Below are 56,384 nucleotides of genomic sequence, written 5' to 3'. Positions count from 1 at the left end.
GAGGGCATGGCCGTCCCGTCGGCGAACGTTTCAGCGGGCGCAAGACCCCCATCGCGTAGAGGAGATAGGGGAGCAGAGGAGAGGAGACGGGAGAGAGGAGATGGGGGTCCGGCCAGCAGTGGGCACCGGGTCGATACGATCGCCCCGTGCGTAAGGACATCCCACTCGACCTCGTCGTGGTTGCACCCGATCCCGCCTGGGCGCGCCGGGCCGAGGGCCTCGCGGACGAGCTCTATGTGTCGCTTCAGCCCCTCGCGGTCCACGTCGAACACATCGGCAGCACGGCGGTGCCCGGCATGGCGGCCAAACCCGTCCTCGATCTCCAGGTCAGTGTCCACGACCTGGAGGAGGTGGAGGGCACGTTCGACGAAGCGCTTGCCGGCCACGGCTTCGTACGCGCTCCCTACCGGCAGGACCACGTTCCCGCGGGCAGTGACGACGATCCGGCGCGGTGGACGAAGCGGCTGTGGACCCGGCGCGGTTCCCGGGAACCGGACGTCAACCTCCATGTCCGTGTGGTCGGTTCCCCCAACGAGCGGCTGGCCCTCCTCTTCCGTGACTGGTTGCGCGCCCATCCCGAGGCGGTGCCGGCCTACGCCCGTTTCAAGCAGCTGCTGGCCGAGGCCGTTGCGGACCTCGCGACCTACGCCGACGTCAAGGACCCGGTGGTCGATCTCGTGGTCACCGTCGCAGAGCCCTGGGCCCGGGCGACGGGGTGGCAGGCTTTGACCACCATGACGGTCCGGCCCGCCGCACGCCGCTCCTGACCGCATGGCACCGCGCGGTCCTGCGCGCCGACGCGCCGGCGGTGCCGCCTCCTGACGTACTCGTTCGGGTTGACCTACTCGTCCGGGTGGATTTCAGGCGGAGGGTCCGGGGCCGGCCTGCGTGGGGGAGGCGGCCGGCGCGGGCTCGCCGGCCGGGTGGACGGGCTCGGCGCGCCCGGTGGCCGGGCTGCCGGGCGCGGCATGGATGGTGCGCGGCTCCGGTTCCGGCGGGGTCGGGGGGCCGGGCTGCTGGGGGGCGGTCGAGGCGCCGTCCTCCTTCATCGCCTTGGCCTCGCTCTTGAGGATCCGCAGTGACTTGCCCAGTGCGCGGGCGCTGTCCGGCAGTTTCTTGGAGCCGAAGAGGACGATCACCACGATTGCCACGATCAGCAGGTGCCATGGCTCCAGTCCGTTGCGCAGCATCGCCGCCGCCTCTCTCGCTCGTCGGAGTCATCGGCCGGCGGGCCGGACTCCGCATTTCACTTGCTATATTGCGCAACTGTACAACCCTGGTCGAGGGTGAGCCCTCTTCCCTGCAAGAACCGCACGGACAAGGGCGCACACGTGACACGCAGCCTCGAAGAGCGAACCAGGCCCCGCGCTGACGGGCCCGGCCGGAGGCGGCGGCGCAGCGACGAGCCCGGGCGGGGGCGGCGCCGCCGCAAGCGCAGCAAACTGCGGTTAGCCGCCGCGTTCACGCTCTCCGTCCTCGTCCTGCTCGTCGTCGGGGCCGGGTGCGTCTACCTCCAGCTGAACGGGAACATCACCACCTTCGGCGCGGACGGGGTGAGCGACAACCGGCCCGCCGCGGGCGCCGGCGGCAGCAATGTGCTGGTCATCGGCTCCGACTCGCGGGCGGGCGGCAACAGCAGGCTCGGTGGCGGGGAGGGCGACGTGGGGCGCTCCGACACCGCGTTCCTGCTGCATGTCTACGGCGACAGCCAGCACGCGGTCGCCGTGTCCCTCCCCCGCGACACCCTGGTCGACATCCCGCCCTGCAAGCTGCCGGGCGGGACGTGGACCCAGCCGCAGCACAACGTCATGTTCAATGCCGCGTTCACCATCGGGCAGACGGCGAAGGGCAATCCCGCCTGTACGCAGAACACGGTCGAGAGGCTGACCGGGCTGCGCGTGGACCACACCGTGGTCGTCGACTTCGAGGGTTTTTCGAGGATGACCTCCGCCGTCGGCGGTGTGCCCGTGTGCCTGCCCAAGGACATCCGTCAGGGCGATCTCAACCCCAACCGCGCCGCGCCGGGGAAGGTCATCTTCCCCAAGGGACCGCAGACGGTCTCGGGGCAGCGGGCCCTGGACTACGTGCGCATCCGACACGGCATCGGCGACGGCTCGGACATGGGGCGGATCAAGCGCCAGCAGGCGTTCGTCTCCAGCCTCATCAAGAAGATCAAGTCGCAGGGCGTGAACCCCTCGACGCTGCTGCCGCTGGCGAACGCCGCCGCCGAGTCGATGACCGTCGACCCGGGACTGGGCACCGCGAACAAACTGATCTCGTTCGCGATGTCGCTGAAGGACATCGACCTGCACAACACCAAGTTCGTCACCATGCCCTGGCGCTACCAGGGCGCACGGGTCGCCATCGTGCACCCGGACGCGGACGCCCTGTGGGCGGCGCTCAGGGCGGACCGCACCATCGACGGCCAGGACGCCAGCGGCAGGTCCCGCCACGGGAAGAGCTCGGCCCGGTCGGCAAGCACCGGTGCCCCGGTGTCCGGAGCGGGCATCAGCGTCGTGGTCTACAACGGCACCCGGGTCGCGGGGCTGGCCGCGAGCGCCGCCGACGAGCTGAAGACCGCGGGCTTCACCGTCACCGGCACCGCCACCGCCCCGTCCCAGGACCACGCCACCACGGTGATCGCCTACGGGCCCGGGCGGGACAGTCAGGCCCGCACGCTCGCACGTCTCTTCCCGGGCGCCGACGTCCAGCAGGCCACCGCCTCCGGCGCCCCCGGCATCAGCGTCACCCTCGGCCAGTCGTACGCGAACGACCCGCACGCCGGCGCGTCCGACGCCTCCGGCCACGTGCCCTCGGCGGTGTCGGACAAGGTCCGCTCCGCCGACGACAACCCCTGTTCCAACCTCTCGTACGGGTGAGCTGCGAGCGTCGCCGTGCAGAGGTGTCACAGCGAGGAACGCGATCCGAACGACGAGGGTGGGATTTGACACTGAGTCAACTTGACTTTGTATCAGTAGATTTGACGAGGTCGCAGGAGTACGGCGGCCACATCGAGGGAGGGGAAGGTCTTCTGTAGTGCGTGCGAGACTACGGGACCGCTTGCGGTACTGGTTCGACGGCACGATGGACCGGGGGACGCCGGCCCTGATCGGCTGGCTGGGCCTGGCCTCGGTCGCGCTGATCGCCGTGGTGACCGTGTTGGTGGTGGTCTTCACCGACTCGGACACCGAGAAGAACGGCGGCTGGCCGGGCGTGGCCTGGATGAGCCTGCTGCGTACCCTCGATCCCGGCACGATGGGCGGCGACACCGGTGGGCCGGTGTTCCTGGGCCTGATGCTGACGGTGACGATCGGCGGGATCTTCATCGTCAGCGCCCTCATCGGTGTGCTGACCACCGGCCTCGAAACCAGGATCCAGGAGTTACGCAAAGGCAAGTCACGGCTGATCGAGCACGGGCACACCATCGTGCTCGGCTGGTCGGAACAGGTCTTCACGGTCATCGCGGAGCTGGTGGAGGCCAACCAGAGCCAACGGCGCTCCTGTGTGGTGATCCTCGCCGACCGTGACAAGTTCGCGATGGAGGACGAGATCCGCCGACGGATCCCGGAGACCGGTCGCACGCGGGTGATCTGCCGCTCCGGAAGTCCCCTCCAGCGTGCCGACCTGGAACTGGTGAGCCTGGACGCGGCCAAGTCCATCATGGTGCTGCCGCCGGTCGGGGACGACAGCGACACCGACGTCATCAAGGTGCTGCTGCTCCTCAACAGCCGCCGATGGAAGGGGGCCCGCCCGAACATCGTGGCGGCCGTGCAGAACTCCCCGAACCTGGCGGCGGCCCGACTGGCCGCGGGCGACGACGCGCTGGTGATCGACGCCGACGACATCGCCGTCCGCCTCATCGTGCAGTCGCACCGGCAGTCCGGCCTGTCCACCGTCTTCGACGAACTGCTCAGCTTCGTCGGCAACGAGTTCTATCCGTACGCCGCGACCGCGCTGGCCGGCGCCACCTACGGGCAAGCCCTCAACCGCTTCGACCTCGGCATTCCGGTCGGCCTGCGCAGAGCCGACGGCGAGACCCTCATCAACCCCCCGATGGGCACCGTCATCGGCCGCGACGACCAGGTGCTCGTGGTCGCCGAGGACGACATCCTCATCCGGCTGGCGGACACCCGCCCGGACATCGTCGTGCCGGCGATCGCCCCGCCCGCCGACCGGCCGCCGGTCTCCGACCGCACCCTTGTCATCGGTTGGAACTCCCGGGGCGCCAAAATCATCAGGTTGCTCGACCGCCTGGTGGAGCCCGGTTCACTGATCGACATCGCGGCCTCGCGGCGCCCCGCCGACGACTTCCGGGACCAGCTGGAGAACCTCACGGTGGGATACAAGCTCTGCGAGCCGACCCTCCGGCCGTCCCTGGAGTCCCTGGGGCTGGACCACTACCGCCACATCATCGTCCTCACCGACGACGACATCGCCCCCGAACGCTCCGACGACCGCACCCTGGTGACCCTGCTCCACCTGCGCGACATCGCCCTCCGGTCCACCCATCCGTACTCGATCGTCACCGAGATGAACAGCGACGCCAACCGCGAGATCGCCCAGGTCACCAAGGCGGACGACTTCATCGTCAGCACCAAGATCATCAGCCTTCTGCTGACCCAGCTCACCGAGGACCGCGACCTGCACGCCGTGTTCACCGACCTCTTCGACCCGGAAGGTTCGGAGATCTACCTCAAGTCGGCCACCAGCTATCTCACCCCGGGCACCACGGCGAACTTCGCGACCGTCATCGAGGCCGCCCGGCAGCGCGGAGAGACCGCCATCGGCTACCGGCTCGCCCGGCACAGCGACGAACCACCGACCTACGGGGTCGTCCTCAACCCCTCCAAGACCGCACCGCTGTCACTCGGCGAGGGCGACACCATCGTGGTGCTCGCCGAGGACGGCCGGGTGACGGCGAACGTCCCCGGCCCGAGGGGCACGTACAACAAGGCGACACCGAGGCGGCCACGGCCGTAGACCGGGCCTGGAAGCCTTCGGGGCCCGCGCCATGATTTCATTGGTTGCGCAACTGACGAAATATTGGCGCGGGCGGACGTTCGACGGCGGTCGGGCGCCCGGACGGCGACGGATGCGGGGAGTGCTGCATGTTCGGCGATCTGAGCTTCGTGAAACTGGCCGTGATCGCAGTCGTCGCCGTAGCCCTCTTCGGCCCGGACAAACTGCCGGAGTTCATCCAGAAGACAGCGGATCTCCTGCGCAAGGTGCGGGCGGCGTCCGACAGTGCCAAGCAGGAGATCCGCTCCGAACTGGGGCCGCAGTTCAAGGACTTCGAGTTCGAAGACCTCCACCCGAAGACATTCGTGCGCAAGCATCTCCTGGAGGGCGACGCCCTGCCTCTGGAGGAGATCCGCAACGCCCTGGACCCGAGGGCCGAGTTGGCCGCGGTCGTGGAAGCGGTCCGCCGCCCGGCGGATGCCACCGCGGCACCTGAAGCAGCGCCGCCCCGAGTGAACTTGACGAAGGACGCACAAGGCACACCGCCCAGGCACCCACCCATGGACATCGACGCGACGTAGCCTCCCGCTGCGCCGCCCACCGGGTTCAGAGCGCCGGTGCGGTGGGGTCGCACAGGTAGCCGTCCGGCGTCGTGGTGATGATGGCTCCGTAGCGGGTTCCGAGCTTCTGCCGCAGGGCGGTGACGTGCCTGGCGAGGGTCTGCCGGGCATATGGGGCGGACTGTTGCCAGACGAGTTCCATCAGCCGGTCGTGGCTGAAGAACCGCTGCGGGTGGGCGATGAAGTGAGCGAGGAGTTCGAACTCCATACCGGTCAACCGGATCCGCCGTCCGTCGACGGAGACACAGCGGCAGCCCAGGTCGACCACGAGGTCCTGCACGGTGTGGACGGGTGCCTGGGGCGTGTCGGTGCGGTCGCAGTGGGCTGCCTCGTGTTGGTCCAGGTGCCAGTGCAGGCTGCTGACGGCGGGCTCCAGCCACACCAGCGAGAGGAGCTGGGTCAGGGCGGCGGTGACCGGCCCGTGGGTGGCGAAGGCGGCCTCCAGATGAGTCGTGTCGGCCGTGCCGCTCCGGCCGGCCAGGTCGGTCAGCTGGATGTCCGGACCGGTGAACGCCTGGGCGAGCCGGGCCCGGACGCGTGGCGCGGCCGGGGTGTCGCACTGCACGTGCGCGACACCGCGCCGGGTACCGTCTCCGGTGGTGTTCGGGGAGACTGCGGCGAGCCTCTCGACGGAGTTGAGCAGCAGGTTGGTGGGGAAGGACATCTTGGCTTCTCCTTTGTGCCGAGGGCGCTGGGTCGACGGGGTCAGGACGTCCGGCGCCAGACTGCTTCGATGTGGCGCCGGCCGTCGGGGCCGGTCATCGTGTGCCAGTGGGCGCGCAGGTGGTGTCGGCGCCGGGCGCCGGTACCCGTCGAGGGGCCGTCCCCTCGGCGGAGAGGCCCTGCAGGACGGTGTTGTCGAGGGCGCCGTCGGTGATCCGCCGGGAGGCTCGGGCCAGCACGGCGAACGCGGCTGTGAGGGCCGCGCGGTGCTCGGGGCGGCGGATGGCGAGGGTGGTGAGGACGGACATGGGGACACCTCCGTGGGGCCACGCGTGCTGAAGCCGTGGGCACGGCCGGGCAGCGGTGAACGGGTGTGGTCGGGAATGCCGCGGGCCGGTGCGGCGGCGAGCCCGCAGGGTGCCCCGGGCGGCGGCGGTGAGGTGACCGCCGCCCGGGGACGTCAGTGGGCGACGGCGAGCTGCACGATGCGGACGATCACGAGGATCATGGCGGCCAGCAGGTAGGTGCGGCGCCCGCGTCGTTGTCGCCGACCATGACGATCAGGCCGGGGCCGACGATCGCGAGCAGCGTCTTGAGTTTGGCGGACAGTCCCGTTCGTGGGGCGTTGTCGTCCAGCTTGATGGTGCCGAGCGCGCCACGGATGTCGCCGACGTGGGCGTCGTCGAGCACGGCGGTGCGGGGTGCCGGAACGGGTGGGGTGGTGGTGCTGGTGGTGGTCAGGTCGGTCATGACAGCCTCCCGGCCCCCCGTCCGGGGGAGGATTGGGGCACGCAGCAGCGATCCCCCCTGCGAGCGGGCAGCACGAGAACCCGAGGCGGCGTGGTGCCGCACGGGTGACGTACGAGGTCTGTGATGCGCGGACGCGCAGGGGAGGTGGTTACCGCGTACCGGAGGTCAACGAGGACAGGTGGGTACGGGGCCGACTGTGGCCCGGACTACTGCAATGGTCATCCATGTCTCTCGCCTCCTCCCGGCTGGGGCGCCCGAGCGCCGTGACGGACCGGCAAGGAGCGGACCGGACCGCATGCGGCCGGCTCACCCCAACTCGTCAGAGCTTTGGCACTCCACGGCGTAACCCCCTTGGCGGGGTAGCCACTTGGGGTCACCCCTTAGGCCGGGGAGACCTGTCCTGACCCTGGGCGTCTCTCGACGTCGTGGGGTCAGTGGCCTGTGTCCGTGAAGACGCCTCACCGAACGAGGTGCCCTTCGTAAACCTCTACGAGTGTGCACTCTACTTGCATATCGACGCAACTACTTGGCGCAACCTTGCCCGGGTCCCGGAGACCGCAACGGAAACCACGCAACCACCCCTTCCATATTTGCACATTGATGCAATAACGGGCACACTTCTCGCGTTCAGGCCCCTCCCTCACGGACGGGCCCCAGGGCCCCAGGGCCCGAGCAACCGGCGCCGAAGGGAGGCAGCCATGGGCGACGACCCACCCAGTCCGCGCTGCCTCGCCGGCAACCGCTGACGCCCCATCACGCCCAGGACCGCCCCGCCTCCCGACCCTCGCCCGGTGCCGCCCGGCGGCAGCGCCGCGCCGGCCTCGCGCGACGTGGCGCGGGCGTTGCGCGCCCGCCTGGCCCGTCCCCCTACCGGGGCGCATTTCCCTCACTCGCGCCGCCGGCGTGCCCGCCCGGGGCGCCGTGCGAGAGCATCGATGTCCACCGTGCGGTCGGAGGTTGCTGTCATGTCGTCGTTCCGGACCAGTCCGGCCGTCTCGCGGAAGTCGCTGCCGTCGCGGCTGGCAGGCCGGATGTCCCGTATGACCTGGGTCGACATCGCGGTGGCGGCCGCGGTGCTGGTCCTGCTGTACATGACCGTGCGGGTGGGCCAGGGCACCACCGTCCGCTTCTCCACCAGCCAGTCCGCCAAGATCGACACCGACCCCTGGCAACTGCCCTACTACGCTGCGCGCAGTCTGCTGCGGATGTTCGTCGCGCTCGCGCTCTCCACCGTCTTCACCTTCGTCTACGCCCTGGCAGCAGCCCGCAGCAGGCGCCTGGAACGGATCCTGATCCCGGCCCTGGACATCCTCCAGTCCGTGCCGGTGCTCGGCTTCCTCACCGTGGCGGTGGCCGGGTTCGTCGCCCTGTTCCCCGGCTCGATGGTGGGTCTGGAGTGTGCGTCGATCTTCGCGATCTTCACCTCGCAGGCGTGGAACATGACCTTCGGGTTCTACCACTCGCTGACCTCGCTCCCCCGCGAACTGGACGAGCTTTCCCGCTCGTTCCGCTTCACGCGGTGGATGCGCTTCTGGAAGGTCGAGCTGCCGGCCGGGGCCATCGGGCTGGTGTGGAACGGGATGATGAGCTTCGGCGGCGGCTGGTTCTTCCTCGTCGCCTCCGAGGCCATCAGCGTCGGCAACAAGAACTTCGCGCTCCCCGGCATCGGCTCCTACGCGGGCGCGGCCATCATCGACGGCGACCTCGGGAAAATCGGCTGGGCCATCTTGGCCATGACCGTGATGGTCGTCGGGGTCAACTTCTTCTTCTGGCGACCGCTCACCGCCTGGATCGAGAAGTTCAAGTACGAGCAGTCCGAGGCCAGCGAGATCCAGCGCAGCGTCATCCTGGACTTCCTGCGCCGCTCTCACTGGCCCCACCTGCTCGGACGCCTGCTGCGCCCGCTCGGGCGCGGCCTGGCCCGGGCGGGGCGGATCTTCGGCATCGACGACCGGCCCCTGACCGTTTCCCCGCGCCACCGGCGTACCGGCGACATCGCGTTCGCCGTCGTCGCGGGCGGCCTGATCCTGTGGGGGTTGGCCGACCTCCTGGGCTATCTCCGCGATCGGAGCGGGCTGGGGGTCTTCGGGGAACCGTTGCTGCTGGGCCTGGCGACCCTGGCCAGGGTGATCGTGGTCGTGGTGGGGGCCACCCTCGTCTGGGTGCCCATCGGTGTGCACATCGGCTTCTCCCCGAGACTGACCCGCATCGCCCAGCCCCTGGTGCAGGTCCTGGCGAGCTTCCCGGCCAACTTCCTCTTCCCGCTCGCCGTGTGGTTCTTCCTCAGGACCGGGCTCTCGCTCGATGTGGGCGGTGTGCTGCTGATGGCCCTGGGCGCTCAGTGGTACATCCTCTTCAACACCATCGCGGGAGCCATGTCCATCCCCACCGACCTCCGCGAGGCCATGGACGACCTGGGCGTCCGCGGTTGGCAGCGGTGGCGACGGCTGATCCTGCCCGGGATCTTCCCCTCGTACGTCACCGGCGGGATCACGGCCTCCGGCGGTGCCTGGAACGCCTCGATCGTCTCCGAGATCGTTCCCTTCGGGACCACCACCCTGACCGCCACCGGCCTGGGCGCCTACATCTCCCACGCCACCGCCGACGGCAACTATCCGCACCTGCTCGCGGGCGTGGCCGTGATGAGCCTCTACGTCGTGGGGCTCAACCGCCTCTTCTGGCGCCGACTCCACCGGCTCGCCGAAACCCGCTACACCACCTGACCGCCCCGGCGAAGCCACCGCCCGAACCAGCGAGGACGTCCCATGCTGCTGAGCACGCTGCGCAACCTCCGCGCCCGCCGCACCACCGCCGCGTACCGGCCGGCGAGAGCAGCCGACGGCGATGTCCTGCTCACCGCCGAGGCCGTCACCAAGTCCTACGCGGGCGCCGACGGCGAACTGCCCGTCCTCTCCGGTATCGATCTCACCGTCCGCGCCGGCGAGATCGTCGCCCTGCTCGGCAAGTCCGGCTCGGGCAAGTCCACCCTGCTGCGCTGCCTGGCCGGCCTCATCCCGCCCAGCACCGGCACCGTCGCGTACCGGGGCACGCCCCTGACGGGCGCCAACCCGGGCACCGCCATGGTCTTCCAGACCTTCGCGCTGCTGCCCTGGCTCACCGTCCAGCAGAACGTCGAGCTCGGCCTCGAAGCGCGCGGCGTCCCGGCAGACCGGCGCTCCGAGGCCGCCCTCCAGGCCATCGACCTCATCGGTCTCGACGGTTTCGAGACCGCCTACCCCAAGGAGCTCTCCGGCGGCATGCGCCAGCGCGTCGGCTTCGCCCGCGCCCTGGTCGTCGAACCCGACGTCCTGATGATGGACGAGCCCTTCTCCGCGCTCGACGTCCTCACCGCCGAGAACCTCCGCGGCGAGCTGATGGAGCTGTGGGAATCGGGCCAGTTCCCCACCCGCGCCATCGTCGTGGTCACCCACAACATCGAAGAGGCCGTCCTCATGGCCGACCGCATCATCGTCCTCGGCTCCCGGCCCGGCACCATCCGGGAAACCTTCGACGTCGCCCTCGATCGCCCTCGCGACCGCGACTCCACCGGCTTCGAGGGCCTCATCGACCGCGTCTACCGCACCATGACCGGCCGCCCCAAGGAAACCCGTCTCCCGGGCCGCACCGAAACCCCCGAATCCGAAAAGCGGACCGTCGGCAACACCCCGCTGCCGCAAGCCAGCGTCGACGGTCTCTCGGGCCTCGCCGAGATGGTCGCCCACCGCGGCGGCGCCTGCGACCTGGCCGACCTGGCCGAGGAGCTGGGTCTGGAGATCGACGACGTTCTCCCCCTCGTCGACTCGCTCGAACTCCTCGGCCTCGGCAAGATCAGCGAGGACGACCTCGTCCTCACCGAACGGGGCACCGCGTTCGCCGGCGCCGACGTTCAGCACTCCAAGCAGATCTTCGCCGAGGCCGCGGCCGACCTCCCCCTCGTCCGGCTCATCGCCACCAGCCTGCAACAGAATCCCGACGGAACCCTCCGGGCCGGCTTCTTCCGGGACCTGCTCGCCCACCACTACACCAGCGAACAGGTCGACGAGCAGTTGGAGACCGCCACCGACTGGGGCCGCTACGCCGAGCTCTACGCCTACGACGCAGGCCCCCGCGAATACCGCCGGGTCGAACCGGACAAGGCCGGCTAGCGGCCGCTGCTACTGCTCGGTCACGGGCCGCCGGGCCCGCACCGGGCGAACCGCCCGTATCGGCTGCTCCGCGGCGGCGGCCTCCACCGCCTCGTCCGCGTCACCCGTCGCCCCGCCTCCGGACGGCGCCGACGCCACCAGGGCCGCCTCCTCCAGCAGCCCCCGCACATGCGGTCCCGCCGCCCGGTAGTAGATCCGTGTCCCCTCACGGCGGGACACCACCAGCCCCGCCGCCCTCAGCTTGGCAAGGTGCTGGGAGATGGCGGCCACATGGGCGCCCGCCATCTCCGCCAGGCTCCCCACCGGAAACTCCTGTCGGCTCAACGCCCACAACAGCCGGTAGCGCGTCGGATCCGCCACCGCCTTGAGAACCGCGATCGCCCGCTCCGCACCGGCTGAATCCCACGCCCCGACTTGCGCATCCATGCAAACACCCTAACCCGGCCCGCGGCCGCCGGGCAGGCCAACGACACCCTTGATCCCTCGCCCTCGCTTCGGCAGACCACACCACCCCCGTCAACGTGGCGTCACGGCCTCCTCATCGCTCCCCGATACCCGGACCCGGACCAGTCGACAAATCGGCAGACGGCTCGGTGTTCACAAGAAGGACATCCGGCGGAACGCTCCCCACACGTCTTCGTGTCACCCATCAGGGTTGCAGGGTTGCGCAGTTGGGCAAGTGTCTCCCACGTCGGCTCATAGCTCGTATCAAGGAGGTCATACGTGACGGGGGGCGGGATGTCGTCGACAGGCAGCACCAATCTGCACGTCGGAGCGGCCGTGGCAGAGATCGAGGGCTTGTACACCGCGCTGCGCAGCGCGCGCAACGAGCGCCATCGGGAACGCATCCTGGCAGACCTCGCCCAGGCCGGTCGGCGCCTCACCGCTCTCGCGCAACCACCGCAGGGCACCCGGGGAAGCGTCCGGCCGCGTTCGCGCTGGGAGCGCCGGCGCCTTCTGGCGGCGCGCGGCGCCGACCTGGTGGCGGCGTTCGCCACGGGCGACGGCTGGAGGCATCTGGCCCGCTCCAAGGGCAGGGCGTAGCGGCCAGGTTCCGCCCCGACGGGGAGGCGTTGTCGATGCCTGAGCAGCGCGTACGGGCGTGCAGTCAGCGGTGGTTGTCGAGCAGACGCCCCTCCCCTGCCGGGAGCCTGAGGCGGTGTCGACTGTGGCCCGGACAGCCCGGACAGCCCGCGGTGAGCATACGTGGACGTAGGCGAACGGAGCTGGGTGTCCGTCATGCGCGTTCCCGCCGGGGCTCGGTGGTGAGGGGGCGCAGCCGGTGGGCGTCGTCGAACAGGGCGCGTTCGGCCAGGCGGCCGGCGGTGAGCGAGGCGAGGGCGGCTGCGGCGAGCAGCATGTACATCACGACGATCTGGTAGCGGATGGCGGTGAACGGGTCGACGCCGGCCAGGATGAGGCCGGTCATCGCACCGGGCAGGCTGATCAGGCCGACGGTCTTGGTGGAGTCGACGGCCGGGATCAGCGCGGTGCGCAGGGTGGTGCGCAGGTAGGGCGCGAAGGCGTCGGTGGCCGGCAGCCCGAGGGAGAGGCGGGCCTCGATGGCGGGCCGCGCGGTGCGGGCTTCGTCCCGTAGGCGGATCAGGACCAGGGCGGTGGCCTGCATGGCGCCGGAGACCACCATGCCTCCGACGGGGATCACCACCCGGGCCTGGGCGGCGATCACGCCGAGGGCGAGCAGGGCGCCGAGCGTCGCGGCGGCTCCGGCGGCGATCGCGGCGGTGGCGATGGGCAGCGCGCGGGGCAGGCCCCGGGCGCGGCGGGCGGCGACCTGGCCGGCGACGAGCACCATCAGGGCGAGCCAGCCGCTCGCCCCGACCAGGCCGGTGTGCTGGAAGACCAGCAGCAACACCGCTCCCACGGCGGCCAGTTGGACACCGGCGCGGGTCGCGGCGATGGCGATGTCACGGGCCAGGCGCAGCCGACCGTGCCAGGCCACCGCCACGGCCAGCAGGACCAGTGCGGCCGAAGCGGCGACTCCGGCCCAGGTGGGGACGGCGGGGTTCATGACTCCTCCTTGAGGTAGTCGATGTCCGCGGCGGCTCCGTGGGCCACCGGTTTCCCGGCCCGCAGCACCAGGACCTCGTCGGCGATCCGGCGGGCCTGCGCGATGTTGTGGCTGGCCAGGATGACGGTCAGCCCTGCGGCCACCAGGCGGCGCACCGTTTGCTCGACGGCTTTGGCGCTGGCCGCGTCCAGCGCTGAGGTGGGTTCGTCCAGCAGCAGCACCTCGGGGCCGACCGCGAGCGCCCTGGCCAGGCAGAGGCGTTGGGCCTCGCCGCCGGACAGCCCGGCCGTCTGGCGGGTGAGCATGGCGGCGGGCAGGCCGACCTGCTCCAGCAGCGTCCGCGCCTGGCCTTCGGTCAGGTCGGGGCGGCCCACGCGCAGTTCGTCCGGCACGTGGTCGGTGAGCAGGACCGGCTGCTGTCCGACCAGCCCGACCCGGCGCCGCAGGGCGAGGACGTCGCCGTCGGGGAGGGGGCGGCCGTGGAGGCGCACCTGGCCGGCGGTGGGTTCCTCCAGCCGGTTGAGCAGCCGCAGCAGGGTGGACTTGCCCGCCCCGGACGGTCCCATCAGCGCGGTGCACACCCCCGCGGAGAGCCGGCAGGTCACCTCGTCCAGCAGCACCGCACGACCACGCCGCACGGTCACCTGATCCAGCGCGAACAGCTCGTCTGAGGCCATCGTCTGCCTTCCTCCTCCACCTGGTGGATCCGACGGCGGATCGAGGCATCCTTCCTGCCCGGCCTTCGATGAAAACCCAGACCGGTGGTCCGGGTGATGTTGCTGATCCGCCGGCGATGGGGAAGGCCGCGCGGGCGGTTGGCCTGTGGCGGGATGGCACAGGCCCTCGGTCAGCGCGTTTCGATTGCCGCGGCCAGGGCGTCGAGGCCGTCCCGGTAGATGCCGGCGAAGAGGGCTTCGGCCTCCTCGTCGCTGACGCCCTCGGGGACGAAGCGTCCGCTCCACTGGACCTCGGCGGCCTCCGGCCTGCCGGGCAGGGAGTGGAAGCCGCCGATCAGGTTCCAGACCGCCTCGGGGGAGGCATGGACGACGCGGCTCACGGAAGTGGATGCCATGGTGGGGTCCTTCGTGCGCGGGGTTGGGGTGTTGCGGGGGGGGACGGGCCGGTCAGGCGCCGGCCGGGAGCGGGGCGGCCTGGTCGAGCAGACCGGTCTCCCGCAGGTCGTGCCAGAAGCCGGCGGGGATCTCCTCGCGCAGGGCGCCGAGGTCCTCGGCGATGCGGGAGGGGCGGGTGGCGCCGGGGATCGCGGCGGCGGTGGCCGGGTGGGCGAGAACGAACTGCAGCGCGGCCGCCTTGACGGACACGCCGTGCCGCTCGGCCAGTTCCCGGATGCGCCGGACGGTCTCCAGGATGTGGGCCGGGGTCTCCTGGTACTCGAAGTGGGTACCGCCGGCCAGGACGCCGGAGCTGTAGGGGCCGCCGACGACCATGTCGACGCCCTGCTCCTGTGCCGCGGGCAGCAGCCGCTGCAGCGCCTGCCGGTGGTCCAGCAGGGTGTAGCGGCCGGCCAGGAGGAATCCGTCGGGGCGCGGCTCGTCCAGGGCGAGGGTGAGCTCGACGGGCTCCACGCGGTTGACGCCCAGGCCCCATGCCTTGATCACGCCCTGGTCGCGCAGGTCGTCCAGGACCCGGAAGGCACCGGTGCGGGCGGTCTCGAACTGGGCGAGCCAGCGGTCGCCGTGGAAGTCCTGGGCGATGTCGTGCACCCAGACGATGTCCAACCGGTCGGTGTTCAGCCGCTTGAGGCTGTCCTCGATGGAGCGCTTGGTGGCGTCGGCGCTGTAGTCGCCGGTCATCTTGTTGGGTCGGCCGTGCTCGAAGAGGCCGCCCTTCTCGCCCAGGTCGCGGGTGGCGGGGTCCTCGACCTCGTCGTGGATGACCCGGCCGACCTTCGTGGACAGGACGAAGGAGTCCCGCGGCTGCTGGGACAGCATCTGGCCGAGTCGTATCTCGGCCAGGCCCGCGCCGTAGAACGGGGCGGTGTCGTAGTAGCGGATGCCCTGGTCCCAGGCGGCCTGCAGGGTGGCCTGCGCCTCGTCCTCGGGGATGGCGCGGAACATGTTGCCCATGGGGGCGGTGCCGAAGCCCAGCGAACCGGGCAGCAGGTGGGTGAGGCTCATCAGGGGTTCCCTTTGTGCGTGGGTGGTGGCCGCTCGGCGCCTCCCCCATGCGCCCTTTCGCGGCCTTGCCTGCAAACGAAGATACTTGCAGACGCCGATTAATGCAAGCGCGCATTAGCAGCGTTCGGGAGCAATGCGGAGAGCGCCCCCAGGCCGTCGCGAGCTGCGGAAACGCCCTGTGGCCGGGGCCCGACTCAGGGCAGGATGGAGTCGACGTAGCCGCCGTCGACGCGCACGGCGCCGCCGGTGGTGGCGGAGGCGTGGGGCGAGGCGAGGTAGACGACCAGGTTGGCGATCTCCTCGGGCTCGATGAGGCGCTGCAGCAGGGACTGTGGGCGGTACCTGACCATGAACTCGTGCTGCGCCTCGTCCCAGGGCAGCTCGTCGCCGACGAGCTCGCGGACGAACCCTTCGACGCCGCCGGTATGGGTCGGTCCGGCGATGACGGAGTTGACGGTGACGCCGGTGCCGGCGGCGTCCTTGGCGAACCCGCGGCTGACCGCGAGCAGCGAGGTCTTCGTCATGCCGTAATGGATCATTTCGGCGGGGATGACCACGGCCGAGTCGCTGGCGAGGTTGAGGACGCGCCCCCAGCCCCGTTCCTTCATGCCGGGCAGGTAGGCGCGGATGAGTCGGACGGCGGAGAGGACGTTGACCTCGAAGTAGCGGCGCCACTCGGCGTCGTCGATCTCCAGCGGTGGGGCGGAGCCGAAGATCCCGAGGTTGTTGACGAGGATGTCGACCGAGGGCGCGGCCTCCAGTACGGCAGCGGTGCCCCGCTCCGTCGCCAGGTCGCCCACGGCGCCGATGACATCGTCACTGCCGGAGTCGGCACTTACGGTGCGGACGGCGTCCGCGACGCGCTCCTCGCCGCGACCGTTGACGACGACGCGGGCACCCGCGCGGGCCAGGCCGGTGGCGATGGCGTGGCCGATGCCCTGGGTGGAGCCGGTGACCAGAGCGGTACGGCCGGAGAGATCGATCTGCATGAAGCGTTCCCCTCTTGGAGGCTAGGGAGCTGCTGCGAAGGTGTGCGCGTCCCGGAGCGCCCGTCCTGTGTGGACGGGCGCTCCGGGACCGTTCGGTGTCAGTTGAGGGTGTCGGGGTCCGGGCCGGTGCGCAGCCCCCGGTCGAGGCCCGCGAGGGCGGCCAGGTCGGCGTCGGTGAGCGCGAAGCCGAAGACGTCGAGGTTCTGCCGGATGCGCTCGGGGGTGACGGACTTGGGGATCACGATGTTGCCGGTCTGCAGGTGCCAGCGCAGGACGACCTGTGCCGGGGTTACGCCATGCGCTTCGGCGATTCGCACGATCGCCTCGTCCCCGAGGACCGCACCCTGGGCCAGGGGGCTCCACGCCTCGGTGGCGATGCCGTGCTCGGCGTGGAAGGCGCGCAACGCGGTCTGCTGGAGGCCGGGGTGCAGCTCCACCTGGTTGACGGCCGGGGTGATTCCGGTGTGCTCCAGAAGCCGCTGCAGGTGCGGGATCTGGAAGTTCGAGACGCCGATGGCGCGGGCACGTCCGTCGGCCACGATCTTCTCCAGCGCCCGGTAGGTCTCCACGTACAGGTCGCGGGCCGGGGTGGGCCAGTGGATGAGGTACAGGTCGACGTGGTCGAGGCCGAGCTTGTCCAGCGAGGCGTCGAAAGCGGCCAGGGTCTGGTCGTGGCCCTGATCGGCGTTCCACAGCTTGGTCGTGACGAACAGCTCCTCGCGGGGCAGGCCGGAGGCGGCGACGGCCTTGCCGACACCGCGCTCGTTGCCGTAGATCGCGGCCGTGTCGATGCTGCGGTAGCCGGCCTCCAGGGCGCTGGCGACCGCGGCGGTGGTCTCCTCGTCGGGTACCTGGAAGACGCCGAAGCCCAGCTGCGGCATGGTCACGCCGTTGTTGAGCGTCACGTTCGGTACGGAGGTCATCGGGGGCCTTTCTTCGGTGCTGTGGTGCCAGGGGACGGAGTGGGTGGTAGCCGGCCGGTGCCGGCCACCGCCGGTCCGTTGAAGGGATGGGTCAGAGGGCCCGGAGGGCGGTCCGGGCGAAGCCGTGGTCCTGCTCGGGGGCGCCACCGCCGAGGCCGAGGGCGCCGACGAGCTGCCCGTCGCGGTGGATCGGCACGCCACCGGCGATGAACAGCAGCGGCTTGCCCAGCGCAGTGGGCAGGGAGTGGAAGGGCCCGTCCGGCTTGACCAGGTCGACCAGGTCGGCCGTCGGCGCGTTCAACTGCAGGGCGGTGTACGCCTTTGCCGTGCTGGTTTCGCCGGAGATCAGCACGGCGCGCTCGTCGCGACGGAAGGCCAGCAGGTTGCCGCCGGCGTCGAGGACGGTGACGCTGACGGGGACACCCGCCTCCTCGGCGGCGCGGCGGGCGGCCAGGACGAGGGTGTCGGCGTCGGTGGCGGTCAGCGGGGCCACGGTGGTGGTGCTCATGGGAACTTCCTTGTATCGAATGGGGAGGGGATTCGCGGCCGGTGTGGCGCGGGTACGGGGGATCAGGAGCGGACGGCTCCGGCCGCGACGGGAGCGGCGCCGTGATCGGCGGCCACGGTGGTGCGGGGGCGCCGCAGTTCGAGCCGGTGCGAGACGACGGCCAGCACCAGAGCGGCAGCGGCCAGGACGGCCCCGACGGCGTTGGGCGCGGTGTAGCCGAGGCCGGCGGAGATCACCAGGCCGCCGAGCCAGGCGGACAGGGCGTTGCCCAGGTTGAAGGCGCCGATGTTGGCCGCCGAGGCCAGCGTCGGCGCGCCGTGGGCCTGGTCCAGGACGCGCTTCTGCAGCGGCGGGACGGTGGCGAAACCGAGCGCGCCGATGAGGAAGACGGCGACCACGGATGCGGACTTGCCGGAGGCCAGGAAGGTGAACAGCAGCAGGACCAACGCCAGGCCGCCCAGGGCGGTGTAGAGCATGGGCATGAGCTTGCGGTCCGCGAAACGGCCGCCGATGAGGTTGCCGGCCACCATGCCGAGCCCGAAGACCACCATCAGCCAGGTGACGGAGGACTCCGCGAAGCCGCCGACCCCGGTCATCATCGGCGCGATGTAGGTGATCGCGGCGAACACGCCTCCGAAGCCGAGGACCGTCATCGCCATGGCCAGGATGACCTGGGTGTTCTTGAAGGCGGCGGCCTCGTGCCGCAGTTGCACGCCCGCCGGCTTGGGCACGTCGGGTACGAGCTTGGCGACACCGGCCAGGCCGAGTACGCCGAGGGCGGCGACGATCAGGAAGGTCACCCGCCAGCCGGCGCTCTGGCCCACGTACGTACCCAGGGGCACGCCGACGACGTTGGCCACGGTCAGGCCGGTGAACATCATCGAGATGGCGCCGGCCTTCTTCTCCGGCGCCACCAGTTCGGCGGCGACGACGGAGCCGATGCCGAAGAAGGCACCGTGGGCCAGCGAGGCCACCACGCGGCCGATCAGCATGACGGCGAAGACCGGGGCGACGGCGGAGATGAGGTTGCCGAGGATGAACAGGCCCATGAGCAGCATGAGCATGTTCTTGCGGGAGATCCTGGTACCGAGGACGGTCATGATCGGTGCGCCGATCATGACGCCGAGGGCGTAGCCGGTGACCAGGAAGCCGGCCGTCGGTACGGACACTCCGAGGTCCGCTCCGACCTGGGGCAGCAACCCCATGATCACGAATTCCGTGGTGCCGATTCCGAAGGCCCCGATGGCCAGGGCCAGCAGTGCGAGCGGCATGACGAGGGTCCTTTGACGTGCCGAGAAAAAGATGCGCAAGCGCCTTACACGCATCAACAATAATTGCACACGCTGGCTAGTGGCAAACGCGGGTATAGTGGTGTGCGTGATAGGGGGCAGGTCTCCTGCCGGTGCCTCCGCTCGCACCACCCGACCCGGGGAGCCGCTCATGACCGCCACCGACCCGGCGATGACCGCACTGGCGCACAGCTGGTCGGCGCTCTCACTGCTGCACGGACGTATCGAGGGCAGCGTCGAACGCGCGCTGCAGACCGAGCACCGGCTGAGCGCACGCGAGTACTCGCTGCTGGACGTGCTCAGCCGCCAGCACGACGGCGAGGGCGGACACCTGCAGATGCGCCAGGTCGCCGACTCCGTCGTCCTGAGCCAGAGCGCCACCACCCGACTGGTGACCCGGCTGGAGGACCGCGGGCTGCTCTCGCGCTACCTGTGCCCCACCGACCGCCGCGGCATCTACACCGACGTCACCGACGACGGCCTGCGCCTGTTGGAGGAGGCCCGCCCCACCCACAACACCGCCCTGCGCAAGGCCCTGGACCAGGCGGCCACCGAGCCCGTGCTCGCGCCCCTGGTCCGCGCCGTCCACCAACTGCAGGGCGACATCCCACGGCCCGACGACAGGCCCTAGCCGAGCACGTCGGGGAACGCCGGCTCGGTGGAGTCGGTGTCGGGCATGAGGGCCGCGAGAAGGTCCGCGGTGGTGGCGGCCTGGCCGTTGGACCGGGGCAGCATGACGCTCTCGTACGCGGCGACCGCGTCGTCGATGTCGGGGCGGTCGGCGAGGGCCTGGGCGAGTTCGGCGCCGTCGAGCATGGCGAGGTTGGCGCCGACGCCGACGGGAGGCATCAGGTGGGCGGCGTCGCCGAGCAGCGTGACGCCAGGGATGCGGTTCCAGGTGTGCGGCACCGGGAGGACGAACACGGGCCGGTTGATGAACGCGCCGTCGTTGTGCCGCATCAGGTCGCGCAGGCCCTCGTCGAAGCCCTCGAACATGCCCAGCACATGGGCGCGCACGCCCTCGGTATCGGCCAGGTCGATGCCCTGGTGCCAGTCGAGCGGGCCGCGGAAGCCGATGTAGACGCGGAGGTGGTCGCCGGCGTTGCGCTGGGCCATCAGGCTCAGGCACCCTGCCTTGGCCCACATGGCGCCCTGGCCGGCCCGTGCGGCGATGGCGGGGAAGCGGCGGTCGACGTCGTCGAAGTGGGCCTCGACGAACGTCACGCCGGTGTAGGCGGGTTGGGCGTCCGAGAGGGCGGGGCGCACCTGCGACCAGGCGCCGTCCGCACCGACGACCAGGTCGAACTCCTCGGCGGCGCCGTGGGTGAATGCCAGGCGGACGGTGCCGTCGGGCAGCGGGACGGCCCGGTCGACCGAGTGGCCCCAACGCACGGTGCCCGGGGTGAGGGAGTTGAGCAGGAGGGCACGCAGCTGTCCTCGGTCGACCTCCGGGGCACCGGTGTCGCCGGGCTCGGGCCGGTGGTGGCGCAGCAGGGTGGCCGATCGGTCCATGAGGCGCATTTCCTGCCCCTCGGGCCGGGAGAGCGCGAGGAACCGATCGAAGAGTCCGGCGGCACGCAGGCCCACCTGACCGGTGTCGTCACGGATGTCGAGGGTGCCCCCCTGCGAGCGGGAGTCGGGGGTGGCCTCGCGCTCGAAGACGGTGACGGGCATGCCGCGCTGTTGCAGTGTGCGGGCGCAGACGAGGCCGCCGAGGCCCGCCCCGACGATCGCGATGCGGCGGGTGGTGGTGGACATGGTGGTGCTCCGATCAGAGAAGGGGTGGGTGGGGGCAGCGGCGGACGGTAGCGGGTCCGGCCGGCGTCCAACGGGTCGAGCGACGCTTGCGGCGGTGGCTCGCGGCGAGGTCAATCGCGGTGCGTCCGCGGGGCGTTGTCCTCGCTGCCGCGCGGGCAGCGGCCCATTCAGGAGAGCGGCCGACGCTCGTCCGGGCCGACGGTGAGCAGCTCGTGCCGTGATCCTCGCGGAGGTCCGACTTGACCCCGTCGCGCACGGGGAGGCCCCTGTGGCCAGGGGCAGGCCGACGCCCTCGGCTTCGCCGTTGAACGAGTGCCGCCCAAACGGATACCGCTTAAACGGATGCCAAGGAGAGCGGGCCGGCACCCTCGCGGTCGCCTCGTGCCGGGGCGACTTCCGCAGGCAACAGCGCCTTCACCCGGGCGGTGTCACCGACCGGAGTCGTTCCGGGGCGGCCCCGGAAGGGCTTTGTGCGCTGCCGCTGGTTCATAAGTGGCGAGGTTAGCCACGGGGTTGGCGCCGGGGCCACCCATATTCCCTTCGCCGATCGCCGTAACAGACACGGCTCCTGCGATGGGAGCTACCGGTGTGTCCCGTAGCGAAGGCCGTCGAGGAGCAGGTCGAGGAGGCGTCCGGCTCGTTCACGTTGGGCGGGAGCGCCGGTGACCAGTGCGACGCCGGAGAGGCTGAGGCCGACGTCGAGGGGGTCGATGTCGGCGCGCAGGAGACCGGCCTCGGCGCCGGCGTGCAGCAGGTCGCTGAGCGCGGTGGTGAGCTTGTCGAGCGACTCGGCGAACGGGTCCGCGCCGGAGGCGACGGCGGCCCGCAGGGCTTCCGCCATGCCCTGTTTGGCGGCCAGATAGTCGATGAACTTGTCCATCCACAGGCGCATCGCCCGGTCGGGCGGGAATGCGGCCAGTAGCTGCGTGACGCTGTCGCAGACCCGAGCCAGCTCGTTGCGGTAGGCCGCCTCGACCAGCGCCTCTCGCGTGGGGAAGTGCCGGTAGAGGGTGCCCGAGCCGACGCCCGCGGCCTTGGCGATCGCGTCGAGCGGGACGTCCGCGCCCTTCTCGGAGAAGGCGCGGACGGCGGCTTCCAGGATGCGTTCCCGGTTGCGGCGGGCATCGGCGCGCAGCGGGCTCGGGTGGGCGGTCACGACGTCTCCCTTCGTCAGGAGGGCCAGTCTACCTGGACAACCGGAGAGTCCCCCGGTTACCGTCTGGAAGTAACCGGAGAACTCCCCGGTTACTTCCCCGGCACCCGCTTGCCCGAGATGAGGAGAACCCTCGATGACCACCCCCAAGACCGTCCTGATCACCGGCACCTCCTCCGGCATCGGCCTGGCCGCCGCCGTCGCGACCGCCCGGGCCGGCTGGACCACCATCGCCACCATGCGCGACACCACCAAGGCGGAGGCCCTGCTGCGGGCCGCCGCCGAGCACGGGGTCGCCGACCGCATCCAGGTCAAGCGCCTGGACGTGGTCGATCACGCAACCATCGCCGCCTGCCTGGACGAGGTGATCGCCGAGCACGGCCACCTCGACGCACTGGTCAACAACGCCGGCGCCGCCCAGATCGGCACCATCGAACAGGGCGGCGTCGACGACGTGCGCACCGCCATGGAGGTCAACTTCTTCGGCGTGGTGGCCACCACCCGCGCCACACTCCCCCACCTGCGCGCCTCCCGGGGCCGCGTGATCACCGTCACCAGCGTGGGCGGCGTCGTGGGTCAGCCCTTCAACGAGGCGTACTGCGCGGCCAAGTTCGCCGTCGAGGGCTTCATGGAGTCCCTCGCCCCCGTCGCAGCCACCGTCGGCGTCGATGTCGCCGTGGTCGAACCGGGCGCGGTGGCCAGTGAGTTCGTCGCCAACCTCGGCCTGGACGTCGACGCCCTGCTCACCGCGGCCGGGCCCTACGCCCCGGCTCTCCAGGCATACATCGCCCGTACCCAGCAGTCCTTCGGCAACGCCCAGACACCGGCCGAGGCCGCCGCCCCGATCGTCGAGGCCCTGACCGGCGACCGCCCGGCCTTCCGGATCCAGACCTCCGCATGGGCCCGCGAGTTCGTCGGCACCAAGCTCGCCGACTGCGACGGCTCGGCCGTTCAGGCCCTCACCGGCGCCTGGATCCGCTGACCCGCTCCGCACGGTCTCGACCACCCGGCGTCCGGCGCGGTCGAGGCCGTGTGGTTCCCGGGCATGGCGTTCGAGCCTCGGAGGAGGTACGGAGCTGCTGAAGTCCCGTTCAGGTGTCGCTCGCCGACGGGGGTTCGGCGAAGGCACCGGCGCCCGCGGCGAGGGCGGCGGTTCTGGCTGCCTGGCGGGGCAGTTGCGGGTCGAGGGGGGTGCGCAGCAGCACCAGGTGGTGGTACAGCGGCGCGGTGGCGGCGACGAGCAGCCGCCGAGCGTCGGTGTGCGGGGGGAGTTCGCCGCGCCGGACGGCCCTGTCGACGACGATCTCGCAGCGCGCGTACCGGTCCTCCCAGAGCCGCTGTTGGGCGTGGGCGGCCTTCTCGGAGCGGAACGAGGCGGCGATCAGTGCGGTCACGATCGGCGGTTGGGCGGTCAGGGCGCTCTGGATCTCCTCGTTCAGTGCGGTCAGGTCGGCTTCCAACGAGCCGGTGTCCGGTGGTTGCCAGTCATCGTCGCTCGCCGCGTCGAGGACGTCGGCGAGCAGGCCGCCGACGTCGCCCCAGCGCCGGTACACCGTGGTGCGGTGCACACCGGCGCGGGCGGCGACGGTGTCGGTGGTGAGCCCGTCGTAGCCGTGTTCGCCGAGCTCGGTGAGGACCGCGTCGAGCACCTGTCGACGAATGCGGGCGGTGCGGCCGCCCGGGCGGCGCCGGGTCGGCGGGCCGGCGTCTTCTGGTTCTGGGTCGGTGGGGGTCATCGCTGAATAGTCCGTTGCTCGGAGGGACAACGTTATGGCAACATCTTAAAGCAGCAGTTGTCGCACTAGTGGAGTGATCGATGTTCTTCCAAAGCATTCACCCGGCCATGCGGCCCAGGACGGCCGCCTCGTTCTCGAATGCTCTGGAGTCCCCGTATGCCTACACAGATCAGTGCGCTCGCCGTCAGCAAGTCCTTCGACGGCAAGCCCGTCCTTGACTCGGTGACCTGCTCGCTCGCCGCGGGCGAGCGCACCGGGATCATCGGCGAGAACGGATCCGGCAAGACCACCTTGCTGCGCCTGCTCGCCGGTCGTGAACGCCCCGATCAGGGCGAGGTCGTCGTCCAGGCCGCCGGCGGCGTGGGCTATCTCTCCCAGGACGAGCGGATGGCGCCGCAGACGACCGTCCAGCAGGTCATCGACCGGGCCCTGAGCGATCTACGCACCGTCGAGCGGCGCATGCGCCGCCTGGAGGCCGCGATGGCCGACGGCGACGCGTCGGGCCTGGCCGAGTACGGCGAGCTGATGACGGTCTTCGAGTTGCGCGGCGGCTACGACGCCGACGCCCGCGTGGAACGCGCTCTGCACGGTCTCGGTCTGGGCCTGGTGGGCCGCGACCGTGCCGTGGGCAGCCTGTCCGGCGGAGAGCGGGTCAGACTGCGGCTGGCGGCCGTGCTGGCGGCTGCGCCGGAGGTGCTGCTGCTCGACGAGCCGACCAACCATCTCGACGACGGCGCCCTGCAATGGCTGGAGGAACACCTGCGCACCCGACGGGGTACCACGGTGGCGGTCTCCCACGACCGGCTCTTCCTCGAACGGGTCGCCACCAGCCTGCTGGAGGTGGACGCCGATCGGCGCCGCGTCGTGCGGTACGGCAACGGCTACACCGGCTACCTCGCCGAGAAGGCCGCTGCCCGGCAGCGCTGGGCCCAGGCACACGACCGGTGGCGGGCCGACATCGACCGGCTCCGCGAGGCCGCCGCGACCACCGCCCGCCAGGTGGCCCCGGGCCGTCCGATGAAGGACGGCAACAAGTTGGCCTACGACCGGGCGGGCGGCCGGGTGCAGCAGTCGCTGGCCAGCCGGGTCCGCAACGCCGAGGAACGGCTGCGTCGCCTCCTGGCCGACCCGGTCCCGGCCCCGCCGGAGCCGCTGCGCTTCACCCCCGTACTGCGGGCCCGTGGTCTGCAGGGCGTCGTGCTCGACGCCGCCGGCATCGCCGTCACGGACCGGCTCGCCCGCACCAGTCTGACCGTCACGGCGGGCCAGCGCCTACTGATCACGGGGCCGAACGGTGCGGGCAAGAGCACCCTGCTCCGCGTCCTGGCCGGGGACGTCACCCCCGACAGCGGGAGCGTCACCTGCCGCGGCAGGGTCGGCCATCTCCCCCAGGAGCCGCGACCCGGAAGAGCGGACGAGACCGTGCTGGCCGCCTTCGCCCGTGGACGGGCGGGGGAGGCCGACGGACACGCCGAACGGCTGCTGTCCCTCGGCCTGTTCGACCGCGACCAGCTCACGGTGCCGGTCGGCCGGCTGTCCACCGGGCAGCTGCAACGTCTCGCCCTGGCGCGATTGCTCAGCGAGCCGTCCGACGTCCTGTTGCTCGACGAACCCACCAACCATCTCTCGCCCGCCCTCGTCGAGGAGTTGGAAACCGCTCTGGCCGGGTACGACGGCGCCCTCGTCATCGTCAGCCACGATCGCCGACTGCGTCGGCGCTGGCGGGGCGCCCACCTGGCCGTGCAGGCGACCGCCACAGCTGCCACCGCGTGCTGAGGGCCCTCCGGCCCCGCAGACATCCCTTCAGAGAGGAAACACTTCGTGACGCCGCCTGTTCCCGCCGATCCGACCGTGGTGCACCCGATGCCCGAACAGCCCCGGGTGGTGCTGCTCAAGCCGCTGATCACCTCGCCGCTGATCGAGGTGGGAGAGTTCTCCTACTACGACGACCCCGACGACCCGACCGCGTTCGAGACCCGCAACGTGCTGTACCACTACGGCCCGGAAAAGCTGGTCATCGGGAAGTTCTGCGCGCTGGGCGAGGGCGTGCGGTTCATCATGAACGGCGCCAACCACCGCATGGACGGCCCCTCGACGTTCCCCTTCCCCATCATGGGCGGGTCCTGGTCCGAGCACTTCGACCTCATCAGCGGCCTGACCGGACGGGGCGACACCGTGGTCGGCCATGACGTCTGGTTCGGATACCGGTCCATGGTGATGCCCGGCGTCCGCATCGGCCACGGAGCGATCATCGCCGCCGGCTCCGTCGTCGTCGACGACGTCCCCGACTACGGCATCGTCGGCGGCAACCCCGCCCGCCTCATCCGCCGCCGCTACAGCGACGCCGACATCAACCGCCTGCTCGCACTGGCCTGGTGGGACTGGCCGCTCCAGCAGATCACCGAACACCTCCGCACGATCATGTCCGGCAGCATCGACGAACTGGAGAACGCCGCGGCCGGGCACACCCCGCCCCGCACCACGACGGACCGTTGAACGGTCCCCTACCGGCGTTCCCACCCCTTCCCACACCGAAAGTCAAGCCACCAACATGCCTGCCGCCCCCCACCACACCCCCTTCGCCGACTGGCTGCGCACCCATGCCCATCCGCTCACCCACCTCGACCCCGAGGCGCCGCTCGACGAACTGGAGCCGCTGCGCGCCGTCATCGGCGACGCCCGGGTCGTCGCGATCGGCGAAAGCTCCCACTTCATCAACGAGTTCGCCCACATGCGCGAACGCATCCTGCGCTTCCTGGTCGAGCGCTGCGGCTTCACCGTCCTCGCCTTCGAATACGGCTTCAGCGAAGGCATCCCCCTCGATGCCTGGGTCCAGGGCGAAGGAACGGACGATGACCTGTCGGCCCACCTCGCCGCGGCGATCCCCGTGGGAGCCGAGGAGCCGCTGCGCTGGATGCGCCGGCACAACCGCACGGCCTCACGGCCGGTGCGCTTCGCGGGCGTCGACATCCCCGCGGCCGGCGGGTCCTTGCTTCCCGCCCTGGCCCCGGTCGCCGACTACCTGCGCCGGATCGATCCCGAGACCCTGCCGGCAATTCAGGAGGCGATGCGGATCTCCGGATCGTTCGCCGGTGGCTCCGGGGCCGTCGCCGCACCCGCCTGGGCACGCCTGGCCACCGCCGAACAGGACGCGCTCAGCGCGATCCTGACGCGCCTGCTCATCCGTTTCCGCTCCGTCGAACCGCTGTATGTCTCCCGCAGCGACCAGCAGAGCTACGACATCGCCGTGCGACGCCTCGAAGGCGCCTGCCACGGCGACTACACCTTCCGCGCCATGGCCGACCTCTTCGCCGGAAAGGGGCTGACCGCCGACACCTCGGCCCGCGACGCCTACATGGCGGAGTCGGTCCTGTGGCACCTGGAGCGCTTCGCACCCGGGACCCGCGTCGTGCTGGCCGCGCACAACGCCCACATCCAGAAGACACCGGTCTCCTTCGACGGCCACCTGACGGGACTCCCCATGGGCCAGCACCTGCACCGTGCACTCGGCGACGACTACGTCGCCCTCGGCCTGACGAGCACCACCGGACACACCGCGGACATGCCCCGCGACGAGAACACCCGCTTCGGCTTCACCGTCGCCGCCACCCCGCTGGAGCCGGCCGAGCCGGGAAGCATCGAAGCCGCCTTCGCCGACGCCGAACTCGGGCTCAGCATCGCCGATCTCCACCAGGCACGCCCGGAGGCCCGTGGAAACGCCGACGTCTCCCCGGGCCCCGACCGCATCCGGATCCAAAGCGCCTACCTCCACACCCCCGTCCTCGACGCGTTCGACGCCATCCTCCACACCCCGACCTCCACCGTCGCCAACAACCTCGACATCCTCGACTACCTGTGAGACGGGACGCGGACGGAGGCGGTGCGTCCACGCACACCCGGCTCCGGATTCGGCACCCCTGAGTGCGACAGCGATTGTCTATATGGGGAGATAAGTGACATTTAGCCCCATTTTCCCTCCCTCGGGGATCGCCGCGCATCGCCGTCAACGCTCGACCGGCTGCCGTTCCCTCGGCGGCGCGGCGACGGGCGCGGCGGGCTCCGCGCGCGTCCCCGGCGTCTTCATGGTCAGTACGAGGACAGTGCTGATCAGATGCAGGACGGCGTAGATCCACATGACTCCCCCGATACCGATCGAGCCGATGAAGAGCGTGCCGATGAGTGGACCCAAGGCCATGCTGGCGCCGGCGCCCAGCGTGTAGGCCGACATGATCTGGCCCTTGCGCTCCGGATCCTGCGAGGTCATGAGCGGAGGCAGGGGGACGTAGCCGGCCATGCCGACGCCCAGTGCACCCGCGGCGACAGCGACGAGCGGGTAGTCGTGGCCCGCGGCCTGGGGTACGTAGTACAGCGCCAGGCAGGCGAGGGCCGAGACCGCGCCGCCGAGCCAGGCGACGGTCTTGCGCCGACTCCACCGGTCGCCGAGCGCACCGAAGAGCACCACGCAGGCCAGGTTGCTGACCATCATCACGATCAGCAGTGACGCCCACTCCTGTGCGCTGAAGCCGATCCGGTCGACCAGGAAGAGCGGGATGAAGACCCAGACGCCGAACTGCGAGGTGGTGTTGATGAGTCGGACCAGGGCACCCATGCCGACGCTCGGCTTGGTGAACATCACGGTGAAGCAGCCCAGGAAGGTGCGCGACAGTCCGTGTCGCTCCGGCTCCCTGGACAGGCCCTGGAAACCGGTGCGTTCGCGCAGCAGGAGCAGCACGACCAGGGCGCCCGCGACGATCATGGCGAGGGACACCCACAGGGTGTGGTAGAAGCCGATCGTGGGCTTGAGGAGCGAGACCAACGCGGAGCCGAGGACCGGGTAGCCCATGGTGAAGCAGAACCAGAACCAGCCGAGCGCCTTGCCGAGTTGTCGCTCCGGCGCACCCGCCATGATCCAGACCATGAACCCGTAGGCGAACAGCGGATAGCCGAAGCCGCGCAGGCCGTAGGTGAAGAGGATCAGCCAGTAGGAGTGGGCGGGCACGGCGACCGCGAGCATCAGGGTGTGGCAGACGGCCCAGCAGGCGGCGCCGGCCATCATCACCCGGCGGGGCCCCCACAGGTCACAGAGCCCGCCCGCCAGGAACGCGCCCACCGCCGCGGTGACTCCGTACACCGTGAAGATGATGCCGACGCTCGCCTCCGCGAAGCCGAGGTCGGTCTTGAAGAAGGTCGGCAGATAACTGGTCTCCACGCCGTCGCCGACCATGAAGAGCAGCACGCCGACATAGCCCCAGATCAGGGCTCGGGGGATGCCGAGGACGGCGGGGCGGGGCGGCGACGGTTCGCGCTTTTGGGGTGGGTGGAGCACGGGAGACCTCCTGATGGGCCGGGCATGCGCCCGTGGATGGCCATCAGACTGAACAACCTCTCAGAAAATTTCAAGAGCTTCACATAAAGTGTGTGATGTCTTAGAGTGCGAGCGCGGCGGACACGACCGCCGAGGAAGGAACGGGATGCCCACCATGCGACCGAGTCGCGGCTCCGAGGCCGAGGTAGAGGAGCGCCGGCAGACGGTGCTGCGCCATGTCGCCGAGGAAGGCGAGATCCGCATCGCCGATCTCGCCGAGCGGATGCGCGTCAGCGTGATGACCATGCACCGCGATCTCGACAACCTCCACGAGCGGCAGTTGCTGCGCAAGGGCCGCGGCGTGGCGACGGCCTTCTCCAACGTCGCCATGGAAAGCGCCCTGCGCTTTCGCGAGCACGCCAACGTCGAGATCAAGTCCGCCATCGCCGACGCCCTCGCACAGGAGGTCTCCCCCGGCGACACGGTGTTGATCGACTGCGGCTCCACCCTCTTCCCGCTCGCCCGCCGGCTCGCCACCGTCCAGGGCATCCGTGTGATCACCAACTCGTTGCGGATCACCTACCTGCTGTCGGCCGCACCGGCCGAGGTGACGCTCCTCGGCGACCGCTACTACGAGGACTTCGAGTCCTGCGCCGGCCCGCAGGCCCGCCGCCAGCTCCACGACATCCGCGCCTCCATCGCGTTCGTGACCGCGACCTCGATCCGCGACGGCCGGCTCTTCCACCCGGTCCGCGAGTACGCGGAGACCAAGCAGGCGTATCTGCAGGCCGCCGACCGCTCCGTACTGGCCGTCGACCACAGCAAGTTCGGCCGCACCGCGACCTACCCGTACGGCGACGTCGGCGGCTACGACCTGCTGGTCACCGACGCCGACACCCCGGAGAGCGAACTCCGGCCCGTCCGGGACCTCGGCGTGCAGGTCCGCACCGTCGATCCCCGCGGCTGAGCCGAGCCGTCCGAGCCGGAGCCGGGCTCCGGCATTCCCCGAGCACATCCCTCCCCGAGAAAGGCCCCGCCCCATGCGTGCTGTCGTCGTCCACACTCCCGGGCACTACGAGGTCACCACCGTCGCCGATCCCACCCCGGGCCCAGGCGAGGTCGTCATAGCCCCCGCCGCCGTCGGCATCTGCGGCACCGACGCACACATCGTCGACGGGGAATTCGCCCCCACCCCCTACCCGATCATCCCCGGCCACGAATTCACCGGCGAAGTCCTCGCGCTGGGCACCGGCGTCACCGGCCTGCGCATAGGCGAACAGGTCGCCGTCGACCCCTCCCTGTTCTGCGGCGCCTGCCACTTCTGCGCCATCGGCCGCGGCAACCTCTGCGAGAACTGGGGCGCCATCGGGGACACCGTGGACGGCGCCATGGCCGAGTACGTCAAAGTACCGGCAGCCAACTGCTACCGCCTGCCCGAGAACATCGAAGTCTCCCAGGGCACTCTGATCGAGCCGCTGTCCTGCGCGGTGCGCGGCTTCGACGTGCTTCCCCGCCGCCTGGGCGACCACTACCTCATCTACGGCGCCGGCACCATGGGCCTGATGATGCTTCAGCTCGCCCGAACCGCCGGCGCGGCATCCCTGTCGGTCGTGGACCTCAACACCGACCGCCTGCGGGTCGCCGAACAACTCGGCGCGGACGCCACGGCGGTCAGCGCCGCACAGCTGGGCCGCCCGCAGGGATGGGAGACCGTCATCGACTGCACCGGCGCCATCCCCGTCATCGAGGACGGCCTCACCCGGGTCCGCCGCGGCGGCACCTTCCAACAGTTCGGCGTCGCACCGTCCGCAGCCGCGGCGTCCTTCTCCCCGTTCAAGGTCTACAACGACGAGATCACCATCGTCGGCTCGATGGCCGTCCTGCACAGCTTCGGACGGGCCGTCGACCTCATGGCGAAGGGCGTCATCGACGCCGACACCATGATCACCCACCGCTACCCCCTGGAGGACTTCGGCACCGCCCTCCAGACCTTCCGCCAGGGCACTGGCCGCAAGATCCAAATCTGCCCGCAAGCCTGACCCCCACCGTCCCGACTCATTGCACGGAAGCGCCTTCGCCATGCCCACAGTTGCCGGGGTGGACTCCTCTACCCAGTCCTGCAAGGTCGTCGTCTGCGACGCCGACACCGGGAAGATCCTCCATCGAGGCCGCGCCGCCCACCCCGACGCAACCGAAGTCGACCCCGGCGCCTGGTGGCAGGCGCTCCGCGAAGCCGGCGGCGGCCTCCTGGAACACGTCGACGCGGTGGCGGTCGCCGGCCAGCAGCACGGCCTGGTGGCCCTGGACACGGCCGGACAGCCGGTGCGCGACGCGCTGTTGTGGAACGACACCCGCTCGGCGCGGGCCGCCGCGGATCTCGTCGACGAACTGGGCGGACCGGAGAAGTGGGCCGAGGCGGTCGGCACCGTACCGGTCGCGGCCCTCACCGTCGCCAAGCTGCGCTGGCTGGCCGAGCACGAACCGGAGCGCGCCAACCGCACCGCGCGGGTGCTGCTGCCGCACGACTGGCTGACGTGGCAGCTGTGCGGCGGGCCGGGCTCCGCCGCCGAGCCCGTCACCGACCGCGGCGACGCCTCCGGAACCGGCTACTGGTCGCCCGCCCACGGCGCCTACCGCCACGATCTGCTGTCCCGCGCCTTCGACGGCCGTACCCCCCAACTCCCCCGCGTACTGGGTCCGTTGGAGGTTGCCGGGCGCACCCCGGACGGCGCCCTGGTGGCGGCGGGGACCGGCGACAACATGGGGGCAGCCCTGGGCCTGGGCATCGAGCCAGGCGACGTGGTGATCTCCCTGGGCACCAGCGGCACCGCCTTCGCCCTCTCCGACCACCCCACCAGCGATCCCACCGGCGCGGTCGCCGGCTTCGCCGACGCCACCGGCCGCTACCTCCCCCTGGTCTGCACCCTCAACGCCGCCCGGGTCCTCAGCTCCACGGCCCGCATGCTCGACATCACCCTCGACGGCCTCGGGCCGCTCGCCCGCGAGGCCGAACCCGGCGCCGGCGGCCTGGTGTTCCTCCCCTACCTCGGCGGCGAACGCACCCCCAACCTCCCGGACGCCGCCGGCAGCCTGATGGGCCTGCGCAAGGCGAACATGCACCCGCCGAACCTGGCCCGGGCAGCCGTCGAGGGCATGCTCTGCAACATGGCCGATGCCCTCGACAGACTGCGGGCCCAGGACGTCAGCGCCCGGAGGGTGTTCATCATCGGCGGTGCGGCCAAGGCACCGGTGGTCGGCGAGATCGCCGCGGAGATCTTCGGCACCCCGGTCACCGTGCCCGAACCCGAGGAGTACGTGGCACTCGGCGCCGCCCGCCAGGCCGCCTGGGCCCTTGCCGGCACTCCCGAGCCGCCGCACTGGCCGCTCGCTGCGGCACGGCGGGTCACCGCCCCGTCCGATGACACCGCCGGCCGCCGCATCCGCGCGGCCTATGCCGAGGCGCGGTCGACGGTGTACGGGTGAGCGGTGTGCAGCACCGGTACCGACCTGTCCGTGGTCGGTACCGGTGCTGCACACGAGACCGGAACCGATCGTCACTCTTGGAGGCCGGCAACCGTTCCTTGAAGCAGGACTCGGCGGATCGCCCCTGCGCGTCCGGGACGACGGCGAGCCCACGATCCACCACCACGTCGACGACCGGACGGCCCACGTGGCCGACCGGTTCATCGACCACCTACGTGGCGAAGGGGAGTACACCGTGGACTACAAGGAGCACACCGCGATCGATGCCGTGCTGGCGAGTTTCGCCGACACCCCCGATCCGCGCCTGCGCGAGGTCGTGGGCGCGGTCGCCCGGCACCTCCATGCGCTGGTGCAGGAGCTGCGGCCGACGATGGCCGAGTGGGAGAGCGCCATCGCCTTCCTCACCGCCGTCGGCCGGATGTGTGACGACAGCAGGCAGGAGTTCGTGCTGCTCTCCGACGTATTCGGGGTGTCGATGCTGGTCGAGACCATCAACGGCGAAGCGCACGGCACCGAGGGCACGGTCCTGGGCCCCTTCCACATGACCGAGTCGCCCCGTCGAGAACTCGGCGACTCCATCGACGAGGTCGGCACCGGCGCCCCCTGTGTCATCACCGGCACCGTGACCGACCTCGAAGGGGTGCCGGTGCCGGGTGCCGTCGTCGATGTGTGGCAGTGCGACGAGAACGGCTTCTACGACGTGCAGCAGCCGGGCGTCCAGCCGGCCGGCAACGGTCGAGGTCTGTTCCGCACCGACGACGAGGGCGGCTTCTGGTTCCGCACCGTGGTGCCCTCGCATTATCCGATCCCGATCGACGGACCGGTCGGCCGGCTGCTCCAGGCCAGCCGACGCCATCCCTACCGCCCGGCGCACGTGCACCTCATCGCGGACGCCCCCGGTTTCACCCCGCTGACCACACACATGTTCGTGGCCGACAGTCCCTATCTCGACAGCGACGCCGTGTTCGCGGTCAAGCAGAGCCTGGTGCGCGACTTCGCCGAGTCCGCCGATCCCGACGAGGCCGCGCGCTACGGCGTGGCGGTGCCGTTCCGGCGCGCCCACTTCCCCATCCGCCTAGTCCCAGCAGGAAAATCCTCGTGAGCGACGTCGAGGCCGAGCTCGCCGATCAGGAAGGCCAGGTGCTCGGCCTCCCGCAGTAGCGCATCGTCCGGCGAGGTCTCCACGGTATGTCCGGCCTGCCGGATCCTCAGCAGTACCGGATGCCCTGCGGACGTGGCCCGTTGGAGGCGGGCTGCCATCTTGCGACCGTGCCAGGCGGGACAACTGCGGTCGGCGGAGCCGCAGTCGAGGAGTACGGCCGGGTAGTCGACGGCGTCGCGCACCTGGTGGTACGGGGAGTAGCGGTGCAGGACGGCCGCGTCGGTGGGGTCGTCCGGGTCCCCGAAGTCCACGGAGACGATGTCGGCCATGGTGACCGGATCCCGCCTGCAGCGCAGGAGGTCCAGTACGGGGAGCGCGGCCACGCACGCCCGGTACAGGTCGGGGCGCTGGGTCACCGCGACGACTGCGGTCAGGGCGCTGATCGAGTAGCCGAAGACGCCGAGCCGACCCGGTGTGGTGTGGCCGTGGCGGATCAGGTCGGTGGCCACCGCGTGCAGATCGTCGAACGTGCGCTGCTTGGTGTCGCGGCGGGCCGCGTGCCACCAGTCGGTGCCGAACTCCCCGCCGCCGCGCAGGTGCGCGTGGACGTAGACGCCGCCCAGTTCGACCCAGGCTGCGGGCAGCGCGAACAGGTAGGCCGGTAGCCAGGCGATGTTGAGGGCGCCGTAGCCACTGACGATGAGCGGTTGCGGCGTGCCGAGATCGACGTCGGCGCGGGCGACGATCTTGTACGGGATCACGGTTCCGTCGGCGCTGTGTGCGGTTCCGCTGCGGGTCACGGCATCCGCGACGACGGCTCGCGGCTCGCTGAGCGGCACCAGCCTCTCGGTGGCCAGATCGTACCGATAGGCCGCCGGAGACCGGGTGAGGGAGGAGAAGGCGAAGGTGCAACCGTTGCCGGCCGGTGTGACCAGTCCACCGTCCCGGCCTCCGCCCGGCCATGCCATCCCCGGTTCGGGGAGTGGGATTTCGCCCAGGGGTGCGCCCTGGCAGGAGATCCGGCGCAGCCGGGTCGCGCCGTTCGCGAGTTCGGCCAGGACCAGTTCCCGGCCCACCGGGGTGATCGAGAACAACACCGTGTCGCCCGGTGGGAGGAGCTCGCGCCAGCCGCTGCGGTCCCGGCCCGGGCCGGACAGCGGCAGGGCGACGACCCTTCCGCGCGGTGCGCCGTCGTCGGTGACCGCGATGAACTCGTCGCCGACGATCCCGCCGCGGAACACCGAGCGGGAGTCCTGGAGGAACGGCCGCCACTCCGCGTCGGACGCCGTGAGGTCGCGTACGTAGTACGGCCTGCCGGGGCCATGGGCCAGCGCCCACCGGCCGTCGGCGGAGACACTCACCCCGCGGGCCGGGAACTCCGACGGCAGGTCCTGGCGACAGACGGTCGGCCGCGAGCCGGACGCGGCGAGGGTGACCTGGAAGAGGCCCGGGCAGCGGTGCGGCCGCTCCCCGTCGACGACCACGACGAAGAACCGTCGACCGTCCGGCAGCCAGCCGACCCGGTAGACGCCTGCCTCGGGCAACCCGTCGACCAGGACCTCACCGGAATCCACGTCGCGGACACGGAACAGCGATTCCCGACCGGGGCCGGAGAACTGGTAGGCGAGCAACCCGCCGTCGGGCGACGGCTGCCACTGCATGGTGGCCGGCTCGTGCAGGGGCAGTCCCGCGGTCTCCACGGCGAGATCCAGCACACGGCGGGCCGATGCTGACGTCGTCGACACATCGGGGGAATCGGCGACGTCGAGCACCGGCAGCGCGTGGCCCTCGGGCACGTGCTCCACGAACCAGCGGCGCCCGTGGAGTTCCGGCGGGCGGTGGTGCAGTGCACTTGCGTTGAACCGTCGGGCGGTGGCGAGCGCCAGGCTCCAGGGCGGGTCGGTGTGCAGCAGGTCGCGGGCGAGCCGGTCCTGCGCCGCCTCCCAGGCGAGCGTTGCGTCGCTGTCCTCCTCCAGCCACTGGTACGGGTCGGTGAAGCCGATCCCGCCGATCTCGTTGAACTCCGGGCGGGTCGGTGTGGGCGGGAACCGGAACCGGTCAGGCACTGCGGCCTCCGTACGGATCGGGGAGATCGGGGCCATCGCGAGATCGGGGCCATCAGGAAAGGGGAATCGACCGGATCGGGCGGGGCGGCTGGTGCGGGCCACCGGCTGCGTCCGGTGGCGACGGCGGCCACTGGGTGGGGCGATGCGATGGCCTGCCCCACCCAGCGGTCCTGTGATCAGCGACGCGTCACGCGGTGTGTGACGTAGGGCGTTGCGTTATGCGTCGCGGGATGTGTCACACACAGGCGCGGCCGTGGAGAAGCGTGCTCAGCACGTTGCTCGGGGCGAGCGAGGGACCGTGCGGGGTCTCGAGCTCCTGAAGCTCCAGGATCATGGCCATGGCAGTTCACCTCCTCTCTTTTCCTCTGGTCGTTCCTGCGGGATCGCAGGTCTGGGTCTGCCGGGGCGCGGCGGTGTCCGCCGGCAGGAAGGGCAGGAAGTCGTGGCGGCCGTCGAAGACCGCGGTGAGCGCGAGCAGTACTCCTGCCGCCCCGGTCGCCAGGTCCGTGGAGAACCGGTAGAGCTGTTCGCCCGGGAAGAGCAGCCGGCCGTGGCGGATCTCGGCGTACCAGGACAGCCGGTGCAGGTGCGTGCGCACGGCAGGGTCGTCCAGAGCGGGACGGGAGCCGGTGGCCGCCAGGGACGCCAGCACCCCGGCGTGGCCGGTGAACAGCCCTGGGAAGATCCCGGACTCGGCCCGGCAGGTATGGCGGATCCGCTCGTACGCGTGGGCGAGTCGGGCATCGTCGCGCTGCCGGAGCAGTTCGCCCAGCACCGGGGCCATGCCGGCGGTACCGATGCCCAGATGGGGCATCAACCGGTGCTGCTCGCGGACCTGCAAGGTGCCGCCCGGGCCGGTCTCGCAGTCTGCCAGGTCCCGGTGCAGCGCGGCCCACGCCAGGTCGAGGAACTCCGGGTCCGACGTGGCGCGGAAGCAGTGCAGGAAGAACAGGGCGACGCCGGTCGACCCGTACATCAGCCCGGCGGCGGTGGGCCGGTCCGGCCGCAGTGTGCCGGTGCGCACTGTGTCGGCCAGACGCTCGGCGATCGTCAGTGCCCGGCGTCGGCAGTCGGCGTCCGCGGTGCCGAAGTACAGCAGGTTCAGCCCGATTCCGGCGAGCCCGGAGTGGAGGCCGGCGAGGGGCGGTTGGGCATCCATCAGATCCATCGCCCGGTCCAGGACGGCCAGTGCGGGGACGCGGTGCCCCAACCGGTCGAGGACGTAGGCGATTCCGTGCAGCCCGTCGTAGAAGCCGGGCTGGGGCGCCTCCCAGCGCTTCACCGCGCGGATCAGCCAGTCGACATGCTCGGGGTCGGGCGGCAGACCGGCCTCGGCCAGGGCGAGCAGCACACCGGCCGCGCCGTGCGCGATGTTGAATCCGCCGGTGCGGAACTGCTCGACGTCACCTGGGAACAGCCGGTCGGATCGCTGCGGGGTGGCCGCCGCCAGGATGCCCTCGGCGATGGACCGCCGCAGTTGCGGCCAGTCCTCCGGCTTCGGGTCGCCGAGTGCCTGGAGAACGGGGTGGTTCCGGTGGTCGACCGTCGTTCCGGAGGTCTCGTGCTGGTGCTGAGGCCGAAGGTCGCGGCGCAGGCCGGCGACGAAGGGCTCGGGGACTCCGAAGCGGTCGACCAGCACCCGGAGGAAGAGCTCGGACTTGCCGGGGTTCCCGGTCTGCAGCACGGGCGCGACGGACACGAACACCCACAACGCCGTGGCGGCGAGCCCGTAGTGGTCGATGGCCGGGCCGGTGCAGCCCTCCGGGGGAACGAACCCGGGCGCACCCAACGTCGGACGGTCCGCGGCGCCGATGGGCAGCGCCAGCTCGAAGTCGACCAGCACGACGCTGCCGTCCGGACGCAACAGGATGTTGGAGGGGTGGACGTCGCCCACCACGACGCCCCGGGAGTGGATCGCGCTCAGCGCGGCGCGCACCTTCCCGACGACCTCCACCGCCCAGGCGGCGAACTCCGCGATCTCCCGGGCCGACGGCTCGGGCGTGATGTACGGATGCCGGCCGGCCGCCGCCTGGGTCAGGGTCTCCCCCTCGATGTGTTCCTGGACCAGGAAGTGGTGTTCCCAACAGGTGAAGTCCCCGAGTACCCGGGGCACCACGGCCAGTCCGGCGAGCCGGTCGAGGATGGCGTGCTCGTGCCGGAGCCGCGCCACCGCGTCCACCCCGTCGGTGTCCAACCCGGCCAGCGGGCGGGCCTCCTTGAGCACCACGCTCCGCCCGGTGTCCGGATCGGTCGCGAGGTAGACGCCGCCCGCGTTGGAGAAGTGCAACGCCTTCTGCACCTGGTACGGGAACGTGCCGGCGTCGTTGTTGCGCGCGGCCATCGCCTCGGCCAGGAAGGGGGGCGGCTCGACCCACGGCGGCACGCGGAAGGCCGGCCCGCGGGTGTCCGGCACCAGTTGCCCGGTCCGTGGATCGGTCAGCGCCGGGACCGGCTCGCCGTTCCGGCCGCGACAGGTGTGGTGCTGGAAGGCGCCGTACCGCACGAACAGGGGGCCGGTGCGCCATCGGAGGTCGCTGAGGACGTACGGACCGGGCCGGCCGTCGAGCGCCTCGCCCAGCTCGGTGAGCACCCCCGACAACTCTTCGGCGGAGTCCGGGTAGATCGTGCAGAACTTGCCGCTGGATCCGCGGTCGGCGTACTTGGCGTTGGTCAGTTGCAGAACTTGCCGGCTGCGCAGGAACTTGAAGGCGATCCGGCGCTCGACGCAGTGGTCCCACACCACGTCCAACACCTCCTCTGCATGGTCCAGGCCCGTCGAGACATGGACCTTCCAGCCTTGCTCGGGAAGTCGGTGGTCGGGCGGGAGTTGGAGCACCCAGAGCCCCTGCTCGCTCCGCTGCCAGCCGACGGGCGGCTCGGCACCGGCCCTCGTGAATCGGCTTGCGGAGTCGTCCCAGCGCTGCGCGGTGTCGTAGAAGTCCGGATCGGCCAGACAGTGGGCGAGGTAGAACGCCGCCAGCTCCATCGGAATCAGCCCCCCAAAGGTCGCGGACGTCACGGCCGGGAGTAATCATGATTATCGGTACGTCCGACTAAGCCTCGATTCACCGATCAATGGCCGGTCCAGAGCCCGGACATGAGAACGCGGATGCTCTCTGACCTGGGATGATGGTTCTTCCTACAGTCCCAAGTCCACAGATCGAGAGAACATCCGCGAGATGCAATCTTCCCATGCCGCTTCGGCGGTCTGTGCCGTGTTCGACGATCGGAATCTGGTCGCGGACGCTGGTCTGGTCCCGGTGATGCGTCTTGCCGAGCGGGGACGGCTTTCACAGCTGGTCCGCGCCACGGTACGGATCGACGGCGCGGACAACAGCGGTGGGGCGAACCCGGTTGCGAAGGTGACCTCGCTGGTGGCGGCGATGTGCGCGGGAGCGGACAGCATCGAGGACGCGGACCGGCTGCGGCACGGCGCCATACCGGCGGCGTTCTCGGGGATCCGTGCTCCTTCGACACTGGGCACGTTCCTGCGCTCCTTCACCCACGGCCATGCTCTGCAACTCCACGCGGTGCACCGGAAGTTCCTGCGGAACCTGGCCTTGCACACCCCGCTGCTGCCCGGCGCCGACCAAGTCGCCTTCATCGACGTCGACTCCACCCATAAGCGCGTATTCGGCCCCGCCAAGCAGGGCGCCCAGGTCGGCCGGTTCAAAGGGATACGTACCCTGCACCCGTTGCTGGCCACGATCTGCACCCCGACAGCGCGGCCGGTGATCGCCGCGGTCCGACTGCGGCAGGGCAAGGCGGCCGACTCCCGCGGCGCCGAGCGGCTGGTCACCGAGGCCCTGGCCACCGCTGGCGAGGCCGGCTGCACCGGCATCCGCATCCTGCGGGCCGATTCGCAGTTCTACAACGCCGATGTGGTCGCTGCCTGCCGCCGGGCCGGCGCCCACTTCTCCCTGGCCTGCGGCATGAACCCGTCCATCAAACGGGCCGTCGCCACCATCCCCGACGATGCCTGGCAGCCGATCCGCTATCCCAGGGCCGTCGTCGATCCCGACACCGGCGAGCTGATCTCGGACGCGGAAGTCGCCGAGATCGGCGCCTACACCGCCTTCACCGGCCGGAAGAAAGCCGAGCACGTCACCGCCCGACTGATCGTGCGGCGCGTGCGTGACCTGGCCAAACCTGCCACCGTCGGCGAGCAGGGCGAGCTGTTCCCCACCTGGCGCTACCACCCGTTCTTCACCGACAGCCCCTTCGAAACCCTCCAGGCCGAACAGCAGCACCGCCACCACGCGGTCATCGAGCAGGTCATCGCCGACGGCAAGGCCGGCCCCTCGCGCACCTGCCCTCCGGACACTTCAACGCCAACGCCGCCTGGCTGACCCTGTGGGCCCTCACCCACAACCTGCTACGAAGCGCCGGAGCACTGGCCTCCGTCTTCCACAGCAAGGCCACCACCGCCACCCTCCGCGCACACCTGATTCACGTTCCCGCCCGCCTGGCACGGTCAGCCCGACGCCTGACGCTGCACCTGCCCGAACAGTGGCGCTGGCGCGACGCGTTCACCGAACTTTTCACTGCCGCCCATGCGCCCCCAACAGCGTGACCGACCCTGTTCATCCGCCCGCGAAGGCCCGACCGAAACCCATGTGGAAAAGCTGGGCAGACCAGCGGGTACCGCATGCCCTCCAACCAGCCACCTCCCCGAGAACACAGAAATGATCACGTCAGAACCGGGCCGGTGAATCGAGGCTAAGGGTGAGTCCACACAACTGAGGACTTGTCAGTGCCCACACGACGGACCGGAGTGGCCGAATCCGGTCGGTCCGGCCACTGTCGATATCCGTTGCTCCTACAACGCGGCTGCCGTCCGGGGCGCGTGAGAACGGTGGGACGAAAGCCTAGTGATGATGTCGCGCCCGACGTCCTGGAATCGGGGACTTGACCGCCATCAGTTCGGCTGGCAGCCGAGCATCAGTTGCAGCCGCGCCTCTCTGGCGACGCGGGCCAGGCGCATGGGTCCGGAGATGGCGCACTTCGTTCGGATCCGGCGGACGTATGTCTCCACCGTTCCGACGGCCACGCCCATCCGACGGGCTGCCTGCGCGTGGGTGAGCCCGATGGCCAGATAGCCGAGCAACTCCGCCTCCCGCGGTGCCAGTTTCGGGGTGACCGGGCTGCTGTTGCCGCGAATCAGGTCCGCCACCGGCCGGTGCAGATAGGTGTGGCCGCGGGCCACGCGCAGCACGGCCTCCCGGAATGCCTTCGCGTCGGCGTCCGTGGTCAGATAGCCGTCGGCTCCGGCATCGAGCAGGGCCAGGGCAGCCGCCGTGGTGACCGATGTGCACAGCAGCACCACACGGCAGACGACGGCCAGGTCATGGGCCAGCCGCAGCAGGCCCAGGTCCCGCCGCGAGTGGAAACCGAGGACGAGCACGTCGTAACCGGACAGCTCGTCGACCGCCGGCATCTCCGAGAAACACCGTATCGACCGGATCTCGGGAGTGGATGCGAACATCGGCGGGATTCCGCGGCGGATGACCGGGGCCTCCTCCACCACCGCGACGGAGATTCCCGCGTACCGGCGGGCTTGCCGATCCCTCGGACGAGGTAAGCCAACAGACTCGTGCTCCACTGCCATCTCATGCTCCCTCGCGATGAATTCACGACCGCCCCGGGGCATGCGGGGCAGATCGGAGTCCCATCGGCCGGCCGCTCCTCGGTGGCAATGCCTTACTTCGTCAGGGGTCGGTGAAAGCGAATGACTTTCAGGGAATTCCCGACCCATTGCGCCAACAAGCAGAGAATCCCTGCGGTCGACACTTCACCAAGACTCGGGCCACGTGGCCCGGCGTTCCCGGGGATCTCACCCGCATGGGTGATCAAGGTCTCGAGGCAGCCGGGGCGGGGCGGGGCGGGGCGGGGCGGGCCCTCGCGCGCCCCGACGCCGGTTCCCGGAGGTGTCGCCTGGCGCAGCACCCCGCCCGATCACCTCCGTGGTCACCGATGCCGGCCCGAATCCGTCGAGGAGGTCGCCGGTGACCAGGCGCTGCCGCGACCGCGGTCGGACATGAGCAGGACAGCGGGCCCGCACCGGGGCCAGCCGATCAGCTGACCCCCGTACGGGCCCGTCACCGTCCCAGAGGGGCGCCTACTCCGAGCGGACCCGGTCGGCCTGCATCCCCTTGTGCCCCTGAACGGCTTCGAAGGAGACCTTCTGCCCGTCCTTCAGGGACTTGAAGCCGTTTCCCTCGATCGCCCGGAAATGAACGTACAGATCGGGCCCGGATTCCGGCGTGATGAAGCCGTATCCCTTTTCATCGGTGAACCACTTCACGGTTCCGTTCTGGCGTTCGGCCACGGGTTTCCCCCATCGCCAGTAAGCAGTCATCGGCATCGGCAAAGCCAAAAAGCAGCATGGCACGCGACTGCCCCTGGAACGGCAGAACAGCCCATGAACCACCCGAGAAGGGATGGCAGGTGCAGCCCTCGACGGAAACGTCGGGGGCCCGCTGCCCGATGAGCCCGGCGGGGTCGTGCCGCGCCTGGTGATCAGGCGCGCAGGAAGGCTTCCAGGGCGGTTGCGAAGGCCACGGGGAGTTCGTACATCGGGTAGTGGCCGGAGTTGGGCAGCGTCTCCAGTTCTGCCTGTGGGTAGTGGGTCAGCCAGGTGCGGCGCATCGCCTCGGCGTTGAGGGCGAGGTCGTGTTCGCCGATGAAGACCTTCACCGGGAGGGTGTTGCCGGCGACTTTGGCTGCGAAGTCCTGGGTGGTCCAGTCGGTCAGGTAGGCGGCGACGGCCTCCGGCCGGGAGACGTCGACCGAGCGTGCCGTCATGGCGTCCAGCCAGCGGTCGCACGCCCGGTGGCCGGTGACCAGGTCGAGGATGGCCCGCCGGTTGGGCGGGTTCTGCGCCGCACCGTGGAAGAGGTCGTACGCATCGCCCTCCAGTACGTAGGCACTCGCCGGGACCGGGGCGACCCCGACCAGTTTGCGGACGCGGCGCGGCGCCTCGACCAGGATGCGTTGTGCTGCCTTGCCGCCCATCGAGTGCCCGATCACGGAGAACGTGTCCCAGCCCAGTTGGTCGGCCAGGTCGAGCGCGTCCGCGGCGATCTCGGCGAGGGTGAACCGGCCGTCCACGTCCCGCCGGTCTCCGTAGCCGCGGTAGTCGAGGAAGGCGTAGGCGAACTCCTTCGGGTCCAGGTAATCGAGGAACGGGCCCCAGGCCGCGCTGGTGCCGAACCAGTCGTGCAGCACCAGGACCTTGTGCGCGCCGGAACCGATGGCGCGGTGACTGATCGTCATGTCGGGAGCTCCCGTCGCGTGGAGTGGCGGCCGATATCTTCCCCCTCAGCGCGCCGCTACGCGGCCGCTCCCCCGGATGCCCGATCGACTGCCGGAATCGGCGCGGGCCGGTCTGTGGCCCCGCGCGACAGAAGCCAGGCTGTCGAGCGCGACGGCGCTCACGGTGCCGAGACTGCGCCCCCTTGCTTCCGTGCTGACGGAGCGTTTCCAGATGCTCACGCCTTTCGGCATATCCGTCGGCCCATCGGGGCAGGGAAGGCCCCTGGAACAGTGGGGTTCGACCCGTGGTGGGAAGGGAGCAGCATGCGCATGGGTAGGGGCGTTCGACATGCGGTGGTGATCGGGGCGGGCATGGCGGGTCTTGCCGCCGCCCGTGTCCTGGCCGACAGCTGCGAGGCCGTCACCGTCATCGAACGCGACACGCTTCCCCGCGGGTCCGCGCCCAGGGCCGGGGCGCCGCAGGGACACCACGTCCATGGCCTGCTGGCCCTTGGGGCCGAGGTGTTCGAGGGGTATTTCCCCGGGCTCCGGGCCGAGCTGGAGCAGGCCGGTGCGCCGGTGTGGGACTGGGGCGAAGGTCTGTGCGCCGTGCTGCCCAACGGAACCCCGCCACCCACACCGATGGGCATGCCGATCCAGACGTTCTCCCGCCCCTTCCTGGAGCACGCCCTGCGTCGCCGGGTGGGGGCGTTGGAGCCCGTCACGTTACGAGACGGGCTGACCGTCACCGGGCTGCGCACCGCCGGCCCCGGCAAGGTCGTCGGTGTGCGCGTCAAGGACGGCGACGGCGACGGCGAGGAGGAGATCGCCGCCGACCTCGTGGTGGACGCCTCGGGTCGTTCCTCCCATCTGCCGCGATGGCTGGCCGCCCTCGGTCTGCCCAGCCCCCGTGTGACGACCGTCGACGCCCAGGTCGGCTACGCCTCACGCACCTACTCCTTCCCGGAAGGACAGGCCCCGCCCTCATGGATGGGCGTGCTGCAACCCCTGCGCGCCCCCGACTTCCACAAGGGCTGCTACGCGATCCAGATCGAGAACAAGGCACTCCACGTCACCCTGCACGGCGCCAACGGGACTCAACTGCCGCACGACGACGAGGACTTCCTCGCCTACGCCAAGACGTTGCGCGGTCCCATCGCCGACGTCATCGCCCCCCTCACCCCCACTTCCGCCGTGCGCCGCTACGCCCGTACGGTCAACCGCAGGGTCGCCTACCACCGCCTTGCCCGCTGGCCTGACGGGCTGATCGCCCTGGGGGACTCGGTGTGCGCCTTCAACCCCGCCTACGGGCAGGGCATGACCGTCGCCGCCCTCGAAGCGCGCCTCCTGGAGCAGATGCTCCGCGGGCGGCGCACCCGCACTCCACTCGACGGGCGGGTCTTCCAGCAGCGGCTGGCGCGCATCACCGCCTCCTCATGGCTGATGGCAACCATCCCCGACCGTGCCTGGGAAAGGTCACGGACCGCCTGGCCCGTCAAGGCCGGCAACTGGTTCATGAACCGCCTGATCGACACCGTCCCTCACGATCCGCAGCTCTACACCGCCTTCTCCGGCCTCTTCCACATGACTGCGGGGCCCCTGACACTGGCCGACCCACGCCTACTGTCCCGGGTACTCATCGGCCCGCGCCCGGGCACAAGCCTGCGCGCGGCCACGGCCTGAATCCGTTGCCGAAGGCGGAGCGGTCGGCGCCCTGGATCCGGACCGGCAGTTGTCCGCGCGGATCAGCGCAGCGATCGAGGGCGAGGTGGTGGTCGCGGTGGCGGTGGCGGTGGCGGTGGCGGTGGCGGTGACAGGCTGTCCGGCACCGGCGGGCTGTGACAGCGCCGCCGGTGGCCGCGCCGCCGGCCTCGCTGACCGATGGGCTGTGGTTCGCCGCGGAGCCGGCCGACTCCCCAACACCGTTGCCAGGGCGGTGATTTCGGCAGGTCGCCGCGTTGTTGCGGCTGGCGCTGACGGCCACCTTCCGCGGCCGTCAGCGCCGGACGGAGGTCCTACCCGTCAATCCCGGGTCAGCCGATGCCGACCTTGGACGGGGCGGTGGTCCAGTCGGTGGCGATGGCGCTGCGTGCGGCGTCGAGTTGGACGGTGCCGTCGCACACCGCCGTCTTCAGCTGGTTCTCCACGGAGTCCTTGCTGGCCGCCGGCTCATCGCCGTAGCGGGGCTCGGGCCACAGGTTCTTCGGGTCGCGCGGTGCGCCGCCCAGTTCGAGGGGGACGAGGTGGTCTTCCTCGTAGTCGGCGGTGTTGGTGTCGGAGTAGCCGTACTCGCCGATCTGCTTGATCTTGAGGGGGGTGGTGTAGGAGACCGGCGGGCGAACGGTCTTGGTCCAACCAGGCACACAGATCGTCGACTGGATCGTGGACTGGGTGACGTCGGGGTTGTAGGCACCGGGCTGGCAAGCGGCGTCGGGCAGCGGCAGGTACGACTGGGAGCAGGTGGCTGCGTGGGCGCTGCCGGTGGTGAGGGTGAATCCGGCGACGGTGAGCGCGACGGCCGTTATCGCAGAGGAGAGTCGTTTCTTCGATCGCATGGGTGCTCCATGTGGGGGATGGCCCGGCAGGGTCCCGGGCACGTGGCGCCATGGCAGCAGCCGCACGGTCTATGCGGGTAGACGCTGGTGATGAACAAAAGATGTCCATGCCGTTTTCTGACCGTCTGGAGGCCGACTATTGGCCAACTCATGCCCTACATAAGGTGTTTTCGCGTCGCATCGGACCGAACTCGAGCCGGCAGCAAAGCTGACGGGACGTGATCCACGCCGGTCGTGCGCCCCATTCCCACACCCGCATTCCAGGCATATCATCGCCGGATGACTCGACGTGGGCTGGTGCTCGGCAGCGGCGGTGTGGCGGGAGTGGCGTGGCAAACGGGACTGTTGGCCGGGCTTCTCGAAGGAGGCGTCGACGTCCTGGATGCGGATGTGGTCGTCGGCACCTCTGCCGGGTCGACGGTGGCCGCACAGATCACCAGCGGACTCCCGCTCGGAGATCTGCTCGCCCGCCAGGTCGATCCGGCCCTTCAGGCTCCCGAACTGTCGCCCGTCCTCGACGCCGACGACCGCTTGATGCTGTTGCTCGATGCGCACGACGGCGCCACGGACGCCCTCGACGTGCGGCGTCGGATCGGAGCAATGGCACTGGCGGCGCCGACCATCACGGAAGCCGAGCGGCGCGCCGTGATCGAGGCCCGGCTGCCGTCCCGCAGTTGGCCCGAGTCCGGGCTGAGGATCGTGGCCGTGGACGGGGAGACCGGTGTGGAGCGGGTGTTTGACGCGGCTTCGGGCGTCGATCTCGTGGATGCCGTGGCGGCGAGTTCCGCCGTTCCCGGAGCCTGGCCACCCGTCACGATCGACGGGCGTCGCTACATCGACGGCAGTACCCGCACGGCGGAGAACGCCGATGTCGCTGCGGGATGCGAGCGGATCCTCGTGCTCCAGGTCATGCAGATTCCCGGCAACTCCGACCTCGACGAGCAGGTGGCCGCGTTGCGTGAGCGGGGGGCGAGGGTCACGGTGATCCGCCCGGACGACGCCGCGGCGTCGGCGATCGGCCCGGACGTGCTCGACCCGGCAGTGCGGGAGGCGTCGGCTCGTGCCGGTCACGAGCAGGGGCTGCGTGTGGCGGCGTCGGCAGGCGCGTTCTGGCGTTAGGGGCGCGTCCAAAGGCAGCGGACGGCGCCGGGGACCGCTGGCGCAACGCGTGCAGGCAGTGGGCGAGGTGACTTGGAGGCATCGGTCGATGCCACCGCCGTAGCGGGGCGTACTGCCTGCGCTCCGTCGTCGCCAGGCTGTCAAGCGAACGACCAAGCCATCTTGTGGACTTGTGCGGGCGCCGCCCTGCCGGCTCGCGTGGTGCGGGAACCGCAGGGGAACGCGGGGTGACTGACCGGGTGGCGGCCGTCCGCCGGCCATCGACCTGCGGGGTTCACGTCGATCGTCGACGGATGTTTCGTCTTGTGGTGTGCCTGTGGGCGTTTTGATCATGGCTTGATCTCTACTCCTGGATTCCGGTTGCGCATTCCTCTCCGTGGCCGGAATTTGCTGACTTGGAGTCTTCTCCGAAGCTTTACAAACACGGTTGCTACGTCTTGACAAGTATGTGCTGCGGCCATCAATAATCGGTGCCCGGATCATCCGCCAGTCGACCCGCGGTCGACCGATGAGTGTGCGCCAGAGTTCGCTGCACTGACCACGACCTTGTTGTGCGACAGAAGCGAGGAACACCGGTGGAATCGTGGTTCGACATGGCCCGTGCCGTGCCATCGGGGTGGCCCCGTACCTACTGCTTTGCGCATGCCGGTGGCCGGGCGCAGGCGTTTGTGGAATGGCAGGAGGCGTTGGCCGGAGTGACCGCGCTGGTCGCGGTCACTCCGCCCGAGCGGACCGATATCGACACCGTATGCGACAGGGTCGCCGAGCTGATCGCCGCGCAACGCACCGGCCCGTTCCTGCTGTTCGGGCACAGCCTCGGGGGACTGATCGCCTTTGAGGTGGCCCGCAGGCTCGGCAACCGGCCCGCGCATCTGATCGCTTCCGGCTGTGTGGCGCCGAGTTTGCATCCGACGGCGCGGATGGTCGAGGTGGCGGGGCTCAGCGGGCAGAGCCTCACCGAAGCGCTCGCCGTCTACGGCGGGTTGCGGCCGGAGATTCTGGCCGACCCGGAACTTCAGGACTTCATACTCCCCGACATCCGTGCCGACTTCGAAATGGTCGCGAGGTACCGGTATCGCCCCGCCGCCGCGCTGCCGTTCGGCGTCTCGCTCGTCAATGGTGAGGACGATCCGCTGGTCCACCGAGATGACCTGGTGGACTGGACGCGGGAGTGCACGGGGAAGCCTGAAACGCGCTGGGCGACGGGTGGGCACTTCTTTTTCGAGGACCACCCCGAAGCGGTCACCGAAGTAATCCGCCGCGCGGCGGAGGCGTTGCCGGTCGAACTGATTTAAGCCCCGGCAGCGAATGAGAAAGGGAAGCATGACCGACCAACACAGTAATGCCGTCGCGTTTGCCGAACTGCATCGATTAGCGGACCACTTCTTCCACGGGCGCGCCGACCTCGACGACGCCGCCCACCGCCTCCAGGCAGGCTCCCAGGCCGGTGCGGAGGTGCTGCTCCCCGCACCGGCGGTGCCGCGGGTGGCGTCGACCGCGGTGCTGGACGCGGCAGCCGAACCAACGGGGCCCGGCACGTTCGGCTCCGCCACGTCGGCACTGGGCCCCACCGAACCCAACGCTCTGCCGAGCGGGTCATGACCCCCGTCCACCTCCTCTCCCCCGGCTATGTGCTCGGCGAGATCGAGCAGGAACATCACGAGATTCCCGGCTTCGCCGCGCGTGCCCGGGAGTACGGCATGCAGCCGGACGCCGGGCTGTGGGGTTGGGGCACGGTCCATCGCACCGAGAGAGCGTTGGAGGAGTTGGTCGTCGAGGCCGGCAAGGCGGTCGTCGGCTCTGCGGACGTGGACTTCCTGGTGGTGTGCTCGACGCGGTTCCCCGGCGACGCGCACACCCATGGCGGGTTCATGGAGACGGTCCTGAACGGCCTCGGCCTCGACTGCCCGTTCCTCGGCCTGACCCTCAACCGCTGCACCAATCTGGTGAGCGGGCTCGGTGTGGCCGAGGCCCTGGTCCGAAGCGGCGCGTACCGCAACGTCCTGGTGATCACCGCGGACCGCTGTGCCTCGGAGTCCGCCCGGATGGAGAACTTCGCCCTCTTCAGCGACGGTGCCGCCGGGTGCCTGGTCACCGCGCACCCGGGCGAGTACGAGGTCCTGGGCTCGGCGAGTGCACAGGACCCCGGGGCGCTGGAGTGGCACAACGAAATCAGCGCGGACCTGTCGCGGCAGGTCAACGACCTTCTGCTGGCTCCGCACGGACTGGTCCCGGGCGACCTGGCCGGCGTGTTGCACAACAACCTCTACGTGCCGATCGTCGTGATGAAGGAACGTTTGGCCGGATTCACGCCCGCGCAACTCGACACCACCAACACCGCCAGGACCGGCCACTGCTTCGCCGCCGACCCGCTGATCAATCTCGTCGACCGCCGCACCGAGCCGGGCGGGTACTACCTGCTCGCCGCGAGCGTGCCGGGTTCCCGCGCCGCCATGTTGCTGCGCAAGGCCCCACCACGGCCCTGATCCGCACCCGTCCGAGGCCAGTGTCCGGAGGTATCCATGTCTGCTTTCGCCCTGCCCGACACGTTCGTCGTAGCGCCCCTGTCCACTTCCGAGTTCGACCCGGCTGCCGTCGCGGCGGCCGGCGAGGTGATCGCCGCGGGCCCTGAGGCCGTCTACCACCGTCTGGTCGGCGACCAGGAGTCGGAGGTGGTGTTCCTCCTCGCCCGGCATGTGCTGAATGGTTTCTCCACCTGTGCGCGGGGGCCCTCCGATCACGCAGCGGAGGCGCGCGGGGCCGACCGGATCGCCGAGCGGACGGCCCAGGTGCGTCGGCAGATCACCACGATGCTGCAACCGCTGCGCGACGCCGAACCCCGGGTGCGCGAGGCCGTGGTGGCCCAGCGGGCGCCCCTGGCGCTGATCGGCGGCTGCTGGCTGGACTCGGTGTCCCAGCCCGCCACCCAGCCTTCGGCCGCGGTCAACGACCTGATACGCCATCAGTTCGCCTGGCGCGGCGAGGGAAATCCGCGGCGCGCCCTGCACCAGGTGCGCGGGCATGCCCTGGAGGAACTGGGCGTCTACCTGCCGGACGTCACGGCCCCGGACTTCCTCCAGCGGGCCGAGGCGCGCCCGCTCACCGCATGGCACGGCGCCTACTACCTGAGCCTGGCCAGGCTGCCCGCGACGTTCCTGCCCGAGGTGGTCGGCACCCACTACGTCGTGGCGGCTCTCGGCATCGACGAACTGCTGCTCGGCACGCGGCCCATGCTCGACGCAGCGGATCTGCGGGCCGCCCTCGCCGACTACCTCGCACTGGCCCCGGCGCCGGTCAGAAGCAGAGTGGCGGCCGCGGTCGGACAGGCACTGGCCAGGGAGTCGGAGCACGCACGGCTGCTCGTCGACGTCGCCGCCTGGCACGCCGGCCTCTCGCTCGACGCGCAGGTCGCGCGGATCGTGGCCAGGCACGCCCCGTTCGCGGGCAAGCAGCACCGCAACGTCCGCGTCGGCGGCCGGCCGCTGACCGAGCGCTTCGCCGATCCCGACTTCGACCTGACCGCGTTCGTCGACGACTTCCGGAGCTCACGCCAGTTGCAGCCGCGTGCGGGTGGCTGCCGCTTCCTGCGGGCCATCAAGTTCGGCGGCCCCATGTTCGGCATCTTCGACGCGCGGGAGGCGGCGGTCTTCGAGCAGTGGGCCGCGGCGATCGCGGCCGGGGAGCTGCCCGACGTCGCACTCACCCCGAACACGGCCGGTGACGAGGCCGCACGCGCGCTGACGGAAGCGATCGGCGCGCCCCCGCCCGACGTGCGTCTGAAGGCCGCGGTCCGCAACGACGACCGCGACTTCCTGCACCGGCTGGTCAACATCGAGAACTTCCCCAACGCCCTGGCCCTCGCGCGCGCCCACGCCGAGGAGGGACTGGCCCGCGCCGAGCTGCTGTTCACCCACGGCGGCGACGGCGTCCTCACCGACGCGAGCTGGTTCGACTACTCGCCCTCGGCGCTCAACGCACGCGTCGACCGCATCTACTGGGACAAGCTGGTCGACCCGTACCGGCCGCTGACCGAGATCCCGGACCGCGACGAGGTCGTCTTCGGTCAGAAGACCTTCGCGCTCGGCAGCATGATCGACGGCGCGTGGGCGCACCGCATCGGCGCAACGGGCCGCTTCACCCGCCGCAGCGACGGCATGCTGTACTCGATCTACGCCGACGAGATGGGCCGCGGCGACATCACCAAGAACCACATCACGCTGATCTACCAGGTGCTCGCGAGCATGGGGATCGAGGTGCCCCACCTGCGCGAGGCCGCCTTCCTCGACCAGGACGAACTGCCCGACCACCTCTACGGGTTCTCGCTGTTCCAGCTCAGTCTCGCGCTGTTCCCGGACTCCCGCTACGACGAGATCCTCGGCTACAACCTGGGCATCGAGATGTTCGGACTGGGCACCATGCGCATGCACGAGATGCAGAAGCTGCGCCACCACGGCTTCGACGTGGCCTACGAGGAGGCGCATCTGTCCATCGACAACGTCTCCGCCGGCCACGCGCGCCAGTCGGCCGAGCTCATCATCGCCTATCTGCACGACGTGGCGCAGTTGTCCGGGACCGACGCGGTGCCGGCGCACTGGCGGCGCATCTGGCGCGGTTACGCCTCCTTCGCCTACTTCATCGAGCACGAACTGGTGGCCGGCCTCGCCCGGCACGAGTCCGCGGACGTGATCATCTGATGCCCTCCCCCACCACCGTCCCCAGCACCTTCGACACCCATCTCCTCGCCCTGCCCCTGTACGAGGACCACCACCGCGAGCTGGCCCAACGCCTGGTGACCTGGTGTGCCGAGCAGCGGGAGGTGCTGGCCGGCGCCGGGCGGCCGGACGCGGTCGGCCGGCGGATCCTGCGCGCGCTCGGGGACGGAGGTTGGCTGGCGTTCCTCGACGGTGGCCCCGACGACTACCGCGCACTGTGCCTGGCCCGGGAGGCGCTGGCCTACGCCGACGACCTCGCCGACTACGCGTTCTCCATCCAGGCACTGTCGGCCACCCCGCTCCGCCGGTTCGGCACCGACGAGCAGCGCCGCCGGTATCTGCCGGGACTGGCCGCCGGCACCCTGTGCGGCGCCTTCGCGGTGTCGGAGGAGGGCGCGGGTTCGGACGTCGCCGCGATCGGACTGGCGGCGCGCGAGACCGCATCCGGCTGGCTGCTCAACGGTGCCAAGGCGTGGATCGCCAACGCGGGCATCGCCGATGTGTACACGGTGATCGCGCGGACCGGCCCGGGGCCGGGCGCGTTCGGGCTCAGCGCGTTCCTCGTCCCCTCGGACACCCCCGGTCTGCGCGTCGAGCCGGTGCCGATGATCGCCCCGCGAGCCCTCGGCCATCTGGTCTTCGACGACTGTGCGTTGCCGCCGGAGGCACTGCTCGGCGCCCGTGGTGGCGGGTACCCGATCGCGATGGAGGTGCTGGGCCGGTTCCGGATGACGGTCGGCGCCGCCGCGCTCGGCTTCGCGCGCCGGGCCGCCGACGCGGCGTTGGCCAGGTCTCGGGAGCGGCCCATGCAGGGCGGGAAGCTGTTCGATCTGCCGACCGTGCGCGCCGCCTTCGCCGAGATGGAGGTCAAGCTCGACGCGGCCGCGCTGCTGGTGGCCCGGTCTGCCTGGGAGATCGACCGGGGCAGTCCCCGCTACGCCCGGCACTCCTCGGTGGCCAAGCTCTACGCCACCGAGGCCGCGCAGCAGATCGTGGACAGCGCGGTGCAGGTCTTCGGCGCGGCCGGACTGGTCCACGACAGCCTGTTGGAACGGCTGTACCGACAGATCAGGTCGCTGCGGATCTACGAGGGCTCGTCGGAGGTCCAGCGGGCGATCATCGCGGCGGCGATCGATCCGGACCGGACGCCCCGGGGGGAATCGTGACGCGGTCGGGTCCGGCGACGCTCGACGCGGCGGCCACCCACCCCGACCCCTATCCGTTCTACGCCGATCTGGTGGCCGAGCGGCCCTTCGGCCGTGACGCCGACAGCGGGCTGTGGGTGGCGGCCGGCGCGGCGGCGGTGTCCGAGGTGCTCGCCGATCCGGTCCTCGGGGTCCGGCCGAGCGCCGAGCCGGTGCCGCGCGGCATCGTGGGCACCCCGGCCGGCGACGTGTTCGGCGAGCTGGTCCGGATGACCGACGGTGCCGCGCAGGCGCAGCGCAGGCGGAGCCTGATCGCGGCGCTGGACACGGTCACCGAGGAACAGGTCGTCGCACTGGCCGGGGAGCAGGCCGCCCGTGCGACCGGCTGGTGGGACCTGCAGTTCGGCGTGCCCGTACGGGTGGTGGCCGCGCTGTTGGGCGCGGGCGGGGACGTCCCGGTCGAGGCGGCCCGGCTGATCGGCGACTTCGTCCGCTGCATTCCGGCCTCGGCCACCGCCGAGGACCAGGCCGCCGCGGCCGTAGCGGCCGGGCGTCTGCTGGACCTGCTCGGCCCGCACCTGCGGGCCGGGGGCGGCGGTCTGCTCGGCGCACTGGTTCGCTTGTCCGCGCGTGATGGTTGGCCGCAGCCCGCCCCGCTCCTGGCCAATGTGATCGGTCTGCTCTCACAGACCTATGACGCCACCGCGGGGTTGGTCGGCAACACCTTGCTCGCGCTGGCCCGGCACGGCCGACCGGACGATCTGGCGGCCTTCGTCGCGGAGGTGGTCCGGCACGACGCGCCCATCCAGAACACCCGTCGGTTCGCGGCCGGTGACACCACCGTCGCCGGTCACCACGTCCCGGCGGGCTCGACGATCGTGCTGTTGCTCGCCGCGGCCAACCGCGACCCGCTGGCCAATCCCGATCCGCACGCCTTCCGCCCGGGCCGGGCGGATCCGCAGGTGTTCACCTTCGGCCGGGGAGCCCACCGGTGCCCCGGCCGCGCCCTGGCCACCGCGATCACCGTCGGCGTGGCCTCCGCGGTGACCGCGGCGCCCGTCCACGAGGGTCACCACCCCTCGTTCAACGCCCGCATCCCCGTCCTGAAAGGCCAGTTCCCATGACCCGATTACGGCTCAGGCACGCGGTGCGCGGCAGCGCACGAAGAGCGCCGCGGACACCGGCCGACGTGCCCGCGAAGCCGTGGCCCGGCGCCTGCCCGGCGCTCCGTCGGCCGTCCTCCCCACACGCCAGCGGGAGCGCCACCGGACTCACGAAGTCCTTGACCGGAAACGGGGGCGACGCACCATGATCGACAACAACCACCACAGTGTGCTCGGCATCGGTGTCGGACCGGCCAACCTCAGCCTGGCCGCGCTGCTCTGTCCGCACCGCGACCTGCCGAGCCTGTTCCTCGACCGCAAGGAAGCCTTCAGCTGGCACGACGGTCAGCAGATCCCCGGCACCACACTCCAGGTCACGATGCTCAAGGACCTGGTCAGCCTGGCCGATCCGACCAGCAAGTTCTCCTTCCTCAACTACCTGCACGACCAAGGGCGGATCTACCACTTCGTCAACGCCCAGTTCGACGCCGTGCCGCGAGCGGAGTTCCGCAACTACCTGGAGTGGGCGAGCTGGCGGATGAAGAACATCGTCTTCGGGGAGGAGGTGCAGTCGATCGACTTCGACGGTGTCTTCCGGGTGCACACCGACGAGCGGGTGCTGACCGCGGACAACATCGCCGTGGGCGTCGGCAACCGGCCCTGGATCCCGCCGGCCGCACAAGCCGGGCACTCCCGCAGCCAGTTCCATGTGTGCGACTTCGTCGAGCGGGCCGTCGACCTCGGCGGCAAGCGCGTCGTGGTGGTGGGCGGCGGGCAGTCGGGCGCCGAGGCGTACCTCGACCTGATCTCCCGCGAGGGCGACCAACTGCCCAGCCGGGTCTCGTGGTTCTCCCGACGCCGCAACTTCCTGCCGATCGACGACTCGCCGTTCACCAACGACTACTACATGCCGTGCTATTCGGAGTACTTCTACGGCCTGGAACGCGCGACCCGTGAGCGGATCAACCAGGAGAACGTCCTGTCCAGCGACGGCATCTCCGAGCCGACGCTGCGCGCGATATACCAGCGCATCTACCACCACCGGTTCATCGCGCGCTCGCCCGGCCTGGTCCGGCTGTACCCGAACCGTGAGATCACCCGCGTGGCCAGGGCCGGTGCGGGCTGGGAGCTGACGGTGGTCAACAGCGACCGCCCCGACCAGCCGCAGCGCGTGACCGCCGACGTGATCGTCTGGTCCACCGGCTTCCGCTCCGGACTGCTGGACCTGCTGGCGCCCCTGACCGACCGGCTGGAGTGCGACAACGGCGAGTACCAGGTGGACCGGGACTTCGCGGTGCGCTGGGACGGCCCGCCGGACCGCAACATCTTCGTCCAGAACGCGACCCCCGCCCAACGCGGTCTCGCCGACAAGAACCTGAGCCTGCTGGCGTGGCGCAGCCAGCGCATCGTCGACCGTCTGCGCGGTGTGCAGCGGGAAGAACAACTCTCCTCCTTCGTCGCATGGGCGGACGAAGGCAGCGAGGAGGGCGAGTTGCGAGGGAGGGTGTGAGATGAGTCTGGGCACGGTCGCGGTGATCGGTGGCGGCATCATCGGCTGCCTGGTGGCCCGACGGATCGTCCACGAGCACCCGGCGAGCACGGTGCTGCTCCTGGACCGGGATCAGGTGGGCTGCGGCGCCAGCAGACGCTCGGCCGGACTGCACTTCCCCCGCGGCACGACCGAGCGCGTGCGCCGCATGTCGGAATACAGCCAGGAGTTCTACGAGAAGCTCAGGGCCGACCGGCCCGGCGTGCCGATCCACCCGGTCGGCATGTCGCTGGTGTCGCGGGCCGACCGCGACGAGTTGGAGAGGATCTACGCCCGACCGGTCCGCCGGGACGACGCCCCGGCCGCGCTCGACGCCTGTGGCGCCGAGGTCCGCGTACCACCGAGTACGTCGGTGTGGGACGTCCCGGGCGCGCAGTACGCCGATGTGCACCGCCTGGTCCAGGCACTGGTCTGCGAGTTGCGCCCGCGCGTCGACGTGCGCGAGGGGGTCCGGGTCACCGCGTTGGAGCCCGACGAGGGCGGTGTGCGGCTCGGACTCGGCACGGGTGAGCGGTTGACGGTCGACCGGGTGGTGTTGGCGCCGGGACCGTGGCTGGGCGAGCCCGCGTGGGCCGAGCGGGTGGCGCCGCTGGGAGCCCGGGTCAAGCGGATCGTCGCCCTGCACATCGAGCACCCCGCGGACGAGAAGGACCGGGCGGTCGTCTTCCACGACGAGGACGCCTTCCTGCTCCCGCTGGCCTACCGCGGGCACTGGCTGTTCAGCTACACCTGTCAGGACTGGGACGTCGATCCCGACCGGGTCGGCGTCGGTCTGGCCGCGCACGACGTGGAGCAGGCCCGCGCATGCCTGGGCCGCTACGCGCCCTCGCTCGCCTCGCGCTGCACGACCGGTCGCGTCTTCTGCGACGCCTACAGCACGTCCCGGCAGCCCTTGCTGCGCCGGCTCGACCCGGACGGCCGGGTGGTGTTCGCAGGCGCGGCCAACGGATCCGGATATCGCCTCGCCCCGGCCATCGCCGCCGAGGCGGTCCAGTTGATCGACCAGAGTGTGAAGGGGAGTCTGCGTTGAGAATCGACACCTTCGACCCCGCGACGCTCAGCGATGCCTTCGGGATCGACATGAGCACGATCGACCTGCCCGGTGTCGCCGGGTTGGGTGCGGGGTGGGGCCGGGTGCCGCCGGGCGGGCGCTCCGAGCCGCACCAGCACGACGAGATCGAGATGTTCGTCATCGTGTCCGGCACCGGCGAGATCGTGGTGGACGGGGCGCGCCATCCGGTGGGCCCGGGCACCGTCGTCAAGTTCGACCCGTTCGAGACCCACGTGATCGACAACACCGGTGACGGCGACGTGGTGTTCGTGACCTGCTA

At 70.6% G+C, this 56,384-nt stretch carries 50 protein-coding genes, 2 pseudogenes and 1 riboswitch (1 of these 53 only partly in view); of the genes and pseudogenes, 28 read left to right on the top strand and 24 right to left on the bottom strand.

What is annotated here, in order from left to right:
* The first annotated feature begins 146 nt into the window (after window positions 1-146).
* On the top strand, window positions 147-767 hold the full coding sequence (locus MOV08_RS42250; RefSeq protein WP_275311467.1) for a GrpB family protein: 621 nt from the start codon (window positions 147-149) through the stop codon (window positions 765-767).
* Window positions 768-860: 93 nt separating this feature from the next.
* Here MOV08_RS42250 and tatA read toward each other — a convergent pair whose 3' ends face one another.
* The gene (tatA, locus tag MOV08_RS42245; protein ID WP_275311466.1) at window positions 861-1,190 is read right to left on the bottom strand and encodes a Sec-independent protein translocase subunit TatA; all 330 of its coding nucleotides are present in this window, start codon (window positions 1,188-1,190) and stop codon (window positions 861-863) included.
* 141 nt (window positions 1,191-1,331) lie between these two features.
* Between tatA and MOV08_RS42240 the strand changes: the two genes are divergently transcribed.
* From MOV08_RS42240 to MOV08_RS42230, 3 genes are all read left to right on the top strand, one after another.
* Window positions 1,332-2,879 (top strand): LCP family protein, encoded by a 1,548-nt coding sequence (locus MOV08_RS42240; RefSeq protein ID WP_420834263.1) that lies wholly within the window; start codon window positions 1,332-1,334, stop codon window positions 2,877-2,879.
* 157 nt (window positions 2,880-3,036) lie between these two features.
* A complete protein-coding gene (locus tag MOV08_RS42235) occupies window positions 3,037-4,980 on the top strand; it encodes a CASTOR/POLLUX-related putative ion channel (RefSeq protein ID WP_275311465.1) in 1,944 nt (647 codons plus the stop codon).
* Between the two features lie 128 nt (window positions 4,981-5,108).
* Window positions 5,109-5,540 (top strand): sec-independent translocase, encoded by a 432-nt coding sequence (locus tag MOV08_RS42230; protein ID WP_275311464.1) that lies wholly within the window; start codon window positions 5,109-5,111, stop codon window positions 5,538-5,540.
* Between the two features lie 25 nt (window positions 5,541-5,565).
* Here MOV08_RS42230 and MOV08_RS42225 read toward each other — a convergent pair whose 3' ends face one another.
* The 3 genes and pseudogenes from MOV08_RS42225 to MOV08_RS42215 form a co-directional block, all read right to left on the bottom strand.
* The gene (locus MOV08_RS42225) at window positions 5,566-6,243 is read right to left on the bottom strand and encodes a winged helix-turn-helix domain-containing protein (RefSeq protein ID WP_275311463.1); all 678 of its coding nucleotides are present in this window, start codon (window positions 6,241-6,243) and stop codon (window positions 5,566-5,568) included.
* Window positions 6,244-6,337: 94 nt separating this feature from the next.
* A complete protein-coding gene (locus MOV08_RS42220; RefSeq protein WP_275311462.1) occupies window positions 6,338-6,550 on the bottom strand; it encodes a hypothetical protein in 213 nt (70 codons plus the stop codon).
* Between the two features lie 211 nt (window positions 6,551-6,761).
* Window positions 6,762-6,992 (bottom strand): annotated as a pseudogene (locus MOV08_RS42215) (manganese transporter); the annotation flags it as partial.
* Between the two features lie 303 nt (window positions 6,993-7,295).
* A riboswitch (M-box (ykoK) riboswitch) is annotated at window positions 7,296-7,469 on the bottom strand.
* A 488-nt stretch (window positions 7,470-7,957) separates the two neighbouring features.
* On the opposite strand from MOV08_RS42215, the gene MOV08_RS42210 reads away from it, so the two are divergent.
* Together MOV08_RS42210 and MOV08_RS42205 are read left to right on the top strand one after the other, a co-directional pair.
* Window positions 7,958-9,715, top strand: a complete 1,758-nt coding sequence (locus tag MOV08_RS42210) for an ABC transporter permease (RefSeq protein ID WP_275311461.1) — start codon at window positions 7,958-7,960, stop codon at window positions 9,713-9,715.
* A gap of 42 nt (window positions 9,716-9,757) precedes the next feature.
* A complete protein-coding gene (locus MOV08_RS42205; protein ID WP_275311460.1) occupies window positions 9,758-11,137 on the top strand; it encodes an ABC transporter ATP-binding protein in 1,380 nt (459 codons plus the stop codon).
* A 9-nt stretch (window positions 11,138-11,146) separates the two neighbouring features.
* On the opposite strand, the gene MOV08_RS42200 is transcribed toward MOV08_RS42205, so the two are convergent.
* Complete coding sequence (locus MOV08_RS42200; RefSeq protein WP_275311459.1) at window positions 11,147-11,563, bottom strand: ArsR/SmtB family transcription factor; 417 nt, start codon at window positions 11,561-11,563, stop codon at window positions 11,147-11,149.
* 354 nt (window positions 11,564-11,917) lie between these two features.
* On the opposite strand from MOV08_RS42200, the gene MOV08_RS42195 reads away from it, so the two are divergent.
* Window positions 11,918-12,181, top strand: a complete 264-nt coding sequence (locus tag MOV08_RS42195) for a hypothetical protein (RefSeq protein WP_229922033.1) — start codon at window positions 11,918-11,920, stop codon at window positions 12,179-12,181.
* Between the two features lie 193 nt (window positions 12,182-12,374).
* Here MOV08_RS42195 and MOV08_RS42190 read toward each other — a convergent pair whose 3' ends face one another.
* The 8 genes from MOV08_RS42190 to MOV08_RS42155 form a co-directional block, all read right to left on the bottom strand.
* A complete protein-coding gene (locus tag MOV08_RS42190; RefSeq protein WP_275311458.1) occupies window positions 12,375-13,166 on the bottom strand; it encodes an ABC transporter permease in 792 nt (263 codons plus the stop codon).
* On the bottom strand, window positions 13,163-13,843 hold the full coding sequence (locus MOV08_RS42185) for an ABC transporter ATP-binding protein (RefSeq protein ID WP_275311457.1): 681 nt from the start codon (window positions 13,841-13,843) through the stop codon (window positions 13,163-13,165). The genes MOV08_RS42190 and MOV08_RS42185 overlap by 4 nt, the downstream gene beginning before the upstream one ends.
* Before the next feature lie 170 nt (window positions 13,844-14,013).
* The gene (locus MOV08_RS42180; protein WP_275311456.1) at window positions 14,014-14,238 is read right to left on the bottom strand and encodes an SRPBCC family protein; all 225 of its coding nucleotides are present in this window, start codon (window positions 14,236-14,238) and stop codon (window positions 14,014-14,016) included.
* 52 nt (window positions 14,239-14,290) lie between these two features.
* Window positions 14,291-15,304: an aldo/keto reductase gene (locus MOV08_RS42175; RefSeq protein ID WP_275311455.1), complete on the bottom strand. Its 1,014-nt coding sequence runs from the start codon at window positions 15,302-15,304 to the stop codon at window positions 14,291-14,293.
* Between the two features lie 194 nt (window positions 15,305-15,498).
* A complete protein-coding gene (locus MOV08_RS42170; protein WP_275311454.1) occupies window positions 15,499-16,293 on the bottom strand; it encodes an SDR family NAD(P)-dependent oxidoreductase in 795 nt (264 codons plus the stop codon).
* Window positions 16,294-16,391: 98 nt separating this feature from the next.
* Complete coding sequence (locus tag MOV08_RS42165) at window positions 16,392-17,216, bottom strand: aldo/keto reductase (protein ID WP_039639551.1); 825 nt, start codon at window positions 17,214-17,216, stop codon at window positions 16,392-16,394.
* A gap of 91 nt (window positions 17,217-17,307) precedes the next feature.
* Window positions 17,308-17,724, bottom strand: coding sequence for a GlcG/HbpS family heme-binding protein (locus MOV08_RS42160; protein WP_039639549.1), 417 nt, complete (start codon window positions 17,722-17,724; stop codon window positions 17,308-17,310).
* Window positions 17,725-17,786: 62 nt separating this feature from the next.
* Window positions 17,787-18,995 (bottom strand): MFS transporter, encoded by a 1,209-nt coding sequence (locus MOV08_RS42155; RefSeq protein WP_275311453.1) that lies wholly within the window; start codon window positions 18,993-18,995, stop codon window positions 17,787-17,789.
* A 169-nt stretch (window positions 18,996-19,164) separates the two neighbouring features.
* On the opposite strand from MOV08_RS42155, the gene MOV08_RS42150 reads away from it, so the two are divergent.
* Entirely contained in the window at window positions 19,165-19,644 is a 480-nt protein-coding gene (locus tag MOV08_RS42150) for a MarR family winged helix-turn-helix transcriptional regulator (RefSeq protein WP_039639546.1), read from the top strand.
* On the opposite strand, the gene MOV08_RS42145 is transcribed toward MOV08_RS42150, so the two are convergent.
* Both MOV08_RS42145 and MOV08_RS42140 read right to left on the bottom strand, forming a co-directional pair.
* Window positions 19,641-20,771 (bottom strand): FAD-dependent oxidoreductase, encoded by a 1,131-nt coding sequence (locus tag MOV08_RS42145; protein WP_275311452.1) that lies wholly within the window; start codon window positions 20,769-20,771, stop codon window positions 19,641-19,643. The genes MOV08_RS42150 and MOV08_RS42145 overlap by 4 nt on opposite strands.
* A gap of 580 nt (window positions 20,772-21,351) precedes the next feature.
* Window positions 21,352-21,927 carry a TetR/AcrR family transcriptional regulator gene (locus tag MOV08_RS42140; protein WP_039639545.1) on the bottom strand — a complete coding sequence of 192 codons (576 nt, stop codon included), beginning with the start codon at window positions 21,925-21,927 and terminating at the stop codon, window positions 21,352-21,354.
* A gap of 133 nt (window positions 21,928-22,060) precedes the next feature.
* On the opposite strand from MOV08_RS42140, the gene MOV08_RS42135 reads away from it, so the two are divergent.
* The gene (locus MOV08_RS42135) at window positions 22,061-22,906 is read left to right on the top strand and encodes an SDR family NAD(P)-dependent oxidoreductase (protein ID WP_275311451.1); all 846 of its coding nucleotides are present in this window, start codon (window positions 22,061-22,063) and stop codon (window positions 22,904-22,906) included.
* Window positions 22,907-23,015: 109 nt separating this feature from the next.
* On the opposite strand, the gene MOV08_RS42130 is transcribed toward MOV08_RS42135, so the two are convergent.
* Entirely contained in the window at window positions 23,016-23,660 is a 645-nt protein-coding gene (locus MOV08_RS42130; protein ID WP_275311450.1) for a TetR/AcrR family transcriptional regulator, read from the bottom strand.
* Window positions 23,661-23,816: 156 nt separating this feature from the next.
* Here MOV08_RS42130 and abc-f point away from each other — a divergent pair, with 156 nt between their 5' ends.
* The 3 genes from abc-f to MOV08_RS42115 all read left to right on the top strand — a co-directional run bounded on the left by abc-f (window position 23,817) and on the right by MOV08_RS42115 (window position 27,519).
* The gene (abc-f, locus tag MOV08_RS42125; protein WP_275311449.1) at window positions 23,817-25,436 is read left to right on the top strand and encodes a ribosomal protection-like ABC-F family protein; all 1,620 of its coding nucleotides are present in this window, start codon (window positions 23,817-23,819) and stop codon (window positions 25,434-25,436) included.
* Window positions 25,437-25,523: 87 nt separating this feature from the next.
* A complete protein-coding gene (locus tag MOV08_RS42120; RefSeq protein ID WP_275312044.1) occupies window positions 25,524-26,156 on the top strand; it encodes a CatB-related O-acetyltransferase in 633 nt (210 codons plus the stop codon).
* 55 nt (window positions 26,157-26,211) lie between these two features.
* On the top strand, window positions 26,212-27,519 hold the full coding sequence (locus MOV08_RS42115) for an erythromycin esterase family protein (RefSeq protein ID WP_275311448.1): 1,308 nt from the start codon (window positions 26,212-26,214) through the stop codon (window positions 27,517-27,519).
* 144 nt (window positions 27,520-27,663) lie between these two features.
* Here the strand turns inward: MOV08_RS42115 and MOV08_RS42110 are convergent, their stop codons facing one another.
* Entirely contained in the window at window positions 27,664-28,986 is a 1,323-nt protein-coding gene (locus MOV08_RS42110; protein ID WP_275311447.1) for an MFS transporter, read from the bottom strand.
* A 145-nt stretch (window positions 28,987-29,131) separates the two neighbouring features.
* Between MOV08_RS42110 and MOV08_RS42105 the strand changes: the two genes are divergently transcribed.
* The 4 genes from MOV08_RS42105 to MOV08_RS42090 all read left to right on the top strand — a co-directional run bounded on the left by MOV08_RS42105 (window position 29,132) and on the right by MOV08_RS42090 (window position 33,550).
* Window positions 29,132-29,932, top strand: a complete 801-nt coding sequence (locus MOV08_RS42105) for a DeoR/GlpR family DNA-binding transcription regulator (RefSeq protein ID WP_239010304.1) — start codon at window positions 29,132-29,134, stop codon at window positions 29,930-29,932.
* Window positions 29,933-30,005: 73 nt separating this feature from the next.
* Window positions 30,006-31,004, top strand: a complete 999-nt coding sequence (locus MOV08_RS42100) for a zinc-dependent alcohol dehydrogenase family protein (RefSeq protein ID WP_275311446.1) — start codon at window positions 30,006-30,008, stop codon at window positions 31,002-31,004.
* A 40-nt stretch (window positions 31,005-31,044) separates the two neighbouring features.
* On the top strand, window positions 31,045-32,448 hold the full coding sequence (xylB, locus tag MOV08_RS42095; RefSeq protein WP_275311445.1) for a xylulokinase: 1,404 nt from the start codon (window positions 31,045-31,047) through the stop codon (window positions 32,446-32,448).
* 235 nt (window positions 32,449-32,683) lie between these two features.
* Complete coding sequence (locus MOV08_RS42090) at window positions 32,684-33,550, top strand: dioxygenase family protein (RefSeq protein WP_275312043.1); 867 nt, start codon at window positions 32,684-32,686, stop codon at window positions 33,548-33,550.
* On the opposite strand, the gene MOV08_RS42085 is transcribed toward MOV08_RS42090, so the two are convergent.
* From MOV08_RS42085 to lanKC, 3 genes are all read right to left on the bottom strand, one after another.
* Window positions 33,478-35,616 (bottom strand): prolyl oligopeptidase family serine peptidase, encoded by a 2,139-nt coding sequence (locus tag MOV08_RS42085; RefSeq protein ID WP_275311444.1) that lies wholly within the window; start codon window positions 35,614-35,616, stop codon window positions 33,478-33,480. The two genes, MOV08_RS42090 and MOV08_RS42085, sit on opposite strands and share 73 nt — an antisense overlap.
* 235 nt (window positions 35,617-35,851) lie before the next feature.
* Entirely contained in the window at window positions 35,852-35,956 is a 105-nt protein-coding gene (norA, locus tag MOV08_RS44425) for a noursin family copper-binding tricyclic lanthipeptide (RefSeq protein WP_434060590.1), read from the bottom strand.
* Between the two features lie 6 nt (window positions 35,957-35,962).
* Entirely contained in the window at window positions 35,963-38,635 is a 2,673-nt protein-coding gene (gene lanKC / locus MOV08_RS42080) for a class III lanthionine synthetase LanKC (RefSeq protein WP_275311443.1), read from the bottom strand.
* A gap of 160 nt (window positions 38,636-38,795) precedes the next feature.
* On the opposite strand from lanKC, the pseudogene MOV08_RS42075 reads away from it, so the two are divergent.
* Window positions 38,796-40,189 (top strand): annotated as a pseudogene (locus tag MOV08_RS42075) (IS1380 family transposase).
* Between the two features lie 345 nt (window positions 40,190-40,534).
* Here MOV08_RS42075 and MOV08_RS42070 read toward each other — a convergent pair.
* From MOV08_RS42070 to MOV08_RS42060, 3 genes are all read right to left on the bottom strand, one after another.
* Window positions 40,535-41,101 carry a helix-turn-helix transcriptional regulator gene (locus tag MOV08_RS42070; RefSeq protein ID WP_159030996.1) on the bottom strand — a complete coding sequence of 189 codons (567 nt, stop codon included), beginning with the start codon at window positions 41,099-41,101 and terminating at the stop codon, window positions 40,535-40,537.
* Between the two features lie 633 nt (window positions 41,102-41,734).
* Window positions 41,735-41,974 carry a cold-shock protein gene (locus tag MOV08_RS42065; protein WP_275312042.1) on the bottom strand — a complete coding sequence of 80 codons (240 nt, stop codon included), beginning with the start codon at window positions 41,972-41,974 and terminating at the stop codon, window positions 41,735-41,737.
* Window positions 41,975-42,135: 161 nt separating this feature from the next.
* Window positions 42,136-42,891: an alpha/beta fold hydrolase gene (locus tag MOV08_RS42060; RefSeq protein WP_039639528.1), complete on the bottom strand. Its 756-nt coding sequence runs from the start codon at window positions 42,889-42,891 to the stop codon at window positions 42,136-42,138.
* Between the two features lie 309 nt (window positions 42,892-43,200).
* Between MOV08_RS42060 and MOV08_RS42055 the strand changes: the two genes are divergently transcribed.
* Window positions 43,201-44,553: an NAD(P)/FAD-dependent oxidoreductase gene (locus MOV08_RS42055; RefSeq protein ID WP_275311442.1), complete on the top strand. Its 1,353-nt coding sequence runs from the start codon at window positions 43,201-43,203 to the stop codon at window positions 44,551-44,553.
* Between the two features lie 350 nt (window positions 44,554-44,903).
* On the opposite strand, the gene MOV08_RS42050 is transcribed toward MOV08_RS42055, so the two are convergent.
* Window positions 44,904-45,425 carry a hypothetical protein gene (locus MOV08_RS42050; RefSeq protein ID WP_275311441.1) on the bottom strand — a complete coding sequence of 174 codons (522 nt, stop codon included), beginning with the start codon at window positions 45,423-45,425 and terminating at the stop codon, window positions 44,904-44,906.
* 279 nt (window positions 45,426-45,704) lie between these two features.
* Between MOV08_RS42050 and MOV08_RS42045 the strand changes: the two genes are divergently transcribed.
* The 10 genes from MOV08_RS42045 to MOV08_RS42000 all read left to right on the top strand — a co-directional run.
* Entirely contained in the window at window positions 45,705-46,544 is an 840-nt protein-coding gene (locus MOV08_RS42045) for a patatin-like phospholipase family protein (RefSeq protein ID WP_039639525.1), read from the top strand.
* Window positions 46,545-47,119: 575 nt separating this feature from the next.
* Window positions 47,120-47,839 (top strand): thioesterase II family protein, encoded by a 720-nt coding sequence (locus MOV08_RS42040; RefSeq protein ID WP_052287264.1) that lies wholly within the window; start codon window positions 47,120-47,122, stop codon window positions 47,837-47,839.
* A 28-nt stretch (window positions 47,840-47,867) separates the two neighbouring features.
* On the top strand, window positions 47,868-48,146 hold the full coding sequence (locus MOV08_RS42035; protein WP_275311440.1) for a hypothetical protein: 279 nt from the start codon (window positions 47,868-47,870) through the stop codon (window positions 48,144-48,146).
* A complete protein-coding gene (locus MOV08_RS42030) occupies window positions 48,143-49,030 on the top strand; it encodes a beta-ketoacyl-[acyl-carrier-protein] synthase family protein (RefSeq protein ID WP_039639523.1) in 888 nt (295 codons plus the stop codon). Before MOV08_RS42035 ends, MOV08_RS42030 begins: the two co-directional genes overlap by 4 nt.
* 36 nt (window positions 49,031-49,066) lie before the next feature.
* Window positions 49,067-51,238 (top strand): iron-containing redox enzyme family protein, encoded by a 2,172-nt coding sequence (locus MOV08_RS42025; protein ID WP_275311439.1) that lies wholly within the window; start codon window positions 49,067-49,069, stop codon window positions 51,236-51,238.
* Window positions 51,238-52,422: an acyl-CoA dehydrogenase family protein gene (locus MOV08_RS42020; protein ID WP_275311438.1), complete on the top strand. Its 1,185-nt coding sequence runs from the start codon at window positions 51,238-51,240 to the stop codon at window positions 52,420-52,422. The genes MOV08_RS42025 and MOV08_RS42020 overlap by 1 nt, the downstream gene beginning before the upstream one ends.
* Window positions 52,419-53,525, top strand: a complete 1,107-nt coding sequence (locus MOV08_RS42015) for a cytochrome P450 (RefSeq protein WP_275311437.1) — start codon at window positions 52,419-52,421, stop codon at window positions 53,523-53,525. Before MOV08_RS42020 ends, MOV08_RS42015 begins: the two co-directional genes overlap by 4 nt.
* Before the next feature lie 184 nt (window positions 53,526-53,709).
* Window positions 53,710-55,014: a lysine N(6)-hydroxylase/L-ornithine N(5)-oxygenase family protein gene (locus MOV08_RS42010; RefSeq protein WP_039639516.1), complete on the top strand. Its 1,305-nt coding sequence runs from the start codon at window positions 53,710-53,712 to the stop codon at window positions 55,012-55,014.
* 1 nt (window position 55,015) lies between these two features.
* Entirely contained in the window at window positions 55,016-56,083 is a 1,068-nt protein-coding gene (locus MOV08_RS42005; protein WP_275311436.1) for an NAD(P)/FAD-dependent oxidoreductase, read from the top strand.
* Window positions 56,080-56,384: the start of a class I tRNA ligase family protein gene (locus MOV08_RS42000; RefSeq protein ID WP_275311435.1), read on the top strand. 1,930 nt of this gene lie beyond the right edge of the window; the window shows 305 of its 2,235 coding nt (coding positions 1-305); the start codon lies at window positions 56,080-56,082; its stop codon lies off the right edge, out of view. The genes MOV08_RS42005 and MOV08_RS42000 overlap by 4 nt, the downstream gene beginning before the upstream one ends.

The sequence above is a fragment of the Streptomyces yunnanensis genome, assembly GCF_029011865.1.
Taxonomy (GTDB): domain Bacteria; phylum Actinomycetota; class Actinomycetes; order Streptomycetales; family Streptomycetaceae; genus Streptomyces; species Streptomyces yunnanensis.
This window is presented reverse-complemented; position numbering and strand designations above follow the sequence as displayed.

Excerpts from the sequence above, each read along its gene's own strand:
- tatA (WP_275311466.1), bottom strand. The coding sequence starts at position 1,190 with ATGCTGCGCAACGGACTGGAGCCATGGCACCTGCTGATCGTGGCAATC.
- MOV08_RS42230 (WP_275311464.1), top strand. The coding sequence starts at position 5,109 with ATGTTCGGCGATCTGAGCTTCGTGAAACTGGCCGTGATCGCAGTCGTC.
- MOV08_RS42225 (WP_275311463.1), bottom strand. The coding sequence starts at position 6,243 with ATGTCCTTCCCCACCAACCTGCTGCTCAACTCCGTCGAGAGGCTCGCC.
- MOV08_RS42220 (WP_275311462.1), bottom strand. The coding sequence starts at position 6,550 with ATGTCCGTCCTCACCACCCTCGCCATCCGCCGCCCCGAGCACCGCGCG.
- MOV08_RS42210 (WP_275311461.1), top strand. The coding sequence starts at position 7,958 with ATGTCGTCGTTCCGGACCAGTCCGGCCGTCTCGCGGAAGTCGCTGCCG.
- MOV08_RS42205 (WP_275311460.1), top strand. The coding sequence starts at position 9,758 with ATGCTGCTGAGCACGCTGCGCAACCTCCGCGCCCGCCGCACCACCGCC.
- MOV08_RS42200 (WP_275311459.1), bottom strand. The coding sequence starts at position 11,563 with ATGGATGCGCAAGTCGGGGCGTGGGATTCAGCCGGTGCGGAGCGGGCG.
- MOV08_RS42190 (WP_275311458.1), bottom strand. The coding sequence starts at position 13,166 with ATGAACCCCGCCGTCCCCACCTGGGCCGGAGTCGCCGCTTCGGCCGCA.
- MOV08_RS42185 (WP_275311457.1), bottom strand. The coding sequence starts at position 13,843 with ATGGCCTCAGACGAGCTGTTCGCGCTGGATCAGGTGACCGTGCGGCGT.
- MOV08_RS42180 (WP_275311456.1), bottom strand. The coding sequence starts at position 14,238 with ATGGCATCCACTTCCGTGAGCCGCGTCGTCCATGCCTCCCCCGAGGCG.
- MOV08_RS42175 (WP_275311455.1), bottom strand. The coding sequence starts at position 15,304 with ATGAGCCTCACCCACCTGCTGCCCGGTTCGCTGGGCTTCGGCACCGCC.
- MOV08_RS42170 (WP_275311454.1), bottom strand. The coding sequence starts at position 16,293 with ATGCAGATCGATCTCTCCGGCCGTACCGCTCTGGTCACCGGCTCCACC.
- MOV08_RS42165 (WP_039639551.1), bottom strand. The coding sequence starts at position 17,216 with ATGACCTCCGTACCGAACGTGACGCTCAACAACGGCGTGACCATGCCG.
- MOV08_RS42160 (WP_039639549.1), bottom strand. The coding sequence starts at position 17,724 with ATGAGCACCACCACCGTGGCCCCGCTGACCGCCACCGACGCCGACACC.
- MOV08_RS42155 (WP_275311453.1), bottom strand. The coding sequence starts at position 18,995 with ATGCCGCTCGCACTGCTGGCCCTGGCCATCGGGGCCTTCGGAATCGGC.
- MOV08_RS42150 (WP_039639546.1), top strand. The coding sequence starts at position 19,165 with ATGACCGCCACCGACCCGGCGATGACCGCACTGGCGCACAGCTGGTCG.
- MOV08_RS42145 (WP_275311452.1), bottom strand. The coding sequence starts at position 20,771 with ATGTCCACCACCACCCGCCGCATCGCGATCGTCGGGGCGGGCCTCGGC.
- MOV08_RS42135 (WP_275311451.1), top strand. The coding sequence starts at position 22,061 with ATGACCACCCCCAAGACCGTCCTGATCACCGGCACCTCCTCCGGCATC.
- MOV08_RS42130 (WP_275311450.1), bottom strand. The coding sequence starts at position 23,660 with ATGACCCCCACCGACCCAGAACCAGAAGACGCCGGCCCGCCGACCCGG.
- abc-f (WP_275311449.1), top strand. The coding sequence starts at position 23,817 with ATGCCTACACAGATCAGTGCGCTCGCCGTCAGCAAGTCCTTCGACGGC.
- MOV08_RS42120 (WP_275312044.1), top strand. The coding sequence starts at position 25,524 with ATGCCCGAACAGCCCCGGGTGGTGCTGCTCAAGCCGCTGATCACCTCG.
- MOV08_RS42115 (WP_275311448.1), top strand. The coding sequence starts at position 26,212 with ATGCCTGCCGCCCCCCACCACACCCCCTTCGCCGACTGGCTGCGCACC.
- MOV08_RS42105 (WP_239010304.1), top strand. The coding sequence starts at position 29,132 with ATGCCCACCATGCGACCGAGTCGCGGCTCCGAGGCCGAGGTAGAGGAG.
- MOV08_RS42100 (WP_275311446.1), top strand. The coding sequence starts at position 30,006 with ATGCGTGCTGTCGTCGTCCACACTCCCGGGCACTACGAGGTCACCACC.
- xylB (WP_275311445.1), top strand. The coding sequence starts at position 31,045 with ATGCCCACAGTTGCCGGGGTGGACTCCTCTACCCAGTCCTGCAAGGTC.
- norA (WP_434060590.1), bottom strand. The coding sequence starts at position 35,956 with ATGGCCATGATCCTGGAGCTTCAGGAGCTCGAGACCCCGCACGGTCCC.
- MOV08_RS42070 (WP_159030996.1), bottom strand. The coding sequence starts at position 41,101 with ATGTTCGCATCCACTCCCGAGATCCGGTCGATACGGTGTTTCTCGGAG.
- MOV08_RS42065 (WP_275312042.1), bottom strand. The coding sequence starts at position 41,974 with ATGACTGCTTACTGGCGATGGGGGAAACCCGTGGCCGAACGCCAGAAC.
- MOV08_RS42060 (WP_039639528.1), bottom strand. The coding sequence starts at position 42,891 with ATGACGATCAGTCACCGCGCCATCGGTTCCGGCGCGCACAAGGTCCTG.
- MOV08_RS42055 (WP_275311442.1), top strand. The coding sequence starts at position 43,201 with ATGGGTAGGGGCGTTCGACATGCGGTGGTGATCGGGGCGGGCATGGCG.
- MOV08_RS42050 (WP_275311441.1), bottom strand. The coding sequence starts at position 45,425 with ATGCGATCGAAGAAACGACTCTCCTCTGCGATAACGGCCGTCGCGCTC.
- MOV08_RS42045 (WP_039639525.1), top strand. The coding sequence starts at position 45,705 with ATGACTCGACGTGGGCTGGTGCTCGGCAGCGGCGGTGTGGCGGGAGTG.
- MOV08_RS42035 (WP_275311440.1), top strand. The coding sequence starts at position 47,868 with ATGACCGACCAACACAGTAATGCCGTCGCGTTTGCCGAACTGCATCGA.
- MOV08_RS42030 (WP_039639523.1), top strand. The coding sequence starts at position 48,143 with ATGACCCCCGTCCACCTCCTCTCCCCCGGCTATGTGCTCGGCGAGATC.
- MOV08_RS42025 (WP_275311439.1), top strand. The coding sequence starts at position 49,067 with ATGTCTGCTTTCGCCCTGCCCGACACGTTCGTCGTAGCGCCCCTGTCC.
- MOV08_RS42020 (WP_275311438.1), top strand. The coding sequence starts at position 51,238 with ATGCCCTCCCCCACCACCGTCCCCAGCACCTTCGACACCCATCTCCTC.
- MOV08_RS42010 (WP_039639516.1), top strand. The coding sequence starts at position 53,710 with ATGATCGACAACAACCACCACAGTGTGCTCGGCATCGGTGTCGGACCG.
- MOV08_RS42005 (WP_275311436.1), top strand. The coding sequence starts at position 55,016 with ATGAGTCTGGGCACGGTCGCGGTGATCGGTGGCGGCATCATCGGCTGC.